This is a genomic window from Snodgrassella sp. ESL0253 (genome assembly GCF_013344965.1).
GTDB classification, from domain to species: Bacteria; Pseudomonadota; Gammaproteobacteria; order Burkholderiales; family Neisseriaceae; genus Snodgrassella; species Snodgrassella alvi_B.
On sequence record NZ_JAAEDQ010000011.1, the window covers coordinates 1 to 57,671 of the forward strand.

Below are 57,671 nucleotides of genomic sequence, written 5' to 3' on the forward strand. Positions count from 1 at the left end.
CGAACCTTCTAAACCTGACGAACCTTCTAAACCTGACGAACCTTCTAAACCTGACGAACCTTCTAAACCTGACGAACCTTCTAAACCTGACGAACCTTCTAAACCTGACGAACCTTCTAAACCTGACGAACCTTCTAAACCTGACAAACCTTCTAAACCTGACAAACCTTCTAAACATATACCTTCGGATAATCCTTCCAAGTTTGATAGTTCCGAACGTGCCGAACAAGTACCATTAAGTAAGAATAAATATAGTGGTGATAATCAACAGGCTAATCGTTTAAATTTAAAAGATGCACGTGATCAGGGGCTTGATGGTAGTGGGGTAAAAGTGGGAATAGTCGATCTACCACTGCACCCACAACATCCGGCTTTGCCCAAAAATACCGTATATCTGGGTGAGTTTGGTACTGAGCACCCACTTCCAGATAATGGCACTCATGGAGATAAAGTAGCATTAATCCTTGCGGGTAAAAATGTCCAAGATAAGGTATTGGGAATAGCTCCTAATGCAGATTTATATGCTGCTGGCGCATCATCAGAGCCTAGTCCAGTTCTACTAAATGTAGATGCAACATTAAGAGCATTCCATGCTCTTAATGAACAAGGAGTAAAAATTGTTAATAATAGCTACGCCACCAATTATGCAGATAATCAGCAAGAATATATTAATTATTATGCTAATAAATATTTAAATCCTAAAAATGCTACCGCTAAAGAAAGATCTTATATAGGTCAGGTTATTTCTCTGGTACAAGATGATATGCTTTTTATCTGGGGTACAGCTAATAATGGTGAGAAGCAGCCCTCTATTCAATCGCTATTGCCATTGATTGAACCTGAATTACAAAAAGGCTGGATTGCAGTAGCTGGGGTAAATCCGGATAATAACATCAATACACGTTCTAATCGTTGTGGCGACGCCAAAGATTGGTGTATGGCTGCTTATTGGCTGGCTAAAATGGCCAATTCAGAGGCACAGCCTGGTGAGGATATAAATTCGTTACCACTTTCATATGCGGAAGGTACCTCAATCGCAACGCCTCAGGTTACAGGTGCTGCCGTATTGGTGAAACAAAAATACCCATGGATGACCAATGACAATTTACGTACCACCTTACTCACCACTGCTACCGACCTTGGCGCCAAAGGTGTGGATTCTGTTTATGGCTGGGGATTGTTAAATATCGGTAAAGCAGTTAATGGTCCGGCACAATTTGCTTTTGGTGATTTCTCTGCCAATGTGACTGACGGGCAATATATATTCAGTAATGATATTAGCGGAAAAGGCGGATTAATTAAAAATGGTAACGGTACGCTGATATTACAGGGCCTGCATACTTATCAGGGTGAAACCAAGATTAATTCAGGTATGCTGGCTTTAGATGGCAGCAATCGATCAAAAGCGCACATTGCTGATAGCGGTACCTACCAGGTTAAGGGTAGCACTGGAGCTGTTAAGAATGAAGGTACCTTCATAAGCCGTGATGCCACCATTAATGGCAATTTTACTCAGACAGCAGACGCCACCTTCCAAACCAATCTAGGTAGCAAAACCACCATCAATGGTACAGCAGATCTGGCCGGACGCTTGTATTTTGATGCACTTAAATCTGGCTTTGTCCCAAAGACAGGAACAAAAGTTAAAGTAATAAATGCTCAGCAACGCAATGGTGAATTTGATAAAACAGAGTTATCCGCCAATATATTATTAGATGGCAAAACCGTTTATGATGGCCATAATGTTAACTTTGATATTACCCGGATTCCTGCGCGTACAGCTGTTTTAGCCAATCATCTTTTAACACGCAGTGCAGCAGATCAGGCGATTCAATCGGCAGCCGATGCGGTAGATAAAACCTTTACCCAACTGGATAGCTTGCAGATGTCTGAGCTACAGGATACGCAAAAGCAGGATTTAGTGGAAGGTGCTGTTAGTATCCAGAATGTACAATCAGCGCAAAGCCTGAAGCGGTCGCTATATTCTTTATCGGGAGCGGTATATAGCAATGCTAATGTGGTGAATACATTGGCAATGGGCAAGCTGAATAATGATTTTATGTCATCTGTTCAGAACACTTCAGATAAAGTTGAAGCGATTGTTGAATTTAACCATTCTAAAAACCGTTGGAATCCATCCGGAATCAAAGGTAAACAAAATACCAATAGTGGTATATTGGGCGCCAGCAAAAACTTCGGTAGTGGTTTATCCGGAGCTATAGCCTATTCTTTCCAGAATTCGAGCTGGAATGAACCTGATGCTAGTGCTGATATCAAAAGCAATGGTTTGATGATTGGTTCGTTCTATGCACCGGATGCATGGAAAGGTGCATTCCTTACCGGTAGTTTGGGCTATAACCGTTTCTCCAACGATGTTAATCATCAGATATGGTTAGGAGAAAAAGTTGAGCAGAGCGGTGCCAAAGTCAAAGGGAATTTATGGCAACTGGCAGTTAACGGCGGCAAGCCATTTAACCTCAACAGACTGACGCTCACGCCACAACTGGGAATGAGATATGACTATCTGCAACAAAACAGCTTTACAGAGGATGGCGCGCACGGATTTGGTTTGCACGCCAGAAAACTGGATAAAGGGATAATAGCAGGTACAGCTAATTTATTAACCCAATACCGCTTTAATATCAAAGATACATTGTATAGTATCTTTGGTTTAGTAGGGGTTGAGCATGATTTTCAGGATAGGGATTATGCTACCCGTGGCGGTTTTGCAGGTATGCATAGCAATGAAAAAGCGGGCAGATGGTCTTCGGCCAAAACACGCTGGAATGCAGCGGTAGGTAGTAATATACAAATCGGCCGAAATATCAATGCTGGTATACAATATCAGTATGAAAATGGTAGTCATTGGCATAGTAATTCTGCCAAAGCGAATTTAAACATTCGTTTTTAATAATGGCATAAATTATTAGCTGTTTGATTATATAACTGAATTCCGGGATAACCGGAATTCAGTTTATAACTATCCCATTCTTAGTACACAACTTACGCAAAAAATTACGCTGCGTGTTTCAGGGTTTTATATCCATTTGGTGTCACATTGCTGAATGTCTCATAAAGTTTTTCGGTACCATAAACCGTTAGCCATTCTTCGATTACTTTCCTTGCTTGCTCTAGCTGATTAAAAAAGATATAAATTCAACACTACTGGGCAATACGAACGCTTAAATCGCTCAATATAACCATTTTGACATAAACTGCCCGATTGAATATCAGCTATGGTTATACCATTAACCATAATCAGGATATTAACCTTGTCTAATTGTTAAAATTTTATTAGTATAATTAAATAAATTTAATTTCGGAGTATAGCTGTGTAGTTTATAGCGAGTTGTTTCTATCAAAAATAATTACAATTACTCGCGTGATGCACAGAAATCGTGTTTTTTCCTATCAAATTTTGATAACGTTATAAATGCATTGCTTCACGCTGTAATTCTCTTTTGTTTTTTCAGTGGTGATTAAATTCAATGCAATCCTTACGTAAAGAATGGTTTTCAAATATCAGAAACGATGCGCTATCCGGGCTCGTCGTTGCACTTGCCCTTATTCCTGAAGCAATTGCTTTTTCAATCATTGCCGGTGTTGACCCCAAGACGGGACTCTATGCAGCTTTTTGTATAGCGGTTATTACTGCTTTTACAGGCGGTCGCCCCGGTATGATTTCTGCTGCTACCGGTGCAATGGCGTTATTAATTGCTGGTCTGGTTAAAGCGCATGGACTTGAGTATCTACTGGCCGCGACCATCTTATGTGGTATTTTTCAAATTATTGCGGGTTTTCTTAAATTAGGAAACTTAATGCGCTTTGTTTCCCGCTCTGTGGTAACCGGTTTTGTCAATGCATTAGCTATCCTGATTTTTTTAGCCCAACTTCCCGAACTCACTAATGTAACATGGCATGTCTATGCGATGACTATCACTGGGCTTGGTATTATTTATCTCTTTCCTTATATCCCTAAAGTTGGAAAAATTTTCCCTTCGCCACTACTGTGTATTCTTATCCTGACAGGTATCTATATGTATTTTGGAATGGATATACGAACGGTTGGTGATATGGGTACACTACCCACAAGCTTACCTACTTTTTTACTCCCGAATGTTCCTTTTAATCTCGATACACTATTGATTATTCTACCTTACTCTATTTCATTGGCGATTGTTGGCTTATTAGAGTCGATGATGACCGCGACCATTGTGGATGATATTACCGATACGCCCAGTGATAAAAACCGAGAGTGTAAGGGGCAAGGTATCGCCAATATCGTCACAGGTTTCTTTGGTGGTATGGCCGGTTGCGCGATGATTGGTCAATCAATGGTTAATATGAAGTCGGGCGGGCGGACGCGTTTATCCTCACTTATCGCCGGAACTGTACTTTTATTGTTAGTGGTGTTTTTACAAGACTGGGTGAGCCAGATACCCATGGCAGCGTTAGTTGCTGTTATGATCATGGTTTCAATTGGCACCTTTAACTGGGACTCAATCAAGAATCTTAAATCGTATCCACTTTCAACCAATATTGTTATGCTCTCTACCGTGGTTGTGGTTGTATTTACTCATAATCTTGCTTACGGCGTATTTGTGGGAGTATTACTGGCATCATTGTTCTATGCCAATAAAGTTGCCCATTACCTTCAAATCAAGACTGAGCACCCCTGCAGGGAGCAACGTATTTATACAGTGTATGGACAAGTATTCTTTGCATCATCCGCAAAATTCATCAGTTCATTTGATTTTAAAGAAGTTGTACAAAAGGTAACAATTGATCTTACCCAAGCACATTTCTGGGATATAACCGCGGTAGCAGCCTTAGATAAGGTTGTGCTTAAATTCCGCCGAGCAGGCGCACAAGTAGAAGTTTTAGGGCTGAATAAAGCCAGCAGTACAATTGTTGACCACTTTGGTGTTTATGATAAACCGGATGCTCAACAGAATTTAAATAATCACTAAGAGAATATACCAACGAAAAAAGAATGACCTGTATTGGTGGCGCGAAATGAGTATTTATTGTTTGTCACTCGGTAACATGAAGCATGTAATAAACTAACTATGCCCATAGTACTACTACATAAATACATCACCGCCACCACAGGCTATTCAAGCAAAATAAACAGCACTGACTATCAAATTGAGTATCAGGGCTGAATGTTCCATAACTGGCTGTCTTTCTTTATCTAATTTAATTAATAATAAAAATTCATATTTCATTGGCATCGTTATTTTTAAGCAGTTTAAGAAACCATAATCAGACTCTTCTGCCTGTGTTCTTAAATTTGAGCATAATACCTTAGCCAAACATCTGATTTACTAGTTTATATTTTTAATCAAACAAAATTTAATTCATTGTATCCAATATCCCGTAGTATTATTCGTACTACTAAATGATAAAATTACACCTGAAAAAAGTCCGTTACCGTTTTATTCTGGCGGGTGATATCAACTTGGCTGCATCTGCAATTCTGCAAGCTATTGCAATAAATTTATCACTGAAAATTAAAATATACAGGCAAATAAAGTAATAATTTGGTGCTATACTTTACTTATAGCAATAATAATTATTTGATAATAATTAATTTTATTTCACCTTAAATATTAAATATTAAAATTAAAAACGCATAAATATACATTATGCAATTATATTCATCTAACTATTACCTATATTAAAAATAATTGCATAGACAACAACTTATGTAATCAGCTACCTTACAAACGGAACATTGGACAACAAACCGAGAGCTACTCGTATAAACAAGGAGATAAACATGAACAAACGCAAACCACTAAAACGTGATATTAAATTCAGCACTACCGAAGAATTGCGGGCCAACGCGCGCAAAAGTTATCAGGACGGGGCGGTAACATCAACCTATGAACTGGATGTTGAGCGGGTAATTGAATTGCTTAATATCGCTTTAGCCTCAGAATGGGTATGTGTGCTGCGTTATTTGCGCCATTACTATATGGCTAGCGGTCTGTTTATGGATGCAGTAAAAGAAGAATTTATGGAACATGCCCAGCAGGAACAGAAACATGCGGCCATGCTGGCTGAGCGCATTACCCAGCTGGGCGGTGAACCGGATCTGAATCCTGATGTTTTTATTCAGCGCTCACCTACCGAATACATCGAAGGCGAAACCTTGCGTGATATGGTGGAATCAGACTTGATTGCAGAACGCATTGTCATTGACCTGTACCGGCAGACAATTATGTATGTTGGTGATTATGACACCACTACCAAACGGATGCTGGAGCATATTCTGGCTGAAGAAGAAGATCACGCCGATGAATTATCTGACATGATGGAAGGTTTGGACGGCAAACCGGTATCAGACAAAATAATTTAATTGCTGAATAAAAAATATCCGTGGCAAACCCACGGATATTTTTTGTGGCCAAACTGGCCACAGCAGTGCATTTCTCCAGATAACAGCCGTTTTAACACATCTGCAAATACTTTATTACGACAAATGTAGATAGCTATCACTGTAAACGGCTAAGATTCGAGCCAAACTACCAATCTGATCAACCTTTCGCTCAGCATGGCGCCAACAATCAACAGGAAAATTATTATATTGATATCTTTACACTACAATCGGTAAAGAGCCTGGTAATTCTGTTACTATAGATATCAAGATGATTTTTTTAATAATTAAAGGAGTAAAGAGTATGAAAGCAATGGTTTACTACGGTGCTGGCGATATACGATTCGAAGAGCGCGCCAAACCGACAATTATCGAATCCACTGATGCAGTCATCCGCTTAATCAAAACCACCATCTGTGGCACTGATCTGGGCATTTGGAAAGGCAAAAATCCAGAAATTGAGCAAACTGTAACCCAGAAAGAGGGAAAATTTAATGGCCGCATTCTGGGGCATGAAGGTATTGGCATTATTGAAGAAATTGGCAGTGGCGTTAAAAATTTCAAAAAAGGCGATAAAGTCATTATTTCCTGTGTTAGCCGCTGTGGTGTTTGTGAAAACTGTCAGAAACAACTCTATGCACATTGTCAAAATGGTGGTGGCTGGATTATGGGCTATATGATTGATGGTACACAGGCTGAATATGTACGTACGCCATTTGCTGATAACTCTCTTTACCGATTACCGGCAGATTTAAACGAAGACGTGGCTGTGCTGTTATCTGATGCCCTGCCCACAGCGCATGAAATCGGCGTGCAATATGGTGATGTCAAACCCGGTGACACAGTCGCCATTGTCGGTGCCGGCCCGGTAGGAATGAGTTGTTTATTAACCGCACAGTTGTATTCACCCAGCCAGATTATCATGATTGATATGGACGATAATCGTCTGCATATGGCCAGAGAACTTGGTGCCACCCAGATTATCAATTCCGCCAGAGAAGATGCAGTGGCGCGTGTGCTGGAGTTCACCAATGGCCGTGGGGTAGACTGCGCCATGGAAGCTGTAGGGCTTGGCGCTACCTGGGATATCTGCCAGCGCGTGGTGAAAGAAGGCGGGCATCTGGCCAATGTTGGTGTACACGGGCAATCAGTTAATTTCGAGCTGGAAAAACTGTGGATTAAAAACCTTACCATTACCACCGGTCTGGTTAATGCCAATACTACCGGTATGCTGCTGAAAACCTGCTGTTCTGGCAAACTGCCCATGGAAAAACTGGCTACCCATCATTTCCACTTTAATGAACTGGAAAAAGCTTATGATGTATTCAAGCATGCCGCAGATAAAAAGGCCATGAAAGTGATTATTGATTACTGAGCCATAATTGGATAAGCCAAAATAGTTATATCAGGCTTCCATAAATAAAGCAGCCCCCATGGCTGCTTTTCTATTGTCTACCTGTTGTTTATTTTCTCATCATATTGATGATGGCAATTTAATTTATGAGCAATTAAATCAATCAGCCAAATAACACAAATATTACTGTGGCTAAGCAGACAGATTGCAGTAGGCTACATAATCGGACAGTAGTTATATCTCAAACAGGATTCAGATACTGGTGCCAGCTTATTCTTCTTCGTCTTCATCTTCGTGCACACTAACACTGTGTTCAATCAGGCTGGGTACCGCAAAAGAAGTGTCGAGTGTATTTTTATCTGCAGACAAGCGTTGCAGATAAGCTTCATCCACATCAGCAGTGATATAGCATCCATCAAAACACGAGCTGTCAAAGCCCTCAATCTGCGGATTCAGTTTTAATACCACAGCCTGTAAATCGCTTAAATCCTGAAACACCACTGCGTCTGCACCGATTTCAGCAGCCACCTGCTCTGCATTGCGGCGATAGGAAATCAACTCTTCACGGGTAGGCATATCAATACCATAAACATTGGGGAACAATACCGCCGGTGCCGCAGATGCAAAGTAAACCTTTGTTGCCCCCGCCTCACGCACCATCTCCACGATTTCCCGGCTGGTGGTACCGCGCACAATCGAATCATCCACCAATAGAACTTTTTTACCGCTAAATTCATAATTCATTGGATTAAGCTTCTGCCGTACCGATTTTTTGCGCACTGCCTGTCCGGGCATGATAAATGTCCGGCCAATATAACGGTTTTTAAATAATCCTTCACGAAAGGGTTTATTCAGATGCTGTGCCAGCTCCATCGCACTGGGGCGACTGGTATCCGGTACAGGCATAACCACATCGATATCCTGTAAATCCAGCGTCCGTTTTACCTTCTCCGCCAGCGTAACGCCCATATTCAGCCGCGCCTGATACACAGATACCCCGTCAATCACTGAATCCGGGCGGGCAAAGTATACATATTCAAACAAACACGGCATCAGATGTGGTTCCTGAGCACACTGCTGTGAAAATAGTTGCCCTTCATTACTGATAAAAATAGCTTCCCCGGGTGCCACGTCACGCACCAGTTCAAAATCCAGACTCGGAAACACCACTGATTCAGAAGCCACCACATAATCAGTATGTCCGTCCTCCACCCTTTTGCCCAGACACAGAGGCCGAATCCCGAATGGATCACGAAAAGCCAGCAAACCATAGCCAGCAATCAGTGCCACTACGCCATAGGCTCCATGCACACGTTTGTGCAGGGTGGCCACAGCAGCAAAAATATCTGTCAATGTCAGAGCAGTACGATTGCCCACCTGATTTTCCAGCTCGCGAGCCAGCACATTGAGCAATACTTCCGAATCAGAACGGGTATTGACATGGCGCAAATCAGTAAAGCAGACATTCTTGAATAACTCTTCGGTATTGGTTAAATTACCATTGTGTGCCAGCACAATACCAAAAGGCGAATTAACATAAAATGGCTGCGCCTCGGCACTGGAATTGGCATTGCCAGCAGTCGGATAGCGAACATGTGCAATACCAATGTTACCAACCAGCTCTCGCATATTGCGGGTACGGAATACATCACGCACCATGCCACGGCCTTTATGCATATGAAACATTGTGCCTTCAGCAGTAACAATTCCGGCAGCATCCTGTCCACGGTGCTGTAGCATTTGTAAGCCATCATACAAAAGCTGATTTACGGGTTCATGTGCAACTATACCCAATACACCACACATTATTCTCTCCATTCAAAACAAATAAATACGCGCGTTTTTATAATTAAAAACGCGCGTTGTATCTCGTTACCTTTATTCATACTGTTATACCAATGGCGAATTCAGCTTATCAACAAAAAAAGACGGCAAGTACGGCACCGCCAGCATCGCCAGCTGCTCAAACATGCCGACTGTAACTGAATTACGCCACATGTGGGATTTCGGTAAATCGGTAAAAGCACATATCAACACCACCAAAGTAACAATAATAATGCCCTTAACGGCTCCGAAACAGGCACCAAGAATACGGTTAACCCCACCCAGCCCCATTGTTTGCAATACTGAAGTAACCAGCGTGCGCAACAGACGTTGCACGATCCATAAAACCCCGAATACCAGTACAAAAGACAAAGAAACGGCCAGAGCTCGCGGCTGCATGCTGCTAAAGACCATATTGGCCACTGGCACGGCCAGTACTTTCGCCCCGATAAATGCTACAACCCAGCATAGTAATGAAGCTATTTCACCTACCAGTCCACGCATCATAGCAACCAGCGTAGTTAACAGAATCAGGCCTAGAGCCAATACATCAAACAGGGTCATGCCAGCATCAACTTCCTATAAACCAATTACCAGCCCATCCAATCCCACTGCACGCACCTTATCCAGATTCTGCATGGCCTGATTGCGGCTATTATAAACACGGCTACGCACCCGATATAGTGTACCCTTACTGGTCTGACTGGCGCTTATACTGGTGGGCACACCGGCAATAGCCAGCCTTTGCTGTACCAGATTAGCCTGTGCCTCTGTGGTATAGGCACCAATCTGAATCACTGTGCGTTCCACAGCTACTTTACTGTTGCTGGTAGTCGCAGCACTAGTGTGGTTCTGATTGGATACAGGCTTTTTAATCACATGAGCGGCAGCTTTATTTTCCAGAATTTGCTGCGGTGTCAGCCTGCCTTCTGCGGTGCTGTTTATTGCACCTGTTGTATTTTTGGCGGGCTTGGCAGGAGTAATCGGTTTTGCCGTAGCAGACGTGTTATTTATGGTTTTGGGTACTGTTGCCGTTCCAGCAGTGCTCACAGCTTCACTGTTTTTTCCGCTTGTAGTGGCAGTGGATGTTTTTCTGGCCGGCTTCGCCGCTGCTCCAGCATGGGCTTGGCTGTTTGTGGCTGCAGGCACTTGTACCGGTGCATTTTTCTCTATTGTTCCTGCTGGCTTGGCTATGGCCGCTTTGGTTCTGGAGGCTGGTACTGTCTGTGTATTATGCTGCCGATTCATTTCTATGACTTTTTTGTCAGCGGGCTCGCTGGTCACCGCCCTTTCGGCTGCTGGTTTGGATGGATGCACAGATGGTCTGGTATTTGCAGAAATAATACCATCCTGCTGCTGCGTAGCCTGAGCAGGTGTTCTGACTGGGACTTCGTTTGGTGTTACTGTCGCAGCAGGTTTCGAATGCTGTACAGTCGCCTGCGATAATGGTACTGGACTGGATATAATGCTGTCAGATTCATGTTCAGACACAGCCGAAGCTGCTGGCATAGTGTTTACCCCAGCAGCAGGCACTGTTAACGCAGAGGTAGGCGCATTGTCTACCGGTTCCAGCACTACTGCAGAAGCCGCCTGAATATCCAGTTGCGGAGCCGGTACTGGCTGTGGTGTACGGCGGTTCAGCATAATAACCAGCAAAATGGCGGCAATGACCACCATGATTAATGCACCTACCAAACGACGGCGATTACGCCGTTTCAGCTGTTCATAGTTTTCCTGTGCATTCATGAATTATCACCTCCTCTATCCCATTCGTTTCTATTTCAAATTTTACCACTGTGGTACGTCCATCACCTCTGCTACGGTATGAAACGAACCAAATACCACAATTCTATCATTCTTACCCGCTTGTGATAAAGCTGCCCCGTATGCATCCTGAACAGAGAGATAAGCAGTCACAGCAACAATATTATGCTGGCTAAACTTCTGCTGTAATGCCTCTATGGTCATGCCGCGCGGTAATGCCAGCGGTGCAATCAGCCAGCAGTCAAACTGATCCTTAACAATTTCCAGAACTGTATCAATGTCCTTATCCGCCAGCATACTAAATACAGCCATGCGTTTTTCAGCATAGGGTAAAGCAATTAAACTGCTGCGTAATGCACGTGCAGCGTGTGGGTTATGCCCCACATCAAGCACAGTAAGCGGCTGACCGGGCAATATCTGAAACCGCCCCAGATGTTGCACTCGCAACAAACCTCGCTTGATCGCACCAATGTCCAGTGGCAGACGTTCAGACAAACACTCCAGCACAGTTAACGCACAGGCTGCATTATTGAGCTGAAAACTCCCACGCAATACTGGTATCGGTAACGCATGGCGAGCATGTTCACCTGTATACAAACTGCTGTATTGCGGATGAAAACGATACGACCACTGCTGCATTTCCAGTTTATGGTAATCAAAGTCACGTTTTAGCAGCAGTAAATCCGCTCCTACTGCATCTGCGTGTGCCGCCAAACTGTGTGGTACCGGCAACTGGCCACATATCACCGGCTTCCCGCAACGCATAATACCTGCTTTTTCAAACGCCACTTTTTCTACCGTGTCGCCCAGAAATGCCTCATGATCCAAATCAACACTGGTAATCACCGCAACATCGGCATCAAATATATTCACCGCATCCAGCCGGCCACCCAGCCCTACTTCCAGCACCATCACATCTACCTGCTGCTGCACAAAAATATCCACCGCAGCCAGCGTATTGAATTCGAAATAGGTCAATACCGTATCTGCCCTTGCCGCCTCAATGCGTTCAAACGCAGCGACAATCAGCTCGTCAGCAACTGCCTGCCCATTAATGGCAATACGCTCATTAAAACGCAACAAATGCGGACTGGTCAGCGTGCCAACCCGATAGCCCGCTTCATGATAAATCTGAGTCAGATAGGAGCATACCGAACCTTTGCCATTAGTTCCACCGACCATAATCAGTGGGCACTGCGGCTGTAAGCCCATGCGTTTACGAACGGCCTCTACCCGTGCCAGCCCCATTTCAATCTGCCCCCCAGCAACACCATTTTCCAGATGTTGCAGCCATTGAGCTAACCCGGTTGCATGAAATTTTTCTGTCATTATTCTAATTATTATCCTTCAATCTGAGCCAATGAATTACCTTATACAAGATTAATTGCCTTAAAACAGGCTGAGCCTTATGCGGCTGACACCAGCGCACCCACACCTGTAAGCGTCGCCATGCCTGTGCATCCATCATATCGGGTAACAAAAGCTGGTGTACACTACCTTTGGCCGTTTGCCACTGCAAGGCCATCAGCTTTGCCCTGACCATACTGCCCGGGCACAAAATGGCCGGTATAGCAGTTTTCCTGTGCATAAGCACCAGACTGACTTGTCCCTGCTGGCTGATTTTAATCCGCTTTACCCTTGTCTGGCGCAGACCATAGCCTGCCCACAATGCAGAAAACAGCCACGCCAGCAACCATAATAGACATTGCCAGCCTGCGCTATACAACACAATGGCACCCAATACCAGCCCGTGCATACTGACTGCCAGACATTGAGCACCCAAAGACGGTCGCAACCGCACAACACATGCTAACATCAGATAATGCGCTTACGCTTCACCATAAACTGGTGATATCTGCAAATCAGTATCTACCAGGTCCAGCACCATATCGTGCACCTCAACCGTAAAAAAATTCCAGAACTGGTCAATATCCATTGCCGGCCACAGCTTGCGGTCAACTTCCCATGCAGACAGCTCTGCCTCAAAAATCAGCCTAAAGCGCTCACCAATATAACCAATTACCTGTTCCGGTGTTTCAAATTCCGGCACCAGTAACGTAGTACAATTACTCTGTAACTGAGTCAGAGTTAAATCAGGCAAATCATCACTGGTATTTTGCAGCCAGTCGAGAAAGGCCTGAGCAGGTTTCAGCACCACTGCACTACGATCAACAAAATACATGCCACTTCCTTACTAATATTACACAATAGCAATATTGTACTGTAAACCTTGCCTGACAGCGTATATTTACCATGCCAGCAGTGCCAGTGCCGTACAATCAGCCTATCGCATCTACAAGGCTAACCGCTATGTCAACTACTACTCACCTTGCCCAATTACGGCAGATACTTACACCCAGCGACATCCTCACCGATGACGGACTCATCGCCCCGTTCTGTACCGACCAGCGCAACCGGTATCATGGACAGGCATTTGCCGTATTACAACCCCATACCGTAAAGAGCGTGCAAAATATCCTGCGCTATTGCCAGCAGCAGCATATCCCCGTTACCCCGCAGGGCGGCAATACCGGATTATGTGGCGGTGCCACTCCCCATGCCTCTATTGCCGGTAAAGGGATTATCCTGTCACTAAGCAAACTCAATCGCATGCGCCAGCTCAATCTGGCTGACAACACCATTACTGTAGAAGCAGGCATGATACTGGCTGAAGTTCAGGCCGCAGCCCGTGATGCCAACCGCTACTTTCCACTGAGTCTGGCCAGCGAAGGCACCTGCCAGATAGGAGGCAACATTGCCTGCAATGCCGGTGGCCTGAATGTAGTGCGTTATGGCACTATGCGCGATTTAGTACTGGGGCTGGAATATGTACTGGCCAACGGCGAACTGGTAAGCCAACTGTACCCACTGCATAAAAACACCAGCGGCTACGAAATGTACCAGCAAATCATCGGTAGCGAAGGCACACTGGCCATTATCACCGCGGCCACACTAAAGCTGTTTGCACCACCGCAAAGCGTATTAACAGCTTGGGTTGGCGTAGAAAATATACACGCTGCTACCAGTCTGCTATCGACACTGAAAAATCACTTTGCCGAACGCCTCTCCAGTTATGAATTAATCAGTCATGAAGCCCTCAGCCTGTCGGCCAGCTATAGCCAGCTACGCGAACCCACCAGCGCCAGCTGGCATATTCTGCTGGAACTGAGCGACAGTCTGCCAGAACAGGATTTAACCGAGCCCTTAATCAGCGTGCTCGAACAGGGCAACTGGCTCAATACCGTGATTGCCCAGTCAGAAAACGACCGTCAGCACCTGTGGACATTACGCGAAAATATATCCGCAGCACAACGCAGTCTGGGTGCCAGCATCAAACACGATATTGTTGTACCAATCGAACATGTTGCTGATTTTGTCGAAAACTGCCAGCAACAACTGGCCAGAATCTTTCCGCAAACCAAAACCATCCTGTTTGGCCATCTTGGCGACGGCAGCCTGCATTACAATGTGTTTATTGCCGACATTCTCAGTAATGATGTCTATCACTACGAAGACAATATCAACCAACTGGTATATGAACAGGTGTTACACCATCATGGCAGTATTGCTGCCGAACATGGTATTGGACAGCTAAAAAATCAGTGGCTGCCACGAGTACGCAGTAACGCAGAAATCAAATGGATGTGGGCACAAAAACACTATCTCGACCCACAGGGCATTCTCAACCCCGGAAAAGTTTTACCGCCCCAGACATGATATAGTTAGCCCTTTGCAAAACAGCCTATGAACATGAGCGAAGTAACCCTGTATACCGATGGCGCCTGCAAAGGTAATCCCGGCGTGGGTGGCTGGGGTGCTTTCCTGCAATCCGGCAGGCATAATAAAGAACTCTTTGGCGGCGAAGCCAATACTACCAATAATCGCATGGAACTAACTGCAGTGATTCAGGGGCTGGCCGCCCTGAAACGTCCCTGCATCGTCAACATCTATACTGACTCCCAATATGTCAAAAATGGCATGCAGGAATGGATTCACAACTGGAAAGCACGCGGCTGGAAAACCGCCTCAAAGCAGCCAGTTAAAAACGTTGAGTTGTGGCAGGCACTGGATGCTGAAGTGAATAAGCATCAGGTACACTGGCATTGGGTAAAGGGTCATGCCGGTGATCCAGGCAATGAGAAAGCAGATGAACTGGCTAATCGCGGTGTTGAGCTGGTTAAATAAGCCTTGCAATAGTACAGATAAGTAATTTTTTATTCCCTTTCCCACTCTGTACTATTCTGTGTAGCAGCATACTACCAGCAAAGGCAGAAGTGCTAATTCATCAGGCTTTTTCTGCGAAGGGGAAAATTTCCTATTGGTGATAAGTAACTTTACAAACCCAGAAGCCTACTCAGGCAGATTATGAGCAGCAGCTATCAATAGATATGCATTTGCTCTGGCATCGGTCTGCGGCGGAAAACACCATAATCAATGCTATGATTGAATACTTTAAACTTTACAATATGGCTTCTGTATCCGTATAAAGGCTTTATATCCTGCTATCCTAAAAAAGACACAATAGATTGATATGTTTTTCATATCAATAATTTTGTATTTCTCTTCTCAAGTTTAATTATTTACTATCAGTACCAGCAATAAAGCATCTGCCTGACTTCAAATAAGTATATGGAATACTTGATAAAACAATTCAGGCATAACTAATTCTGACAGGATAATAAATAATGACTCTTTCTTTACCACAACGAAAACTTGGCCAGCATCTTACTGTCTCAGCCATTGGCTATGGCGCTATGGGACTGAGCGAATTCTATGGCGATGTGGATACGGCACATGCACGCACAATCTTACATAAAGTTATCGACAGTGGTGTTACTCTGCTTGATACAGCTGATATGTATGGTCGCGGTGAAAATGAAAAGCTGATTGGTTCTGTGCTGAAAACGCTGCCTGATTCAGCTCGGGCGCAACTCACCATTGCCACCAAATGCGGTATTGATAGAAGTAATACCGCCAGCTATAACCGCAATATCGATAATCGCCCTGAATGCATTAAGCTGTGCTGTGATGATTCTCTGGCCAGACTGGGTATTGAGCAGATTGATTTATTTTATATTCACCGCATTAATCCGGACGCAGCAATTGAGGATACCATGCAGACTCTGGCCGAGCTGGTAGAGGCTGGCAAGGATTGCTCATATTGGTTTGTGTGAAGTTTCCGCTTCAGTTTTGCAGCGTGCCTGTGCGGTTTATCCAGTCGATGTGGTGCAGACAGAACATTCATTATGGACCCGCAATATTGAAGATGAATTACTACCCTTGCTGAAAAAATTAAATATCGGCTTGGTGCCCTACTCCCCGCTGGGACGCGGTTTTCTCACCGGCCGGATTCAGGGCAAAGAAGATTTGGCTGAAAATGATTTTCGCCGCACCAATCCGCGCTTTCAGGACAGCAATCTGCAACACAATAAACGCCTGTTACAGGCATTAAAACCCATGACCGCCAAATACAACTATAGTATGGGACAGATTGCACTGGCATGGCTGCTGGCGCAATGGACGCATATTGTACCGATTCCGGGTACCAAAAACGAAAAATACCTGCACGAAAATAATCAGGCCAGCTTATTACAACTGGAAGCAACCGATTTGCAGACATTGAATGATTTGAAAAACCACATTGATATTCAGGGTGAACGTTATTTACCAGAGGGTATGAAAGGTATAGTCTGATTTAGTTGGATAACAGTGTTTGCAGCATTTACTGAGCAAGTACATACTCCCCGCTAAGCCATTCTCTGTGCCAGCGGGGAATATGTGTTTTTAATGGCTGATAATCAGTAAAGACTTAATGGCTTTACGCTGATCCATTGCATCATAGGCAGCCTGAATATTGGTTAAATCAAAGCGCTGAGTAAAGACTTTACCCGGCTGAATTTCTTCATTCAAAACTTCCTGCAATAACAGGCTTTTATCATAAGTAGTCACACTCGCAATACCGCCACGCAAGCCTATATTACGCCAGAAAATATCGCTGGTTTTGATTTCAGTCTGCTGTGGTACGCCTACACAGCCAACAATAGCCCCTGCTCGCGCCACCGCAATGGCTGTCTGCAAAGATTGCTTGCTACCTACGCATTCCAGTACAGCATCAGCCCCAGCCTGACTGGTCAGCGACAATACTTTTTCAACTGCTTCATCACCCCGTTGCGGCACGATATCGGTGGCACCGAATTCCTGCGCCAGTTGTGCTCTGTCCGGATGCCGGCTCATGGCAATAATGCGTTCCGCACCACGCAATTTCGCTGCAATGACACCACACAAGCCAACTGCACCATCTCCCATGACAACTACGGTATCACCGTGTTTGACTTCGGCACTGGCCGCCGCATGATAGCCGGTAGCCATAACATCGGCTAATGTGAGCAATGAATTCAGAACACCATCAGAATAATCCTGTGGCTGGCCGGGAATCTTAACCAGTGCCCAGTCTGCATTGCTAAAGCGCAGATACTCACCTTGATAGCCGCCATTACCGCCCTGCTCCTGATTCTGGCAATTACCATCAAATCCGGCCTCGCAGGCCGCACAATGGCCACAACCATGCGTAAAAGGTACGATAACAAAATCACCGTTCTGGATGTGGGTCACTGCACTGCCTACAGCTTCGACGATACCAATGGCTTCGTGCCCGACAGGAGTATCAGATTCGCGCTGGCTGATACCGCGAAACCACCATAAATCCGAACCACAAACACAGGCACGTACAATACGAATAATGGCATCGGTGGGTTTCTGGATAACAGGTTTGTCCATTTCCCGTATGGCCACTTTACCAGGTGCAACAAATACTGCTACTTTCATGGCTATCTACCCTTAGCTGTTGAATTACATCATGTTTGCCATTAGATTATAGCGGTTAAGTCATCTGGTAAAGTCATCTTACTGATACGATGCCAGCAGGTAAAATCCAGAAGTAATTAAATTATGATAGTTTGGAACATGACTTGACCGGTTTCAGAACTGAATTTTTAACCACGGCATCAGTTATTCAGTTTACTTTTTAACCATAAATTATCTTCATGGTAAAAAAATTGATAAAGATGCGCATAGCAGGTATTGATGAAACAACAATGCTATTGCTACAGATAAAATATTAGATACACAAAATACATTTAATTAACGGATTAAACATTAATCTTATATATTCTGATATATTTAGATTAATGCTTTTGTTTTATATTCACTCGGCCTGACTTGTATAGTACTAATGTATTATTACTAACTGAATCTAATGCAGTTATATTGTGGCAGCTATGCTATGGATACGGCCTTTTTTGCACATGATTATGTCAAATATTATGTTGTTAATCAGCGTATATGGCAGAAGAAAGTTAATTGTACTTCAATTATATATTGCTATATTATTTATATATTTAAAATAAATAATATTATTATTCCTAAATTATTATCATTCAATTAATGAGTTTATATGGCTAATAAATATAAAAAAAGTGTAGTACTGTTATTGGGTTTATCACTATTTAGTTTTATTGCTTATGCCCAGTCTTTTGATCAAAGACAAACAGATGCACAAAAGGTTGGTCAGATTGTCGATCAGTTTAATGGTGTCAATGTATATTACAATGGGCAAATAAGCCATGTCAGCGGGCGTAATCTAACTAAGGATGGTTACAATTTAGGGCAAAAGTATCAATGTGTTGAATTTATAAAACGCTATTATTATGAGCGCTTCAAGCACAAAATGCCCGATAGCTATGGCCATGCCAAAGATTTTTTTGATGCTTCGATTGCCGATGGCCACATTAATCCAAAGCGTAATTTGCTACAGTTTCATAATGGTTCGCCAACTCAGCCAAAAGTTGACGATATTATCGTTTTTGGCTGGTCGCAATATGGTCATGTTGCCATTATAAGTAAGGTTAGTAATAATCAGATTGAAATTGTGCAACAGAATCCAGGCCCTAACGCGAGCAGTCGCGCCACTTATCCATTAATTTATAAGGATGGATTATGGAAGATTGATAATTTCCGTGTATTGGGCTATTTACGTAAAACCTGATGTCCTTACTATCCATGCTTAGTACACCATTGCTTCAAGTAGCTACTTTGATATACGCCCGCTGGGATTGCGATTAATATTTAATTATCATTTACCAGCGGCACAAATAAAGTCTGCTGTACACAGGTTTCCTGAAAACCTTCAGCAGTTTTATCGATTACCCACAAAAACTGTACCCCGCCCTCATCCAGTGGCAGTACCATACGACCACCTATTGACAGTTGCTGCAATAAAGGCAGTGGTACTTCTTTCGGGGCGGCTGTGAGAATAATGCCATCAAAAGGTGCCTCCTGCGGCAAACCCAGATAACCATCACCACACACCAGCCGTGCATGAGCCAGTAAGCGTACTGCACGCAGATTCTGTTTGGCACGTTCATGCAACGGACGCAGGCGCTCAATTGAATAGATTTCATTTAAACCCAGCGCTTGCAGAATCGCTGTCTGATAACCACAACCCGTACCAATTTCCAGAATACGCAATTTATTACTTATCGGCCGTTTACCAAACAGTAACTGTGTCATCACTGCTACGGTATAGGGCTGGGAGATAGTCTGCCCCAGCCCTAGCGGCAAAGACATATCATCATAAGCATGAGAGCGCAGTGCCTCTTCAACAAATACATGTCGCGGCACGGCAGACATGGCAGACAGAACTTCAGCACGGGTGATACCCATCTGCCGCAACCTTTCCACCATCCGTGCACGCCGAAATTCATACCCTGTCCAGCTCACGCCCTGTCCCACTGCTATCACCACTGTATATCTTGCAAAAATGTGTTTACTGCACCCATTTGCTGATAGTTGGTTAAATCAAGTGTCAGCGGAGTAATGGTGACAAAACCTGCTTCGTTGGCGCTAAAATCGGTATCCTGACAGCTGGTATCAGCAGCGCCCACACCCCCGATCCAGTACATGGTTTCTCCACGCGGGCTATCAAACGGCACGATACACTGTTCATGATATCGCCGTCCCAGTTTTGCCACCTGATAACCCTGCACCGCATCTGGATTAACTGCCGGAATATTGATATTCCATAAAATCGGGTTTACTGCTGGCTGTGCGCACACTTTGGCTAAAACAGTATGCACTGCTTTTTCGGCTGTAGCCCAGTACTGGCCACTGCGATCGTTAATAGAAAATGCCAGAGCTGGTATACCCATTAAAAAAGCTTCGGTAGCAGCGGCTACAGTGCCGGAATACAAGACATCATCGCCCATATTGGCACCATGATTGATACCAGACAGAACTAAATCAGGTTTGAAATCGGTCATGGTATGTAAGGCTACATGAATACAGTCGGTTGGTGTGCCATTAACATAATAAAAGCCATTCGAGGCTTTTTTAATAGACAGGGGGCGACTCAGGGTAAAAGAGTTACTCACTCCACTCTGATCGCTTTCCGGTGCCACCACTCTTACCTCAGCAAACTGTGCTGCAACTTTGGCCAATAAGGCAATTCCTGCGGACAAATAGCCATCATCATTGCAAATTAAAATTTTCATAACCACCCAATTCAAAATTTCTGTCCTGCTGCCTCTATACTTTCAGGCCTGTTTACTCTGTCGCAACCAGTCAATCTCTTTTATTTACCAGAAACCATAGTCAGCAGTTAATACACAAATCAGCCTGCGCAAAGCAGGCGTTATTTCAGGTATAGCCAGTATGCTTATTTACTACTTGCTATCCGTATATTATTTTTTGTGTACCCACAATTACAGCAACCCGTATACATTCAGCATCCTGTCCAATAGCTAATTATAAGGGTTTACATTCATTCTGACAGCTATATCTGCGATTATTGCCCTACCACTTTGGCATTCTATGCTGGTATTTATGTGCAGATTAGGCGTAGTAAACCGCGCTAACAGACAAATCATGCTCTGTTTAGCACAGCTACAGTATTAGCATAAATATAAAAAACGAACCGGAGCGATTCGTTTTTTACTTAAGTTTTTACCAGCACAGCAAATAATTTCTCGCAGAAAAGACTGAATCTGCATACAAAATCATTACTGCCCCGCTTTTACCTGCTGAAACAGACGTACAGCCAAACGGACAGCATCCTGCGATTTAGGCGATACCACGAAACTTTTATCCAGTACTTCCTTCGTGGGGAATATGCTCGGATCGCTACCGATCTCACTGCTCATCAACGCCCGTGCCGGTTTACTGGCTGGTGCAAAAGTTACATAATTACCATTTTTCGCCGCTACCTTCGGGTCGAGCGTGTAATTAATGTATTTCAGGGCATTGGCTACATTCTGGGCATCTTTGGGAATCATAAAGGAATCAATCCAAATCCCAACACCCTCTTTCGGAGCCAATACTTGTAAATGCACGCCGCTTTTGGCGTCTTCCGCCCGTTTTTTGGCAATATTCAGATCACCACCGTAACCAGTAGCCACACACAGGTCTCCGCGAGCCATATCATCAATATAGCCGGAAGAACTGAAGCGCTTCACATCATTGCGCACGGATTTAATCAGATTGGTAGCGGCACGAATATCCTCCGGCTCACTGCTGTTCGGGTCTTTACCCAGATAATGTAAAGCCAGTGGATAGAGTTCGGTAGGGCTGTCAAACAGGGAAATACCGCAGCTTTTCAGCTTATGTGTGTATTCAGGATTAAATACCAGATCCCATAAATTATCCGGCAGTTTGCCATCCAGTGCTTTTTCAACTAGTGTGGTATTAATCCCGATAGTATTCATACCCCAGAAATACGGCACTGCATATTTATTACCCGGATCTACCTTATCCATCATTTTCAGCAGATCGGGATCAATGTTGTTGTAATAAGATAGCTGGCTTTTGTTTATCGGCTGGTAAGCACCCGCCTTGATTTCACGGCCGACATTGGCAATAGATGGCACCACCAGATCATAGCCGGAACGGCCAATCAGGATTTTGGCCTCAAGAGTTTCGTTACTATCATAATAATCATAACGAACCTTAATTTTATTTTCTTTCTCAAAGGCTTTAACCGTATCCGGATCAACATAATCCGACCAGTTATAGATATTAAGCTGGTCAGTTGAATTCATGACTGCGTTATTGGAAGCAGCATTTTTATTTGTTGTACCGGCATCCGAGCAGGCAGTCATCAGCACACTTACGATGGCTGACAATACCAGTGATTTTTTCATACACGATTTCCAATTTGTATGCCCGAGCTAACGGGGAAGCAAGTATCTATGACGTGCACCAGCACAGCCACCACTAAACCGACATTAAACTGTGAAATACCGTACCTTGCAAGAGCATTTGGCAAATAATTACAGAGTAACGACCAGTAAGGATACAAAACAGCAATTAACACTCAGAAAATCAGACGGAAAAACCAGAATAATCCGCCGGCCAGCACAATGGATACCGGCAAGGTAAGTACCCAGGCTATCACCAGATTACGGACTGTGGATTTCTGTAACCCACTCTTATTCGCAGCCATGGTACCGGCAATTCCTGAAGTCAGCACATGCGTGGTGCTCACTGGCAGACCAAAACGGTCAGCAGCCAAAATCAGTGTGGCAGTTACCAGCTCGGCAGAAGCACCCTGCGCATAAGACAAATGAGTTTTACCGATTTTTTCGCCTACGGTAACCACAATACGCTTCCAGCCAACCAGTGTGCCCAATCCCAGCGCTAATGCCACCAGTACCTTTACCCATACCGGAATATATTTCGTAGCATGGTCAATTGATATGTGATACGCGTTTAATCTATCCATCTGTAACGCGTTCAGATTATATTGGCGATGCAGAGTATTTTTTTGCAATAACGTTAAAGATTCAGAAACCAGATACATATCATTACGGATATTACCCACCTGTTCAGGCGGCAAATTACGCAGACTATCGCTTTTACTTACATTATGTTGAACAATATGTATCAGTTGTGCCAATGCAGCTAACTGCTCCGGCGTACCCTCTTTATCTTCCACCAAAGCCGTTACCTTAGCACGGACATCAGTACCTTTATGCAACACTAGTCCCGGTGGCAACAAATCTTCAATGGTTTGCTGCGCTGCCAGTGAATTGGCAGAAAATTTCGCCCACTCCTCCTTGGGTACGGCATGATTAAGGGCATATGCCATCGGCACTGTACCTATCAGTATCAGCATAATCAATCCCATACCTTTTTGTCCGTCATTCGAACCATGAGCAAAGCTCACTGTAGTACAGGTAAAAATCAGCAACAGACGAATTGGCCACGGTGGGGGTGCATCGTTTTCCGGCGCCTTGTACAACGCTGGGATACGTAGCAGCTTTTTCGATAAAATTAACAGCAATGCCGCCAGAACAAAGCCGAGTAGTGGCGAAAATAGCAGTGATTCACCTACATTAATTACCTGACGCCAGCTCACACCACTGGTACTCCGATGTACCGACATCAACTGATTGGCCACGCCTACCCCGATAATCGAACCAATCAGTGTGTGCGAACTGGAAGCTGGTAACCCCAGCCACCAAGTACTTAGATTCCAGATAATGGCAGAGAAAAGCAAAGCAAAAATCATTGCATAGCCAACATCACTGCCCATGTGCAGAATCAATTCCACCGGCAGCAAAGAAATCACCCCATAAGCCACAGCACCGGTGGACAGCATCACACCAAGAAAATTAAAAGCCCCTGACCAGATTACTGCTGTATTGGGTTTGAGTGAGTGTGTATAGATCACACTGGCCACCGCATTGGCTGTGTCATGAAAGCCATTCACAAACTCAAATGCCAACGCAATCAGCAGCGCTACAGTTAATAATGCGTATACCAGTAGCGAAGAACTGGGCACACTCTGCAAATCATGGTAAATACAAACACCAGCATAAGCCAGACCGCCCAGCAGTATCAGTAGAAACAGAATTTTACTTACTTTACCAGTTTTCCCGGATGCAGACATAATTGCCCCAGACGACGAAGTCGCAGAAAAAGCAGACACAGTTTTTTCCTATTACCAGATACTATCCTGACTTATTGTAAAAGACCAACATGACAATTTTGTGACAGACACAAATTTATTGCCAATCAAGCAAGATTCTTCTTGTCAGTCCATTCTTAATCACTGGTAATCTGACTACAAACAGCCACACATCTGTGCCAGCATAACACTCAGTTTTTTAACACTGCGGCACTGAATTTCCGCATACACACTGTCCTGCCACATCAGTATACAGACAGAGGTTAAACTCTGCTATTACCGGCTTACAACAACTGAATAAATAAGTTATAGATGCGTCTTAAAATCAGGGCTGGGATAAAAATGTTTACACTTTCCCGATGACCGAGCAAAGCAATATAAAAATTACATATTTATATTATATATTTAACCAAATAACCAGCTAAAACAGTTTCACTTAGCCCGCTTAATCATAATTACAAATATTAAAATAAAAAACACAAACATTGACGTTAACATTTTTATTTTTTAAAGTAACAGCCAGCATAGCAATCTGTACTATTCAGTATTAAAAATTAATAACATTCAACCCTTATCACCACACAACCGTACATATCTCATCAAATTTATTGTCAACAGACTGATACATCGAGGAGGAATTACATGCACACATGGGTACAAAGCTACTCCGCATTAGGCAACAGCATTTATCTCACCCTGCTGGCTGCCCTGTTACCTATCATCTTTTTCTTTGTAGCACTTACAGTGCTGCGCATGAAAGGCCATATTGCCGGTGCCATCACGCTCATTCTCGCCATTATTGTGGCCGTGACTGCTTACAAAATGCCACTCACTCTGGCTTTATCCTCCGCCCTGTATGGGTTTTTCTATGGCTTGTGGCCGATTGCCTGGATTATTATTACCGCTGTTTTTCTCTACAACCTCACTGTCAAAAGCGGCCAGTTTGACATTATCCGCGCTTCCATTCTTTCCATTACCGAAGACCAGCGTCTGCAACTGTTGCTTATTGGCTTTTGCTTTGGTTCCTTTCTGGAAGGCGCGGCCGGATTTGGTGCACCTGTTGCCATTAGTGCAGCATTGCTGGTAGGGCTAGGCTTCAAACCCTTATATGCAGCAGGCTTGTGCCTGATTGCGGATACCGCACCGGTAGCCTTTGGTGCACTGGGTATTCCGATTCTGGTGGGCGGACAGGTATCCGGCCTTGATCCGTTTCACATCGGCCAGCTTGCCGGCCGGCAATTGCCCATGATGTCTATTGTCATTCCGTTCTACCTGATATTTATCATGGACGGAATGCGCGGTATCCGCCAAACCTGGCCAGCGCTGCTGGTTTCCGGTGTTTCCTTCGCCACCACTCAATTTATCACCGCTAACTTTATCGGGCCGGAATTGCCGGATGTTACCTCAGCACTGGTAAGTCTGGTGTGTTTGGCACTCTTTCTGCAAAAATGGCAGCCAAAACAGATATTCACCTTTGGTGGCATGCAGCAGCCGAGCAAACAGTCCAAACCAAAAGAATACAACATTAGGCAGATTGCCCAAGCTTGGTCACCTTTTGTCATCCTGACTATCTGTGTTGCCGTGTGGACCATCAAACCCCTGCAAGCCTGGTTTAATTCATTTAGCCTAATCAAAATTCACTGGCCAATGTTGGATAATCTGGTGATTAAAACCACACCTATCGTCGCGGAAAACACCCCCATCGCCGCCGAATTCAAGCTAAATCTGATAGGTGCAGTAGGCACATCCATACTATTAGCGGCCATCATTTCCGTATTGATACTGAAAATAAAACCACGTCTGGCTGTAGACACCTTCAAACACACGCTATACGATTTGCGCTATCCGATACTGTCGATTGGACTGGTACTGGCGTTTGCCTACGTGGTTAATTATTCTGGCCTGTCATCAACCCTTGCACTGGCTCTGGCCGATACCGGTAAAGCCTTCCCGTTTTTCTCACCATTTCTTGGCTGGGTAGGTGTTTTCCTCACTGGTTCGGACACCTCTGCCAATGCCCTGTTTGGCGCTTTGCAAGCCAATACTGCCATGCAGGTAGGCATGGATCCCGTACTTGCCGTTGCTGCTAATTCAGTTGGCGGGGTAACCGGTAAAATGATTTCACCACAATCCATTGCCATTGCCTGTGCTGCGGTGGGACTGGCTGGCAAAGAATCCGACCTGTTTCGCTTCACCGTGCGTCACAGCCTGTTCTTCTGTGTGATTGCCGGCCTGTTTACCTTTGTACAAACTTATCTGTTTCCATGGACATTAACCCTGTTTTAATTGTCTGTCGCACAAAAGCCCGCTCAACAAAGCGGGCTTTTGTTTGGTAGCAGCAACATCTATTTTAGCCACCGGTTTTCGCCATAATGCGCACAATTTTGTCCGGTTGCTCATTAAACTCATGTTTTTCCGGTTTCAAATCCACCGCCTGCTGAATCGCAGCTTCCAGCTGTTCATCCGAACAATTTGCCGCCAGTAATGGCTTTAACGCCATACTCTGCTCCTGCCCCAGACACAGATATAAAGTGCCATCAACCGACATGCGTACGCGATTACAGGTAGCACAGAAATGCTGCGAACGTGGTGTAATCAGCCCCAAAGTAAAGCGGCCATCTACACTTTCCCAATATTTGGCCGGCCCGCCCCCGTATACACGCCTGCTTTCATGCAACTGATACTTGGGACGCAGATTTTCAATCAGCTCCAGCAGATTAAAATATTCCAGTTTCCGCCCGCTTACACCCATCGGCATTACCTCAATCAGGCGCAGGATAAAACCATTGGCAATACAGAATGCCACCATATCCTCAATATCACCGGTATTCACCCCCGGCAGCGGCACCATATTAATTTTAATCTGTTCAAAGCCTGCATCCCGTGCTGCCTGCAAACTGTCAATGACGTTATCAAAGCTATCCTTACCGGAAATCTCCTGCACACATTCACGTCGCAATGAATCCAAACTCACATTCAGCCGGTTCAGCCCTGCTTTACGTAAATCTTGGGCAAAACGTTTAAGCTGCGTACCATTGGTGGTTAACGACAAATCTTCTACCCCTGGCAAAGCTGCCAGCCGTGCTACCAGTTCCGGCAGATTCTTGCGCAATAACGGTTCGCCACCGGTTAAACGAAACCGAGACACACCCATGCGGGCAAATGCCCCGGCAACACGCTCAATGTCTGCAAACGACAGCCAGTTAGCCGGCTTTTCAAATTCCGTAAACCCTTGCGGAATACAATAAGTACAGCGTAAATCGCATTTATCCGTTACCGAAATGCGTAAATAATCAATACGTCTGTTGAAGCGGTCAATCAGCATGAGAAAAGTAAGCGCCTGTAAGAAGGAAAATCATTTTAGAAATAAAAAATAAGACAAATATTTGGAATAATTAAAAAAAAGGCTGCATTCTATCCCATTTTACTCCTTAAATCCAATTGCATCAGCAACAGCCATCTGCCACAGAAAGAAAAAACGCGGCATAATAAACGATTATTGATTGACCTATGTTTTTATCATGATTACCGTGATTTATCTGGCACGCTTTGCCGAAGAACTTGGCCTGACGCAGGAACAGCTAGCTCCCAACTTTACCGACAGCGATGCCCTTTTGGCCTATCTGCGCCAGCGCGGTGCCCCATTCAGTGAGGTACTGGCTGCCGGCAAAGTCTACAAAATTGCCGTCAATAATATTATTCAGCATGGCTGCGCTGCCCTTAAAGACGGTGACAGCATAGCCCTGTTGCCACCGGTAACCGGAGGCTGAAATGCAAACTCGAATACAAGTACAAAGCGAAGATTTCGACCTCAACCACGAACTGGCGCTGGCTGAAGCCAGCGCACCAGATTGTGGTGCCGTAGTGAGCTTTATTGGCAAAGTGCGCGGCAACGATAACCCGCAGCAGCCACTCAGCCACCTCTACCTTACCCATATGCCCGAAGTCACCGAGCACGAAATCAGCAAAATCATCGCTCAGGCCGCAGAGCGCTGGTCACTACCCTATGCCTGCGTGATTCACCGCGTAGGCAAACTGCCGGTAGGCGCACAAATCGTACTGGTGCTCACCGCCAGCGGTCACCGCGAACACGCTTATCAGGCCAATCATTTCATCATGGACTACCTGAAAACCGAAGCGCCATTCTGGAAAAAAGAATGTTTTGCCAACGGCCAGCAGCACTGGGTAGAAATGAAACACAGCGACCAGCAGCGTACCCAGTCATGGCAATAGATGCACAGCTTGGCCTGATTGTCCTTGCTGGTGGCCTCGGCACACGCGTTGGCGGTGCCAACAAAGCCTTGCTGCCACTTAACGGCCAACCGCTGCTGGCACATATCCTGCGCCAGCTTGACCGTTGCAGCGAACACATTATTATCAGTGCCAACCGCGATATCGCACAGATACAGAATTATGGCTATCCGGTTTACCCTGATCTGCCCGCGTATGCGCAGATGGGGCCACTGGCCGGTATCATCAGCGCAGCACAGGCCTTACCGGAACACATCGAATATCTGCAAATCGTCCCGTGTGACCTGCCACTATTAAACGCAGACATCATCACCCGCCTGTATCAGGAGCTGCATAAGCAGCCCGAGCTGGATATCGTTTGCGCCGCTGATGCCGGCAATCTGCACCCCGTCGTCTGTCAGATGCGCCGGCGCCACTTGCAGCATATCCAGCAACAACTTAACAGCAGCGGCAAACACAGCGTACGCTCAATTATTCAGCCATACCGCCACGCCATTGTTACTTTTGCCGACAGCACCCCGTTTACCAACTATAACAGCAGCGCAATGTTTACCAGCACGCGCAGCGGAGCAACAACATCATGATGGATTTTTATCAGGGACAGGAAACCCTACTACAACAGGCCAGCCGTATAGTCGACAGCGAAATCGTATCTCTTAATCAGGCTGCCGGCCGTATTCTTGCCCAGCCGCTTATCGCCACTGCCGATGCACCTGCATTCGACAACAGCGCTATGGACGGCTACGCCATCTGCGGACTGGACTGCACCGCATGGCAGCTCACCGGTACCGCGGCTGCCGGTGACACCCAGCAACTCACCCTGCAACACGGACAGGCTGTGCGCATCTATACCGGCGCCGGCATTCCAAAAAATACCGATGCCGTAATCATGCAGGAAAACACCAGCGTGAACGGCGATACCCTTTGCAGCACCCGTGCACCCGCTGCCGGTGACAATATCCGCCGCCGGGGTGAAGAGCTGAAACAGGGTGCTACCCTACTGGAAAAAGGTGCCCTGCTAAACGCACAGGCAATCGGACTGGCTGCCTCACAAGGCGCAAGCGAATTGCAGGTGTATCAGAAACTGCGCGTAAGTGTATTTACTACTGGCGATGAACTGGTAAGCGGCAATAACCAGCTACAGCAGCATCAAATATACGACAGCAACCGCCCTATGCTGCTGGCCAGCCTGAGCGAATATGCGTTTATTGAAATTATTGATGGCGGCATCCTGCCGGATAAGCTCGACATCATCACCGATACCCTCGCCAAGGCCGCAGACAGTAGCCACAGCATTATTATTTCCGGCGGTGCCTCAGTGGGCGACCGCGATTTGGTTAAGCCGGCACTGCAACAGCTAGGCAATATCGAACACTGGAAACTGGCGATAAAACCGGGCAAACCTTTTGGCTGGGGTAATATTAAACAATGCCGTGTTATGCTGCTGCCCGGCAATCCCGTCGCCAGCTTTGTTACCTTCAAACTGCTGGGATTACCGGCACTACAAGCCGCAGCCGGCCACCATATCCTGCAAGCACTACCCGAATGCTATCAGGCCAAAGCTGCCTTTAGCATTATGCCCAATCAGCAGAAACGGCGCGAATTCATGCGTGGTACCATCCGCTTTACCAATAACGGCCCCGAAGTACAGCCATTGGCCAAGCAGGGATCACATATGCTGTCTGGCTGCGTCGATGCACAGGTATTAATCGATATTCCCGCACAAACCGATATTCAGCAGGGGCAATGGTTAACAGTTTATCCCATATAAACAGTTGGTTTACCCAGTAAAGCAAATAAAAAAAGCCTATGTTAAACATAGGCTTTTTTGCGGCATAAAGCAGATGGTGTCAAATCATATTCCCGCACCAATTCACTGCGCCATTTCCCTTGTCGATATAGCCTAACCATTTGCCATTTATAAGCCACACCAAAAATCCGTCTTGTCCGTTTTTCAATTTATCTTCTTTCCCTTTTAGTGTTAAGTTTACCTTACCCTCTAAAAATCATATGAATAGTTATAGTCTGCCCATAAACTTACCTTATAGATAACGATAGCCTTGCTCACTGCTGAGTGCATTACGAAAATGTGTTGCTATGCATACTTTGCGCTTGAATCGACAATACGTTTTATCTTGAAACGCACCCATTATCTGAAACTTTTTTACAAAAAATCAGCTTCTTTTGAATAGCTGATAAAAAAGATGTTTATTATTCTTTTATCACGACTTTACAACTAAATAACCTTTGTATAGAATCAAGCCGCTTTCCTGAATCGTGCTGCTGCAGGAAAACAGTAATTATCCTCTCAAGAAGAGGAGGCCGTTTTTTATTGTTTTCTAGGTGGCAATGATGTCTACATTTACTCGTTTACAAAAACGATTATCCCGACTTGGGATTGAGAGTCATTTTTCTAATAATATCTATACTTTTAATCAACAAAACACCACTGCTCAAGTATTATTACCGCAAGCTTTACCTTTAGAAGAAAAAGCAGTAAAGCAGTTACTGGATTTTGCATCGGTCAACGTACCTAACAGCTTAGGACACGTGTGCGCAGCACGAGCAACGCCCGATTTTCATCCGGGAGCGATTGCACCAGTGGGCAGTATCGTGGCAACAACAGAAGATTTAGTTATTCCGGCAGCCATTGGCACTGATATCAACTGTGGTATGCGCCTTTTGACAACCGGCTTAAGCCATGATGAAGTGAATGAACAAAAATCATCCATTATCGCGCAACTCAAGCGCGTATTATTGCAAGACGAGCGTAATATTCCTGTTACACCGCAATCCTTTCAAGCATTGTTTGATGAAGGCATAGCGGCATGGATAGCGGCATTACCACAACAAGGTTTGTGGCAACACGTCAATTTTAAGCGGCTACTTGCTGAGATTAATCAAATATCAGGGCAGTCATTAATCACAACAGATAGCAAATACGCGCCAGAGGCCTTTTTTGAGTCACGAAGTATTATCCGCCCTGCAAGCTTAGGTACAGTTGGCTCAGGTAACCATTTTGTTGAGTTACAAATTGTTGATGAAATCCTTGATCGACATTTAGCTTATCAAATGGGGTTAAAGAAAAATTCCGTTGTAATAATGATTCATACCGGTTCACGCGATGTGGGATTTTATATTGGCACCCGCTGGCAAGATAAAGCCAAAGCCTTATGGCCAGTAAATGAAAAATATCCAACATCAGGATTATTTGGTTTAGCAGATGAAAATGCACAAAATTACTTGCAGGCAATGGGTGTTGCAGCACGTTATGCATGGATTAACCGAATCGTCATCACCGAATTGATACGTAAAGAATTAATGGCGATTTTTAAACACGATAATAGTCAATTAATCGTAGATATTTCGCATAACATTATTTTACCTGAGCATGGAATGAACATTCACCGCAAAGGAGCCACACCAGCCAATAATGGCGAAATTGTATTAATCCCCGGCTCGATGGGAGACTACTCTTATGTAGCGCTTGGCAAAGGAAATCCAGACTGGTTATGGTCTTGCTCGCACGGTGCAGGCAGAGCAGAAAGGCGGCAATCAATGCGTAGCAAAAAAGTGGCATCTGATAAGGTTGATTTGCCATGGCAATGTATTACCTTAAAAGAGGAACGTTTACGTGAAGAAGCACCTGCCGCCTATAAACCGATTACACCAGTAATCGAAGCCCAAGAAAATGCCGGTTTAATTCAGCCAATAGTAAAACTTAAACCCTGGATTACTTTTAAAGCGTAATCCTACAAACAGCCCAAGCTGTATAGGCTTGGGCTGTTTGTAGGATTAACTGATAAAATTCACAAACTATCGAAATTGATATTAATGAACCTCAGCATAAATAAAATACATCACTAAAAAAATCTGATTGAAATTATTAAATAATTTCTCTCGTATCGTCTTACTATCCTATTGTTTTAGCCTGTATCAATATAAAAAAATTAACTTATTTTCTAACTAAAATTCTGGATAAATGCGGTTAAAAATTTAGTTTGAGTGAAGCTTTACCGTACAAAGGTCTCAATAAAAATCAAAGTGGTTTATACATATGGTAATTTATCAGTACCTGATTTTCTCTGGATATTTTGTTAGCCCGCTTTATTTTAAAACCCCATTTTTTGAAAATTGGCATGGCCACTTTTGAAGCATCTACACTTAATTGTGAAAGCTTTTTCTGGTGGGCCAAGTCAAGCACATGGTCATAGAGTTTTCTAGCTATGCCACGCTTTTGAAAGTCAGGATGCACGTACAGACAGTCTATGTAACCATCATCTCCAAGTTCAACAAACCCCGCAAGGCTTGAACCAAAGATAGCCATCCAAGGCTGAGTGTTATCTAAACGTTCTAACCACTTCTGATAATCTGGTGGTGTTGAGCACCATGCTTCTTGCTGTGCTTTGCTATAAATATCGGTATCAATAGCATGAATAGACGAATGAAACAAATCGCATATTTCAGAGGCATAGAGTGAAGAGTATGGTTTTACTTCGATTTTAGATGCAGCATTACCCAACTTGTTTCCTATTTTCATTATGATTTGCTCTAGCAAGACTTTGCACTTCAATATCGCCAACATTGACAAGGCTGGCTTCCGTACTAATAGCTTCGTGAGTATCCACATCAAATGTGACCAATATTAGTGCAGATTAATCTATGATGGTTGACATGAAAAATATCGAAAATTCCTCTATCTTGTTTGCCAATAAAAAATCCAAGCTTTTAGGATTTGTGCTGTATTTTAGCGGCAATTAGTTTTAAATCCTAGCTAAATAAACCGAGGACTGTAGGCTTAAACAGATGTTTGAGAATGTATTAATGTATTGCTAGTGCAAACAGATAAGTCTAGAAATATTATCACTAGCTAATAATATTGAAGTTTGCTTTAAAGCTTCAGGCTCATCTATTTTTTCTAAATAAATTTTTACCCCTGTACAAACTTATCGTAAACATAATCCCACCTGCCAGAATAAATAAACCTTGGAAAATATCATAAGGATTAGGTATATCTGGCAGAACTTTAGCATACGCCAATGGTAAGTTTATACTTGGGTTATAAGGGTCATAGATTATTTTTTCAGGTGTAAACTGCTTGGAATTCCAACGCCCTGCTGGGATATAGCGCATTGCACCCTTATTGAAACTCAGGCCTTCGCTAAAAACCGGTAAATCACTATTGTTATAAGTTTTATCTCCCGCCTGAAAATAATAGCGAAAATGATAAATGGGGGTACTTATGGATTTACTGGATATATTTTCTGGATGATCATATATCATTTGCCCATCGGTAACGCATTTTTTATGGGTACAATCCAGAGATAACAGATATCTGGCTTTATTTTGCAAGGGAATAAAATGCTTTTGCTTGTTATGAATACTGTCAAGAATACTTATTAGCCCAAGCATAATAAGCAAAAGGCCTATTGCCATGCAAAAAAAATTTTAATGATGGCCAGATTATTCAGGCCACTTATCAATAAATAATCAACCGTTTTATTAAAGCTGTTTAGCTCCTGATTTTTGATTTGAGCTAAACAGCTTGCGGCTGATTTTAGTGTTTCGGTGTTTTACCCATCATTAAAAACGGATTGGCACCACCACGTTGCCAGTCTTCTTGATTTAGCAATATGTCCAGCGCTAAAGAAGCCAAATCATCAGCAATCGGGTCGGCATACTGCTGTTTGGCCAGACGATAGCGCTTGCGATAGGCATGGCAGCTCGGACAACACTCAGCTTCCGCACCAGATAAGGCACCCTCACTGGCCTGTTCGATGCGGTGTACGCCTAAATCGCGGCTATTATCACAGAAACTGCACCGCGCGCGTACGCTATGCCAGCGGCTGTTGCACACGCCACAGCACAGATAGCGCAGGCCTTCAAGTTCACCGTGTCCGATTATCACCGCACCTACGGCATCAGTACCACAGCATGGGCAGAATCCGGGTTCAGACAATGGCTTTACTGCTGTAGCTGCTAAATTCAGCGCAGCATGGGTATAGATAATCTGCACTACGGCGTTTACCCAAATCTGATAATCCTGCTGTGCTACGCCGAGCTGCTGGCCTAATGCCTGCTGGCACAACTGGCTGCGTTCTTCGCTGTCAAGCTGCAATAATTCTTTCCATACCTGTGCGGCTGTTGGTGTCAATTGCTGTTGCAGTAGAGCGTGTAAATCTGTAAACAGGCGGCCAGTTAAATCGTGATTGGCACTCAGTAAGGCTGGAGTAAGCGGAAATTCATCCGTATCTGCTGGCGGCAGCACCCATGCGGCTTCTGCATAGCGCTCCAGCAAGGTTTGCTGGGCATTGCATATGGCAGCAAGAAGCTGTAAATATGGCTGCCAGTCGCTGCTGTCTTCTGCTGCCAGTTCATTCAGGCGCAATGCACGCTGGCTGAAAATATCGGGCTGAGGCTGCTGCCAGAATGGGATATGAAAAAATTCCTGTGCCTGTATGGCTTCTGGTGTTGCTTGTGTTTTCATATATCTATGCTACCTGATAATGGTTGCTCATCGTGATGTGATGGTGCTGATACCATTATCAATGACTAAAATAACCAAGTTTAACTAAAATCATGCATTCTGTCTGGATTTGCTACTGACTATTTTTCTTGTGCTGCTGAAAGCTGATGGCCGTAATATTCGCTGCACAGCGCTTTGTATATACGGATAAGTTATCAGCAGACAATAAAAAAGGTTCAGATGTCTCTGAACCTTTTGATTGCATAGGCTGGGTTATTTAATACCAAGCGATTTTTCGTATTCTCGCGCTTTTTCATCGTCAAAATCATGTTCCCAGCGCGAGATAACTAGTGAAGCCAGTGCATTACCGATTACGTTTACTACAGTACGTCCCATATCCAGAATACGGTCGATACCCAGAATAAAGCCTAAACCTTCTAGCGGGATGGATGTGGTGGCCAATGTAGCAGACAATACTAAAAATGATACCCCGGGCACACCGGCAATCCCTTTGGAAGCCACCATCAGGGTAATCACGATCATTACCTGATCTGTTACAGACAGGGAAATACCGTATAGCTGTGCCAGAAAGATAACGGCAATACTCTGATACAGGGTGGAACCATCCAGATTAAATGAGTAGCCAGTAGGAATCACAAAGCTGGTAATGGATTTCGGCGCGCCATAGGCTTCCATTTTCTCAATCATTTTTGGCAGCGCGGTTTCAGAACTAGAGGTTGAGAAAGCAACAATCAGCTCGTCTTTGAGAATTTTGATAATGGTGAAAATGTTAAAGCGGCAGAAATAAGCCACGCCCCCCAGAATCACCAGCGTAAACACAATCATCGCCAGATAAACAATGAGGATCAGTTTCATCAGTGGAATCAGCGAACCAAAACCGAATTTACTGATGGTAACAGTCATCAGGCCAAACACACCAATCGGCGCATAGCGCATAATCATATTGGTGATTTTAAACATCACATCGGAGATGACTTTCAGAAAATCTGAAAAGAACAGGCGTTGATTGTCAGGTAGTTTGGTTAAACCCAGGCCAAAGAATACACAGAAAAAGATTACTGGGAGAATTTCACCTGAGCTGAGGGAATCAAAGATGTTATGCGGAATCATGTCCAGAATCATTACAACCAGACCATGCGGTTTCTCGGCCAGTGTCTCACTTTTCTGTACATACTGGGTAACACTGGTGTGTTGCAGATTGGAAATATCAATACCGCTACCGGGGTGAAACAGATTACCAAAGAGTATGCCTACACCAATGGCAACGGTGGTGATGATTTCAAAGTACAGAATGGTTTTACCACCCAGTCTGCCCAGGCTTTTGGAATTGCCCAATCCGGCAATTCCCAGAGTCAGGGTACTGAGGATAATCGGCAGCACAATCATTTTAATCAGGCGGATAAAGATATCGCCCATTGGCTGTAATACGTTGACTACCCAGGATTGATAGGTTTTGTAGTACGGGTGTGACGGATCTGAAAAAGTATGCAGATACAATCCTACCGCTACCCCCAAAATCAGGGCAAAGAGAATTTGCCAGGCCAAATTACGGCTATATCGTTTGATAATCGATAACATAGTCGTCCTTACTGTAATTGGTAATATAGTTCTTATTCAAGCTAACAAGCGAAATAAAAACAATAATAATAGAGTATACCCTATTATTTTTTGTTTTAAATATGCGTTAAGGATGAAAAAATTGAGGATGGGTATAAATTACTTGGCGGTTATGGCGCGCAAAACCCACCAGCGTGATATTAGCCTTGTGAGCTAAATCAATGGCATAGGTGGTAGGCGCAGATACGGCCACGATACACCCAATACCGGTTATTGCTGATTTCATTACCATTTCAAAACTAGCGCGACTGGACAATACCACAAAACCCTGCTTCCAATCTACTTTTGCATGCAATCCCCATCCAATAAGCTTGTCTAAAGCATTGTGCCGGCCAATGTCTTCACGCACGGTTACAATCCTGCCAGACGTATCAGCCCACACTACACCGTGAACCGAACCAGTTTGTGCACGCAGCTGCTGGTGTTGGTTAAAATCGGTCAAAGCTCGCCCGATTACGCTAAAGTCGATATGCGTTGTGCGTAATACCGGCTTTAACTCTGGTTGTACTGCTGCCAGACTATCGATGCCACACAGACCGCAGCCGGTACGCCCGCTCATCTGGCGGCGACGGCTTTTAAGGCGGCTAAAAGCAGCACTGGCCAGCTCAATTTCAGCTACGATGCCATGCTGATGTTCACTGATTTCAATGGCGTAAATCTGCTCTGCATTTTCAATAATACCTTCACTCAGGCTAAAACCCAATGCCAGCTCGGCAATATCTGTAGGCGTGGCCATGAGGACAACATGGGATATACCATTATAGACGAGAGCCACCGGGATTTCGGCACTGACATTGTCGCTGGTACTGCTGCACCGTCCGGCCTGTGCCACCCAGACTGTACGGCTTTGTGCGGGTGTATGATTCATGAGGTTTCTCTATCTGCACGCAGGCAGCAACAGGAAAGGCTATCCTGAGCAAAAATTAGGACAGAAAGGAAGATAAAAGTTTAACTGTCTGTATGGCGTTGGCCATACAGACAGAATTACCAGAGGCTATTGGCCTGACTAATCGCTGGTTTGTGAACCAGAATTCTGCTGTGCTCTGGCTTCTTTTTTAGCCATCATTTCCCGATACCAGCGCGGATGATGTTTTTTCGCCCATTCCTGAGTTACTACTCCTTCTACCATGGCAGGAATGGTGCCTTTAATCCACAATGCGGCATAAACATGAATGATGATACCTACAATCAGCAGGATAGCTGAAGCAGAATGCATCAATAAGGCGATTCGCACCACCCAGATGGGGAAATAATCGGAGAAAAACTGCCGCCAGGCAATCAGTCCGCTGAGAAATAACAACGCCATGCTGATGGTCATCAGCCAGAACATGCACTTCTGTCCTGCATTGTATTTGCCGGTATCGCCAATTTCCTTACCCAGCAGTATATGCTTGATACCTAATAACCATGTAAGATCGTCACGCTCAAAAAAGTTATGTTTAAAGTAGCGAAAAAACTGGATAAAAAAGCCCAGAAACATCACTACTCCGATAAACGGATGCAGTATGCGCGCCAGTTGCGGGGAACCGAACACTTCTGTCAGCCAGAAAAAAGACGGATAGAAGAAGCCCAGCCCAGAAATTGCCAGCAGGACAAAACAGCCAGCCACAACCCAATGGTTAAAGCGTTCAGATTTTTTATAACGTTGAATCAATAATTTTTTCATTATGCGTCCCCCTTGTCTTTGAGGATTTCGCCGTCACGATTAAGAACCTGTTCTTCGTGATCATCCGGGCGATTCGGACCAATGGTGATGTAGTGCAGCCAACCTGCAAAAGCGGCAGCAGCAATACCAAAGGCAGCTATTGGTTTGAGCATACTTTTCCACAGTTTGACGGTGGTACTGATATGCGGATTATCTGGCAGACCGTGGTACAGGCTAGGTTTGTCGGCATGATGCAATACATACATGACATGGGTTCCCCCTACCCCCTGCGGGTCGTAAAGCCCAGCATGTTCAAATCCACGCTGTTTTAAATCTTTGATGCGCTCACCGGCCAGAGATTTCATGTCTTCCTTGCTACCAAAATGAATGGCGCCGGTAGGACAGGTTTTCACACAGGCCGGTTCCTGACCAACAGCCACGCGGTCGGAACACAAGGTACATTTATAAGCGCGGTTGTCTTTTTTCGAGATGCGCGGGATATTGAACGGGCAGCCGGAAACACAGTAACCGCAGCCAATGCAGTTTTCCTGATGAAAGTCGACAATACCGTTTTCATACTGCACGATAGCCCCCGGAGACGGACAGGCCTTTAAACAGCCAGGATCGGCACAGTGCATGCAGCCATCCTTGCGAATCAGCCACTCCAGCTTGCCGTTTTGTTCGGTTTCGGAAAAGCGCATGACTGTCCAGCTATCGGCACTCAGGTCGATTGGGTTGTCGTATACGCCATGATTGGTACCGATTTCATCACGAATATCGTTCCATTCAGAACACGCTGCCTGACAGGCCTTGCAGCCTATACAGGTAGATACGTCAATCAGTTTGGCAATTTCAATCGGCTTGCGTGCCTGTGGCAGCGGCGTGAGCTGATTGGTGGCAGAACGACGTTTGATATCTAAAGATTGTAAAGCCATGACTTATTCCCCTCACGCTTTTTCGATATTGCACAAAAAGGTTTTGTATTCTGGTGTCTGTGTGTTGCAGTCACCAACAAATGGTGTGAGTGTATTGATAAGAAACTGTTTTTTCTCACCAACATTTACCCAGCCACCATGCAGGGGAATACCAATCTGATGTACTGTCTGACCATTAATATCCAGAGGACGCAGACGTTTGGTTACCACGGCTTTGGCCTCCACCCAGCCGCGCTTGGTGCTGATTTTAACGGTATCGCCTTTGGCAATGTTTTTTTGTGCGGCCAGTTCTTCGCTGATTTCGACAAACTGTTCCGGCTGAGCAATCATCAGCAATTTCACTGATTTAGTCCAGAACTGGAAATGCTCGGTCAGGCGATAGGTTGTACCCACACAAGGAAATTCATCCTTATGCCCGATGCGTTCTTTAACACTGTCAAACAGGCGTACTGCGGGTGTATTCAGCACTTTCGGGTAAAGCAGATTTTTGCCAACCGGCGATTCAGTTGGTTCGTAGAATGTCGGGAATGGACCATCCACCAGTTTTTTGGTACAAAACAGGCGGCCAACACCCTCTTCATTCATGATAAACGGATTCATATTGGTGTCTGGTGCCTGATCGGCCTTGTAGTCTGCCACATCGGCACCAATCCATTTACGGCCATCCCAGTGAATCAGTACACGTTCCGGGTCCCAGGCTTTACCGGATGGGTCGCAGGAAGCTCGGTTATACAGAATGCGGCGATTTGCTGGCCATGACCATGCCCAGCCCGGGGTATTGCCCAACCCAGCATTGCTGTTATCGCGCCGTGCCATCTGATTGCCGTTTTTAGTCCATGAACCGGCAAAAATCCAGCAGGCACAGGCAGTAGTACCATCATCGCGTAACTGGGCAAAACCATCCAGCTGTCCGCCTTTGGGCACAATAATATTGCCCTGTTTGTCTTTGATATCTGCCAGAGCCCAGCCATTGGATTCCTGTGCCATTTCCTCCGGCGTAGGCGAATGGGCTACTTTATACGGCCAGCTCAGATTAAGAATCGGTTCGGGTGCTTTGCCACCTTCTTTTGCATACAGTGCCTTGATGCGTAAATGCAGCTCGGCCAGAATCTCAAGATCGGCTTTGGCATCTTCTGGCGCTTCGGCTCCGGCATAGTGCCATTGCAACCAGCGTGAAGAATTAACAATAGAACCATTCTCTTCCGCAAAACAGGGCACTGGCAGGCGAAATACGGTGGTTTGGATTGTAGATGGGTCTACATCATGTGCATCACCATGATTTTCCCAGAATGTAGCAGTTTCAGTATTCAGCGGATCCATGACTACCATCCACTTGAGGCGCGAAAATGCTTCAACAATACGATTAGAATCCGGGAAAGAACCCATGGCATTAAAGCCCTGTACCAGCAGGCCATTCATCTGCCCCTGATACATCATTTCGGTCATTTGCAGCACATCATACATTTTGTCCCACTTTGGCAGCCAGTCGTAGCCCCAGTCATTTTCTTTAGTGGCATTCTCACCAAAGAACCATTTGAGCAGGCTAACCATGAATTTGGGCGTGTTGCTCCAGTAATTAAGCTGCCCCGGGCGCAAGGGAGCCGGCGTCTGTGCACTCAAATAATCGGCAAAAGTAGGGTTTTTCTTTTCATTGGGCAAGCTCAGATAGCCCGGCAAATTGGTAGAAAGCAGCCCCAGATCAGACAGCCCCTGAATATTGGAGTGGCCGCGCAGGGCGTTGACACCTCCGCCGGCCATACCGATATTGCCAAGAATAAGCTGAATCATCGCCATGGTACGAATATTCTGCGAACCATAGGTATGCTGAGTCCAGCCCAGTGCATACAGAATTGTTCCAGCCTTGTTTTTTGCTGAAGTGGCGCCCAGAGCCTCACATACCAGCAGAAAATCCTTAATCGGTGTGCCGGTAATTTTATGCATCATCTCCGGTGTGTACTGGGCATAATGTCGCTTCATTACCTGCCAGACACAGCGCGGATTTTCTAAAGTTGGGTCTACTTTGGCATAGCCGTTTTCATCCAGCTCATATGTCCAGCTGGCATTATTGTAGACAGCGCCACCTTTGGCGCCTTTCGGAGCTGCTTTAGGTGCAGGGCTGCCGTCTTCAGTGGTGTAATCAGCATGCCCGGAAAACAGGCCTTCATGAAACCCGTAGCCATCGGCCACAATAAAAGAGGCATTGGTATAATTTTTAACATAATCCCATTGCACTTTATTGTTTTTAATTAGCCAGTTAATTACCGCACCAAGAAAAGCGATATCCGTACCGGAACGAATAGGCAGATAATGGTCGGCCACGGACGCAGTACGGTTAAAACGCGGGTCGCACACAATCAGTTTGGTGCCCTTGCGTTTTTTAGCTTCAATAACCCATTTAAAACCAACGGGATGCGCTTCCGCAGCATTGCCACCCATTACCAGAATAAAATCTGCATTCTGGATATCAGTCCAGGTATTAGTCATGGCACCACGGCCGAATGTAGCGGCCAGCGCCGATACAGTGGGACCATGGCAAACTCGTGCTTGCGAATCGGTACCAACCAGTCCGAGTGAGCGCATGAATTTTTGCGTCAGGATACCGGTTTCATTGGAGCTAGCAGAGGCACACAGCATGCCCAGACTTTCCAGCCGGTTTACGGTAACACCATCAGCATTTTTTTCAATCAGATTGGCATCGCGCTCGTCTTTAATCAGACGCGCAATGCGGTCCAGCGCCTCATCCCAGCTAATGTCTTTCCATTCACTACTGCCCGCTTCGCGTACCTGCGGATGCAGCACGCGGTTTGGGCTGTTCACAAAGTCAATCAGTGAGGCACCTTTAGGGCACAGACTGCCACGGCTAACCGGATGGTCTGGGTCTCCTTCAATATGAAAGATTTTCTTTTTGGCGTTTATTGCCCCGTCACCCAAGCTATACAACAACGTACCACAACCAACTGAACAATACGTGCAATTATTGCGTGTTTCTGTTGCCCGTAATAATTTGTACTGGCGGACTTCAGCAAAGGCAGTGGCTGGCGCCATGCCCATGACTGCCAATCCTGTGGCGCCGGCACCTGCTGCGGTAACCTTGAAAAACTGGCGTCTTGTCAGGTTCATGTTTGATGGTTCCTAATTTGATGGTTTCCTAATGATGAAATTATTTTTATTTATTGTAGAGAATTTAATCTCGTACAGCATTACTAAATATGCTAGAAATTTTATTAATACTAACATTTAACTCCATTATAATACCCTAATTTAAACTATTATATAATTTTATCTGTATTTTTTAATATAAATAAATAGTCTTAATTTTCATTCAAAACCTTTATTTACCTGATGCAGAGATTGTTTTTAATTAAATAAAGTTCTTATGGCACTGGCAAAAAAATTGAATTGATTACTCAGTAAATTATTGTGTTTGCAAATTAAAATATTGTATACAGTCTGATTTATTATTATTTTTTACCTTCTATATCATATACAGCTCTTAGATGTTTGCATGACTGGTTTTCGTTATATAGTAAGGTATATTTCGTAGCTATTTTCCCTTATAATCAGCTCAGTTTAACCCTACCGAAATAACAATGCATTCTAACCGAGGATAAAACGTGCGTCATAAGTATACCCGCCTGAGTGCCCTCATCACCATAATCAGCCTATGCATGGTAAGTCATTATTCATTTGCTGCCAGTATCACTGTCTCGGCCGCAGCCAGTCTTACCAATGCATTCAATGACATTGCCAAGGCATACCAGCAGCAATATCCGCAGGATAAAGTTCTGCTCAATTTTGGTGCTTCCGGTTCCCTGCTACAGCAGATGCAAAATGGTGCCCTGGTAGATGTATTTGCTTCGGCAGACCAGCAGACGATGGATCAGGCTCAGGCCAAAAATCTGGTGCAGGCACAAGACAGAGTTAATTTTGTGAATAACACGCTGGTATTGATTACGCCAAAAAAAAGTGGTGTAACCGTACATAGTCTGAAAGACTTACAACAAAATGGTATTAAACATATTGCACTGGGTAATCCGGCTTACACACCTGCCGGCCGCTATGCGCAGGCTGCAATGGAACGGGCGCAGGTATGGAGTCAGGCTCAGCCTAAAATTGTTAATGTAAACAACGTGCGTCAGGCATTAGATTATGTAGCCAACCAGTCTGCCGAAGCCGGTTTTGTCTTTGGTACGGATGCGGCTATTATGCCGGATAAGGTTAGTGTGGCCGCCACCATCCCCACCAGCAAACCAATCAGCTATCCTATTGCCAAAACTGTAGCCAGTAAGGAACCGGCTGCGGCCAACCGTTTCGTCCGCTTTATCTGCTCAGCCCAAGGCCAGCAGATTCTTAAACGTTACGGTTTCCAGAGTGCACACTGAACATAATTTCTGCCGGCAGTTATCGCCCTTAACTGCCTGAATATTTCATTTCAAGGAGAGATAATGGCTGCGGCCTGGATTGCCCTTGCCCTGTCACTTAAAATTGCCCTGTGGGCCACAGCCATCAATCTGGTTCTCGGTGTAGGCATTGGCTACGTACTCGCTCGCAAGGCTGTGTGGGGACGGGAGCTGATTGATACCATCCTTACCCTGCCAATGGTGATGCCGCCCACGGTACTGGGCTATTATCTGCTGGTATTGATTGGTAAAAATGGCTTTATCGGCCAATGGTTACAGCATTATCTGGGTATTAATCTGATTTTTACCTGGCAAGGTGCTGTAATAGCAGCCACCGTGGTATCGTTTCCACTGATATTTAAACCTGCGCGTGCTGCATTTGAGAGTCTGGATCCTCAACTGGAACAGGCTGCCCGTGTTTTGGGTATCAGCAATGCCGGTGTTTTTCTGCGTATCACCCTGCCACTGGCATGGCGCGGTATTCTGGCCGGCGTATTACTGGCATTCGCTCGCAGCATGGGCGAATTCGGCGCTACGCTGATGGTGGCTGGCAGCATCCCCGGGCAAACGCAAACACTTTCGATTGCCGTATATGAAGCAGTACAGGCCGGCGATGACTATCTGGCCAATATACTGGTGCTGATAATATCTGTGGTATGCATTCTGATATTACTGCTTACCAGCAAACTTTTATCCGGCAAAGTACCTATGCACAATCTTAAATAATCCAATGCCAGAATCACAGAATAATGCTCCCGCTTTTGCATTGCTTTGTTTGTGCCTGTTTTTAATTCAGCCAGTGGTTTTATGTTAGATTTCAATTTCCAGAAAACCCTCCAGCGTACTGACGGCAGCCAATTTACTCTGGACATCCGCCTGTCCAGCCAAGCGCCACGTACGGTAATTATGGGTGCCTCCGGTAGTGGAAAAAGCCTGATGCTAAAAGCCATTGCCGGCTTGCTGACTCCGGCACAAGGCCATATTATTATTAATGGGATAACCCTGTTTCAGGCACCACATCTCAATCTCAGCCCGCAGCAACGCAAACTGGCCTATGTTTTTCAGGATTATGCTCTTTTCCCGCATTTAAATGTGCGCCAGAACATTGCCTGCGGTATCCGTCATGGCTTATTCAATCCGCGTAAACGCAGCCGTTACACAGAAGTCGAACATTGGCTGGCAGCCATGCACCTCAATGCCGTGGCCGAGCAGTATCCGGCACACTTGTCTGGCGGCCAGCGCCAGCGTGTGGCACTGGCACGGGCACTGATTGCAAGGCCGAGTGCCATTCTTCTGGATGAACCATTTTCTGCACTGGATACCCAGCTACGCGCACAAATGCGTACAGAACTGGCTAATTGGCAACAACAGCTAAATTTACCGATGCTACTGATTACCCACGACCCCGCAGATGCGGCTGCTTTTGACGCTCAAATCTGGCATATGGATAATGGGCGTTTATATTCAGCTCCCCGAAGCAGCCGCCATCATGAATGAATTCAATCTTGATACTGAACTGATTCCTACCATTAACGGCCAGCGGATTGGTAACAGCAAACGGATTGCCCTACTCGAAAATATTCAGCGTTTCGGCTCAATTACTCAGGCGGCCAAAGCTGTCCCCATGAGTTATAAAGCAGCCTGGGATGCCATAGATGCACTAAATAATCTGGCACCGCAACCTTTAGTATTGCGTCAGACTGGCGGTCAGGGTGGCGGCAACAGCGTCTTAACCGCCTTTGGTGAAGCCTTTTTAAATTATTACCACACCATGCAGCAACGCCACCAGCAGTTACTGTCGCAACTGCACAGTAATGCCGACCCGAACCATTATGGCTTATGGCAAAAAATGAATCTGGATTTAAGTGCCGATAATCAGCTTGCCGGCATTGTAAGCCAAATCATTGATGGAACAGTAAATAATGAAGTTCATCTGCGTTTAAGCAGCGGGCAGGAACTGGTGGCGATGCTTACCCGACACAGTTGTGAACAGATGGAGCTGGCGGTTGGTGTTGAAGCACTGGCACTGATTCAAGCTTCTGCCATTATGCTTGCCCGCCCTGACTCCAACTTACTTATATCTGCACGCAATCAGCTTAGCGGGAAAATACGCTATATCGATACAGGCGCAGTTAATAGTGTTATTACTGTCGATTTAGGTGCAGCACTTAGCCTGACTGCTAGCATTACCCGCAACAGTGCCGAAAATATGCAGCTGGATACCGGTGATGAAATCATACTGTTAATCAAAGCACCAGGCATTATTCTCGGGCGCCTGCGCTAAACCGGCACGTATTGCCCTGTTGATAATCCACTATACCCAACCAAGCAACCAATAAGCACGCAAAGTCTAATCCAGCTACTGCCTGAAAATACTGAAGCCAGAATAACCATACTATTCAGTATCAAATTATTCTGGCTTATACTAATGCACGATAGCCAAGCTATTTGCGGCCTGTGCATATTATCCCTTTGATTTAATCTGTCTTTTTAAGCCGCAAATACATTGTAAACCCTACATATATGTATTTTAATAATATTTAGTAAAATTTATTCAAAAAAACCATTTATATCATTTCATCACAATATATTAATAATTAATACCAATTATTATATTAATTGTGCCTGATGTATTGCTTAACCAAAAGTCTGAAATATTATTTTAAATCTTGATTTATCCAAACCAGCAATCCCCTCCTAATGCATAACCATACTCATAACAAGGATTGCTATTTCAAGCCAAACCAGAATCAGACAATACCAAACATACAGTATATTTAGCCCTAGCGCAGGATCACCTCATCTGCCAGTTCATTTACGCCCGCATGTGTACGCGGAAAATGCTGCACCAGTAATTCAGTCAGCTCATCCAGCCCAGCGCTCAAACCGGCCATATAATGCTGTTGCTGAAATGCCTGCGTTATGTGATTGCATATCTGCTGCCACAGCGCCATGTCGACACAGGCATTCATACCGCGGTCTGCAATGATTTCCACCGCGCGATCTGCAAACAGCACATAAACCAGAATGCCACTTTTTTCCGCAGTATCCCAAATGCCTAAATGGCTGAACCAGTACTGCGCCCGCTGGCGTGCCGTTACGTGGTGGCACAGACTGGCGGTATTAAGGCTGGATTCGATCACAAACCGCAGTTGTCCGGTATGGCGCTGTTCCGACCGCGTAATCTGTTCAGTGAGCTGTTGTAGTGCCAGTGTTGGAAAATAAATACTTACCCGCTGGCGTGGATGTGTCCAGTGACGCCAGAGCCGTGGCCATAACCCCATACTCAGTTTATTTGTACTCATACAGTCCATTCTTTCCTGTATATTTGATTCAATATGGTAGCACTACAAGTTAATTTAAGAGTGTATGTAGTTTGATTTTCTAAATCAATACCATAATAATTATACAAATATTTATACAGATACAGGTTTCCCCAATCAAAAATACTGATTCCACTGTTTTGCCTGTTACTGCTTTGTACATTTCCAGTTCTTGCCACACTGATGAAAAAAAGAGTGTATTTTATTTAAAAGATATAGATATTATCTTTAATGGCACAAGATAGCATATATTTTTCGTGATTGTACCGAATCGAAACTATTTATAGTTCAAACAGTTTATATTAAAAAACAGAGATGTATGCAGTGAGGTAATCCATTATGTCTGGGATGAAAACCTGCATATAATCAGAAACGCATTTGCCAGATTTATCTGTCGGAAACGAAACAGCCCTTTAAAAAATCCTTATAAACTGTGTATGGCATATTAAACTTAGCACCAAGTAGGTACCCGCAAGCGGCTAAACAAAGCCGCGCAACTGTTTTACATAGGCATATGCAGCCTGTATACGCTGAGTATGCTCGGTTGCCCGCTGCATCTCCGTAGCTGATAACTTCTGTTTGACCAGTTTATCCGGATGATATTTATTCATCAGACGGCGGTATGCCTGTTTGATTTCATGCACACTGGCCTTTGCCGAGATTCCCAGTACCTGATAAGCATCATCATGCTGTTCCCCAACCGGCGGCGACTGTCTGTGACTCTGCTGCTGTTGACGATATTGCTGCTGTTGTTGCCGCGACTGTTGCCGGCGCTGCTCATAGCGCTCACGCTGGCGCTGCTGTTTCCATTGCTCATTTGTCTGCCAGTAATGGCGATATTCATTACTCTGCCCACGTACTGTCTGGCTGGCAAAAATCAGCATTTGCGCATAGGGAATACGGAACTCATCCGCTATAATGTTCAAAATGTGCCGCTCATTCTTATGCAGCCGGCCATCTATCAGCGCAAATTCGAGCATATGTTTACAAAACAGCATCAAAGCGCGCTTGTCATGACTATAGGCACGATATAACTGGCCAAGCCGTGCTCTGAGCGGATAATTTGGCATCTGTCCCATATTGAAAGCATAGCGCACCAGTACTTCCATTTCTGCGTCCAGCTGCAATTTTTTAGTCATTGCATAAACATGCGACCGGTCTTCCGCAGAAACATGTCCCTTGGCAATGCAAACTTGTCCGGCCACCTCAAACAATACCGCTATATATAGATTTCCATCTGTAGCAATAGATGCTTCAGTACCATCATCTATGATATGCACTGCATAAAGATAAAACAGAAGCAGTATTACCAGCACAACATCCAGTAACATGCCCCCAATACCAAAACGCAAGGGTAAATACCACAACAGCAGAAAACAAATACCAAGCCCGATTTTAGACATGTATGCCTACCAGAAAATAAAACACATAGTCCATGTAACAAGATAAATAACTATACTATAAATTAACTCGGAATTTGATAAATAATCAGCGTTTTATACCCATCCTGATTCATTTTGTCCAAAAAATTACCAGTTGCCGGAGGCTCCTCCGCCACCATAGCCGCCGCCCCCACCACCAAAGCCGCCACCGGAACCACCGCCTCGTCCCCAAAAATCATCGTTTCCATTATTATTGTAGCCACCAATAAATACATTACCGGCAAAAATAAAAGTCACTACAAATGACACAATAGCAATGATTATTGTTATAAACAGGTTCCAGCCAATGTACCAGCCTAGTGTTAACACCAGAAAAGCAACGATAGCACTGCCCAGTGTATTACCAAATATATTTTTTAAAAAGGCACCCGCTATAAATACCAGAAACATCGCTTCTATTAACATAGCGGTAAAACTGTTGGTTTGCTGAAGCTCTGGCTGCTGTACTGCTGGCAGTTTCTCACCTTTAATCAGTTTTTCCAGTAAATCCACTGCCTGTCGCACACCACCATCTGCATTATTCGCGCGCAACTGTGGTCGCAGCACATCATCCAATATACGTTTAGCATAAACGTCAGGGATAGCACCCTCCAGCCCACGCCCGGGAGCCAGAAATGTTTTGTGTTCATCACGCACCAGCAACAACAGTACGCCATCATCAATTCCCTTGCGCCCGGGTTTCCAGGAATTCATCACTCGAGTAGCGTAATCAAACGGTGTTTCCGGTGCGATGGTTGGTACAGTTAATACCACAATCTGACTACCCCGCTCGCGACTGAATGCCTGCAATTGTCCGTTTAAATCTTCACGGGTATCTGGCTGTAACATATTGGCTGTATCCATTACCGGAGCAGTCAAGGCCGGTACTGGTGCCAGATTTTCAGCAGCCGATGCCAGCAAGGCAAAGCAACAGCCCAGAAGCAATAACAATAAATTGCGGGCAGATAAGCGGATTGTATTCATGATTTTCACCTTGTTGCTGTGCATGCAGAATTCATGCCGGCCAAACGGTTTCTGGCTGTAAACAAATATTTGTGCCATATTGTGGCCACTAAACCAGCGATAGCACAAGTTAAACAGAAATCAGCAAACAGTATCTGAGTATTCAGACCATCTGCTTACATTCATGCATGGCCGGTTTATACTCGGGTAAGCAATACATCTTTTATACCAGAACAATTTTGCCATAAAAACAGAGTAGCGGTATTTGCAACCGAATTACGTAAAATACAGAATTTAATTAAATTTTAGACAGCCTTATTGGATAAAGACCATTCAGAAATACAGCAATACCGGTAAAAATACCTATTTTGATAAAGATGTTAATACTACTGCTGCTACCCGTCTTAAGACTAACCTACAACACCACAATTAACCTATAAGATACGATATTGGCTGTTTGGCATATACCAGCAAAGACGCTTGCTGGCTAACAAGCAGATGCTGCTACAAGACATTTGTGGCGTACCAGTAAGATTTAACTTTTAATTGAGTAAATTTTTACTCACATCGCCAGTGGTTAAAAACTCTGCGAATACATGGATAACCATAGCAAAATTCCGAACAGTAGAGCTAGCTGCATAACAATCCCCAAGCATATAAGTCATTCCTCGGGGTGCCTCAGGATTGTTAGGCGCCGCAGGATTATAAAATGTTCTGACATCATAACCCTCTTCAGTTTCTTCACCCAGTAATACCATATAAGTCTGAATATCAGTCTCATGATTATCTGAATACAAAGTTATTTCCATACCAGATGAAGTTGGTTTACTTTTCGACTGTTTCCACAGACTCAGAAAGCCATTATTGGTTCTCAAAATTTCAAGGTACTGTTGCATCTGCTCCACAGTAGGGTTTTCAATTCGGGGGAGATAAACTTTATCCATTCGTCTGAAAAAATCCAACCAGCCTTTTCGTTTCCTGTCAAAATAAAATCCATCCAATTTATATACATACATTGTTTTTCACCGTTATTTATTCTAAAAATATGTGGATTAATATTGAAACAACTGGCTGTTATCAAACTGACAGGCATCATTATAAATAGCTCATCATACGCATAGCCAGAAATTTAATGACACCATAACCAGACAGTTAATAGCGCAACTGAATTATATTTCGCAACAACCAAAATTTTGCCTGAATATGCAAGATTGAATGCTATCGAACTGGTACAAGCTGCTTTACTGCACACGAAAAGCCGATTTTGTGATGATTTGACAGAGAAACAGCCAGTTTATACAAACTGGCTGTTTGGTATTGAAATGAACAATCAGGCAGATAACAAAACTAGAATTCTACCTGTGGTGCCTGTTTCACGGCAGCTTCATTTTCCGGTACAAAGTTTGGCCGCACATGCATACCGAAAATTTTGGCAGTAATATTATTCGGGAAAGAACGCAATGTAGTGTTATATACCTGCACCGTCTGAATATAGCGGTTACGCGCCAGCGCGATGCGATTTTCCGTACCTTCAAGCTGTGCCTGCAAATCACGGAAGCTCTGGTCGGCTTTCAGGTCGGGATAATTTTCACTAACCACCAGCAAACGGCTTAAGGCACTGCTTAGATTACCCTGAGCCTGTGAAAACTGGTGCATTTTCGCTGGATCATCTGCATCGCTGCTGGTCATGTTCAAACTGCCAACACGTGAACGGGCATTAGTTACCTCGGTTAAAACCTGCTGTTCATGTTTGGCATAGCCCTTAACCGTATTCACCAGATTGGGCACCAGATCGGCACGACGCTGATACTGATTCAGCACTTCCGACCACGCCGCATTAGCCGCCTCATCCTGCGACTGCATCGTATTATAGCCACAGCCACTCAGGCTCAAGGCCAGAATAAATATGCTCAGCCAGCCCATTAACCGTTTGTACATTGTAAACTCCCGTGGGTATTATTGTGTCATTTTAACATGTTATCGTGACTTTTTACGTCATAATTAGCGCAATCTTATATACCTTAAGCTATAATTAATGCAAAATAATAAAAATCATTTTAACCAAACTGTAAAGGATGTTATATGTTTCCAGAATATCGCGACCTGATTACCAAATTAAAGGCGGAAAATAATCATTTTGCCAATATATTTGAAGAACACAACCGACTGGATGACAAAATTACTGGTCTGACTAATAATCCTGTTACCAGTGGTCTGGATAATCTAGACGAGCTGAAACGGGAAAAATTACGTCTGAAAGACGAGATTTATGCCATGCTGCGTGAAGCAGACGGTAAAGCCTGATATATAGTTAAGCCAGTAAAAAGCCCTGCTTCTGGCAGGGTTTTTTACTGGCTTAACTATTTCTGCAACAGAGCATTAAACCGCTGCTGTATGACGGCAGGAAAAGAAACTGCCTTATTGCTTTGCTGGTCGAAAGCCACAAATGCAACCTGTGCCTGTACTACTGTCTGGCCAGTATTTTTCAGCGTGATAATCTGGCTAACTTCCACTTTACGCGGCTGCACCCGGCTAAAAGCGGTAGTAATCAGCAAATCATCACCAAAACCGGCGCTGCGCCGGTAACTGATATTGATATTAATCACCGCCATACCACAGCCGGCAGCAGTAAACAGCGGTGTTAAACCAGCTTCATCAAAATAGTGCCAGCGTGCCTCTTCCAGAAATTCCAGATAGCGCGCATTGTTAACATGCCGGTACACATCCAGATGAAAACCACGCACCCGAATTTCAGTCTGATGCCCGTGTAGCGACAACTGATTTATTTTTGTGTGTGAATCCTGCATATGCTGAATTATTCCACCACAGTCCAGCCAATGGTTCCATTTGCACGCAACGGTATCAGGCGCTCATGGCCATATGGAAAGTATGGTGGTACTGTCCGAGTGCGTTTTACCAGTGTGATTGTATCCGTATTCGGAGCCAGACCATAAAAACGCGGGCCGTTTTCAGCAGCAAAAGCCTGTAATTTATCCAGTGCGCCGGCTTCTTCAAATGCTTCTGCATACAGCTCAATAGCTGCAAAAGCACTAAAGATGCCCGCACAGCCACAGGCACACTCTTTACTGGCCTGTGCATGAGGAGCGCTATCCGTGCCCAGAAAAAATTTATGTGCCTGCGCACCATTAACAGCCTGTAGCAGTGCCTGTCGATGGGCTTCACGCTTCAATACCGGCAAACAGTAATGGTGCGGCTGCATTCCGCCCACCAGCAAGGCATTGCGGTTATAAAGTAAATGCTGTGGTGTTACCGTAGCAGCCACATTATCACTCGCTTCAGCCACTAGCTGTGCTGCTTCTGCGGTAGTAATATGCTCAAACACCAGTTTCAGACTGGGCAGACGCTGCAATAATGGTTGCAACAGCTCATCAATAAATACCGCCTCACGGTCAAAAATATCGATTTCACTTTTGGTTACCTCGCCATGTACCAGTAGTGGCAAGCCTACTTCGGCCATGGTTTCCAGTACGGGTAACAAAGCCCATAAGTCACTGACTCCTGCCGCAGAATTAGTTGTCGCGCCAGCAGGATACAGCTTGCATGCGATGATACCTGCTGCTTTGGCTTCGCGGATAAGTGCCGGTGTGGTCTGGTTGGTCAGGTATAAGGTCATCAGTGGCTGAAAATGGCTATCAGCCGGCACTGCGGCCAGAATACGCTCACGATAGGCCATTGCTGCTGCAACGGTGGTTACCGGTGGTTTCAGATTAGGCATAATTACGGCACGCCCCATCTGTCGTGCACTGAATGGCACTACTGCTTTTAAAGCCGCACCATCACGTACATGAAGATGCCAGTCATCGGGTCGGGTTATGGTGAGAGTCTGCATCTGCATCCATTTCATTAACAGGCTGTTACACTGCTTAAAAAGACAATTGATTAAAGTACTACTCTACCGTCGTTCCTATATCCAGAACCGACATATCAACTAAAAAGATGTTGTGAATAATGGTATTAAATCACAGCCAGACTGGCTTTAACGGTGTTTTACCCACATTATGATTACATCGTCATCCCTGTTTTGCAGATGCAGCAATTCATGCCCGGTCTGGCGGCAGAAAGCGGCAAAATCATCCGGCGCACTTTTATCCGTTGCCAGTACCTGCAATACCTGCCCGGCATCAAGCGCGGCCAGCGCTTTTTTGGCACGCAGAATCGGCATGGGGCAATTCAGGCCGATAACATCAAGAGTAGCATCACTATGTGGTTCGCTCATAAACAGCCCATCACAGATTATTGTAAAATATGATTATACAACGTGCATGCAAGAGACCAAATATTCTCTTTGCTAAACCGCCTCATCCACGCCAATAATAATCACAACATTGCATCCGCCAGATAGATTCTGGTTGGATAATGTTACGTTAGCCTTTTACACACACCACCTGCCGCAAGCGGTGCACAATCTCTACCAGCTCATTCTGTGCCGTCATGACAGCATCAATATCTTTATAGGCCATCGGAATTTCATCAATCACACCGGCATCCTTGCGGCACTCCACATGTGCAGTGGCCTGAATCTGGTCAGCAATACTAAACTGTTTTTTGGCTGCGGTGCGACTCATCACTCTTCCAGCACCATGCGAGCAGGAACAGAAACTGTCTGCATTGCCCAAACCTCTGACAATATAACTCTGTGCCCCCATCGAACCGGGAATAATGCCCAGCTCGCCTGTTCGCGCTGAAACCGCGCCCTTGCGGGTAATAAAAACCTCAGAGCCAAAATGCTGCTCTTTCTGCACATAATTATGATGGCAGTTCACTGCGGCCAGATGTGTGTTAAAGGGCTTGCTGATTACCTTACGTAACGCCGTAATCACATTGTGCATCATGGTTTCGCGGTTTAAGCGCGCAAACTCCTGTGCCCAGTGTACGGCTGAAACATAATCTTCAAAGTGTTCAGTGCCTTCACGCAGATAAGCCAGATTTTCATCCGGCAGATTCTGGATATGCACCTGCATATCCTTTTTCGCCAGTTCGATGAAAAAAGTTCCAATGGCATTACCAATGCCGCGTGAACCACTATGCAGCATTATCCACACCCGCTCGGCTTCATCCAGACAGATTTCAATAAAGTGATTACCGGTACCGAGCGTGCCCAGATGGCGATAGTTATTAGTATTGAGAAATCGCGGATATTTGGCGGTAAGCTGCTCAAATCCCGGCAGCAGTTGCTGCCAGTACTGATCAACCACTGAGGGTGGATTCTGCCAGCTACCCTGATCGCGGCCACGATGTCTGGGTGTTAGCCCGTGTGGTACTGCTTTTTCGATTTCCTGCCGTAGCGCCAGCAAATTATCCGGTAAATCAGCCGCCATCAGTGAAGTCTGCACCGCCATCATGCCGCAACCAATATCCACACCCACTGCGGCCGGAATTATTGCCCCAAGTGTAGGAATAACGCTGCCAATAGTGGAACCTTTCCCCACATGTACATCAGGCATAACCGCAATGTGCTGGAAAATAAATGGAAGTTGTGCAGTTTTAATCAGTTGCGCTTTGGCTTTTTCATCTACCGGCACACCTTGGGTCCACATTTTAATTGGTTTGGCCTGTTCCGCTTGCAGTAGATTATATGTTGTCATTTTACCCCCTTGTTAATGCTGTATTTTCATTAATCTGGTTAATACAGACTGGCCACCCATTCCTAGCAAACATATAGCATATTTTCGGAGTATGGTTACCAATTGGCAAAACGTGCCAGTACTATTAACCAAACAGTTACGATACAGCCATGATATGCACCAATCATAGCTGAATAAAGTTTAATTATTTAAGTATTGGTATCGGACAGATTGAATAGCGTGCCTGTTCAACCGCTGCCTTTAAAACCCGCAGCCAGACTATTAAGGTTATCCGATAATGCGAGCATAACCGCTTCAATTCTGTGCCAGCGCCAGCATTTCACTGGCATGATTACGCGTGGTATCGGTAATGGTTTCACCGCCAAGCATACGTGCAATCTCATCCACACGGCCAGCAGATGTTAAAACCTTTATCTCGCTAACCGTCTGCCCTTTGCTGCTGTGTTTGCGTACCTGCCAGTGCTGCTGCCCGCAGGCGGCTACCTGCGGTAAATGGGTTACGGCCAGTACCTGACGGTTTTGTCCCAGACTACGCAAGGCGCGGCCGACAACATCGGCCACAGCACCACCAATGCCGGTATCAACTTCATCAAAAATCAGCGTGGGTACTGCATTGTACTGGCTGGTAACCATTTGCAGCGCCAGACTGATACGTGCCAGTTCACCGCCGGAAGCCACCTTGCTCATGGCGCGTAAAGGCGTTCCCTGATTAGCCGCCACCTGATACTGTATCTGTTCCAGACCATGCAAAGACGGTGAGGCGCTTAAAAGCTCAATATGAAAGCGTGCACCCTGCATGGCCAGATTCTGCATGTGGGCAGTGGTTTGCTTCGCCAGCTTTTTGGCCGCCTGATGACGCCTGGCTGATAACTGCTGGGCTGCCTGCATGTATTCATTTTTGCGCTCGGCTACCCGTGCATGTAATGCTTCAATATCGGCAGATGCCTCCAGTTCATTCAAAGCGGCTTCAACCTTGGCCAGTTCTGTAGGCAGTTGCGGCGGTTCCAGTCGGTATTTGCGCGCCATGCTCATTAATTCCTGCATCCGCTGTTCCTGCTGTGCCAGCAGATTTTCATCTGTTTCAACACTGGCACTGGCGTCGCGCAGATAAGCACTGACTTCCCCCAACTCAGCTTCTACTGATTCCAGCAATGTCACACTATCGGCAAAGGCAGGCGCAGCTTTGGTCAGTGCCGCCAGTTGCTGCCGGCAGTGATACAGACGGCTTTGCAGGCCATCATCACCATTAAGTATTTCATCCACACTGGCTGCTGTTTGCAGAATATCTGCCGCATGCACCAGTGCATCATGACTCCGGCTGAGATTTTCCCATTCATTTTCCTGAAGATTCAATGCACTGAGTTCATCAAAGCGCCATTGTAACCGCTCTCGTTCAATATTCAGGCTTTCGGCCTGAGTTTGCGCTTTTTCCAGCTCACGTTCTGCATCATGCCAGCGCTGATAGGCCTCGCGTACCCGCGCAACTTCCTTATCCGCACCAGCAAAAGCATCCAGTAAAACACGTTGTGCTGCTTCACTGTTTAAGGAGTGATGGGCATTCTGGCCATGAATATCAATCAGCAATTCGCCAATCTGGCGCAGCTGGCCAAGCGTAACTGCCTGATTATTGATGAAGCTGCGGCTTTTGCCTTTCACGTCGATTATGCGGCGAATACTCAGCTGCGTTTCGTTTTCATCCAGCAACCCTTGCTCCTGTAATAGCGCACATGCCTGCGGCACATCGCCAACATCAAACAGTGCGGATAACTGGGCTTCTTTGGCGCCATGGCGAATCTGCCCGTAATCAGCTTTATCACCCAGCAACAGGCCTAAAGCGTCCAGCGTAATCGATTTGCCCGCACCGGTTTCACCTGTCAGCACAGTAAATCCGCCTTGAAAACTCAGATTCAGTTCATCAACTATCACAAAGTCACGCAAAGACAACGCCAGAAGCATAAACAGCCTTTCTTAAAGAAAGCATTAATGATTTATGCCTGATTTTAGTATTTTTTTAGGAAAACAGGAAACTATTTTTTAGAAAAAACTAAAATTATTCAGGATAAATTTCGATTTTATTAATTTTTCACCACAATTTTCTCATAATTGCTGAAATGGTACTTCTTACCCGATATGCAAAGCCGGCCACAAAAGCCCTCAAAGACAGATTGATTTCTGATGGTGTAAGTATTATGTGTGTCTGTCACCAGACGCTTATACAAGCTGGTCACCCCAATGTAGTTTCTGGCGCAGGGTTTTGTAATACTGGTAATTAACCGGATGGAGAATCCTGAGAGAATTACGATAACGATTGATACGGATTTTATCCATAGTATGCAAATCAAAAAATGCCTGCCCATCAAAATGGGCACGTGCATCACTGCCTTTGGTAATCAGTACTTCGATTTCACTGGTATCACTGACAGCGATCGGCCGATTCGACATCGACTGCGGGCAAATGGGTACCAGACTGAAGGCACGCAAGGTTGGTTGCAGAATCGGACCGCCAGCAGCCAGTGCATATGCAGTTGAGCCTGTTGGAGTAGACACAATCAAACCATCTGAGCGCTGAGTGTAGACAAATTCTTTATTGATAAAAACTTCAAATTCAATCATCTGCCCCAGTGCGCCACGGCTGAGCACCACATCGTTCAATGCCAGCGAATGATAAACCTCCCCACCGGCGCGTACTACGCTGGCTTCCAGCAAAATGCGTTCTTCCGGCAAGTATTTTCCGGTAA

Annotated in this window: 51 protein-coding genes (1 of these 51 running past the window's edge); 20 read left to right on the plus strand and 31 right to left on the minus strand. The window is 45.0% G+C overall.

Annotated elements, in window-relative coordinates; all coding sequences use genetic code 11:
* From GYX26_RS09075 to GYX26_RS09090, 4 genes are all read left to right on the plus strand, one after another.
* On the plus strand, positions 1-2,911 hold a 2,911-nt coding region (locus GYX26_RS09075; RefSeq protein WP_238791267.1), incomplete at its 5' end, for a S8 family serine peptidase.
* A 577-nt stretch (positions 2,912-3,488) separates the two neighbouring features.
* Positions 3,489-4,970, plus strand: a complete 1,482-nt coding sequence (locus GYX26_RS09080) for a SulP family inorganic anion transporter (protein ID WP_174828982.1) — start codon at positions 3,489-3,491, stop codon at positions 4,968-4,970.
* 812 nt (positions 4,971-5,782) lie between these two features.
* Positions 5,783-6,364, plus strand: a complete 582-nt coding sequence (locus GYX26_RS09085) for a bacterioferritin (RefSeq protein ID WP_100089816.1) — start codon at positions 5,783-5,785, stop codon at positions 6,362-6,364.
* Between the two features lie 322 nt (positions 6,365-6,686).
* Positions 6,687-7,757 carry a zinc-dependent alcohol dehydrogenase family protein gene (locus GYX26_RS09090; protein WP_202984303.1) on the plus strand — a complete coding sequence of 357 codons (1,071 nt, stop codon included), beginning with the start codon at positions 6,687-6,689 and terminating at the stop codon, positions 7,755-7,757.
* A gap of 249 nt (positions 7,758-8,006) precedes the next feature.
* Here the strand turns inward: GYX26_RS09090 and purF are convergent, their stop codons facing one another.
* The 6 genes from purF to GYX26_RS09120 all read right to left on the minus strand — a co-directional run bounded on the left by purF (position 8,007) and on the right by GYX26_RS09120 (position 13,506).
* Entirely contained in the window at positions 8,007-9,542 is a 1,536-nt protein-coding gene (gene purF / locus GYX26_RS09095) for an amidophosphoribosyltransferase (RefSeq protein ID WP_174828984.1), read from the minus strand.
* An 84-nt stretch (positions 9,543-9,626) separates the two neighbouring features.
* A complete protein-coding gene (locus GYX26_RS09100) occupies positions 9,627-10,124 on the minus strand; it encodes a CvpA family protein (RefSeq protein WP_174828985.1) in 498 nt (165 codons plus the stop codon).
* 15 nt (positions 10,125-10,139) lie between these two features.
* A complete protein-coding gene (locus GYX26_RS09105; protein WP_174828986.1) occupies positions 10,140-11,306 on the minus strand; it encodes an SPOR domain-containing protein in 1,167 nt (388 codons plus the stop codon).
* Between the two features lie 42 nt (positions 11,307-11,348).
* Positions 11,349-12,653, minus strand: a complete 1,305-nt coding sequence (gene folC / locus GYX26_RS09110; RefSeq protein WP_174828987.1) for a bifunctional tetrahydrofolate synthase/dihydrofolate synthase — start codon at positions 12,651-12,653, stop codon at positions 11,349-11,351.
* A gap of 4 nt (positions 12,654-12,657) precedes the next feature.
* Positions 12,658-13,140, minus strand: coding sequence for a protein YgfX (locus tag GYX26_RS09115; protein WP_174828988.1), 483 nt, complete (start codon positions 13,138-13,140; stop codon positions 12,658-12,660).
* Between the two features lie 12 nt (positions 13,141-13,152).
* Positions 13,153-13,506, minus strand: a complete 354-nt coding sequence (locus GYX26_RS09120; RefSeq protein ID WP_174828989.1) for a hypothetical protein — start codon at positions 13,504-13,506, stop codon at positions 13,153-13,155.
* A 128-nt stretch (positions 13,507-13,634) separates the two neighbouring features.
* Between GYX26_RS09120 and GYX26_RS09125 the strand changes: the two genes are divergently transcribed.
* The 4 genes from GYX26_RS09125 (at position 13,635) to GYX26_RS11565 (ending at position 17,018) form a co-directional block, all read left to right on the plus strand.
* Entirely contained in the window at positions 13,635-15,041 is a 1,407-nt protein-coding gene (locus GYX26_RS09125; protein ID WP_174828990.1) for an FAD-binding oxidoreductase, read from the plus strand.
* A 33-nt stretch (positions 15,042-15,074) separates the two neighbouring features.
* Positions 15,075-15,509 (plus strand): ribonuclease HI, encoded by a 435-nt coding sequence (gene rnhA, locus GYX26_RS09130; protein ID WP_174828991.1) that lies wholly within the window; start codon positions 15,075-15,077, stop codon positions 15,507-15,509.
* 500 nt (positions 15,510-16,009) lie between these two features.
* On the plus strand, positions 16,010-16,498 hold the full coding sequence (locus tag GYX26_RS11560; RefSeq protein ID WP_202984305.1) for an aldo/keto reductase: 489 nt from the start codon (positions 16,010-16,012) through the stop codon (positions 16,496-16,498).
* Positions 16,491-17,018: an aldo/keto reductase gene (locus GYX26_RS11565; RefSeq protein WP_202984306.1), complete on the plus strand. Its 528-nt coding sequence runs from the start codon at positions 16,491-16,493 to the stop codon at positions 17,016-17,018. The genes GYX26_RS11560 and GYX26_RS11565 overlap by 8 nt, the downstream gene beginning before the upstream one ends.
* A gap of 90 nt (positions 17,019-17,108) precedes the next feature.
* On the opposite strand, the gene GYX26_RS09140 is transcribed toward GYX26_RS11565, so the two are convergent.
* Positions 17,109-18,149 (minus strand): zinc-dependent alcohol dehydrogenase family protein, encoded by a 1,041-nt coding sequence (locus GYX26_RS09140; RefSeq protein WP_174828992.1) that lies wholly within the window; start codon positions 18,147-18,149, stop codon positions 17,109-17,111.
* 628 nt (positions 18,150-18,777) lie between these two features.
* Here GYX26_RS09140 and GYX26_RS09145 point away from each other — a divergent pair.
* The gene (locus GYX26_RS09145) at positions 18,778-19,368 is read left to right on the plus strand and encodes a CHAP domain-containing protein (protein WP_174828993.1); all 591 of its coding nucleotides are present in this window, start codon (positions 18,778-18,780) and stop codon (positions 19,366-19,368) included.
* A gap of 80 nt (positions 19,369-19,448) precedes the next feature.
* Here GYX26_RS09145 and GYX26_RS09150 read toward each other — a convergent pair whose 3' ends face one another.
* The 4 genes from GYX26_RS09150 to GYX26_RS09165 form a co-directional block, all read right to left on the minus strand.
* A complete protein-coding gene (locus GYX26_RS09150) occupies positions 19,449-20,126 on the minus strand; it encodes a protein-L-isoaspartate(D-aspartate) O-methyltransferase (protein ID WP_370520875.1) in 678 nt (225 codons plus the stop codon).
* Positions 20,120-20,872, minus strand: coding sequence for a 5'/3'-nucleotidase SurE (surE, locus tag GYX26_RS09155; protein ID WP_174828994.1), 753 nt, complete (start codon positions 20,870-20,872; stop codon positions 20,120-20,122). The genes GYX26_RS09150 and surE overlap by 7 nt, the downstream gene beginning before the upstream one ends.
* A gap of 507 nt (positions 20,873-21,379) precedes the next feature.
* Positions 21,380-22,516: a polyamine ABC transporter substrate-binding protein gene (locus GYX26_RS09160; RefSeq protein ID WP_100114223.1), complete on the minus strand. Its 1,137-nt coding sequence runs from the start codon at positions 22,514-22,516 to the stop codon at positions 21,380-21,382.
* A gap of 173 nt (positions 22,517-22,689) precedes the next feature.
* Positions 22,690-24,306, minus strand: a complete 1,617-nt coding sequence (locus GYX26_RS09165) for an inorganic phosphate transporter (protein WP_370520877.1) — start codon at positions 24,304-24,306, stop codon at positions 22,690-22,692.
* A 621-nt stretch (positions 24,307-24,927) separates the two neighbouring features.
* Here GYX26_RS09165 and GYX26_RS09170 point away from each other — a divergent pair.
* The gene (locus tag GYX26_RS09170; protein ID WP_174828995.1) at positions 24,928-26,571 is read left to right on the plus strand and encodes a lactate permease LctP family transporter; all 1,644 of its coding nucleotides are present in this window, start codon (positions 24,928-24,930) and stop codon (positions 26,569-26,571) included.
* Positions 26,572-26,635: 64 nt separating this feature from the next.
* On the opposite strand, the gene moaA is transcribed toward GYX26_RS09170, so the two are convergent.
* Positions 26,636-27,610, minus strand: a complete 975-nt coding sequence (gene moaA / locus GYX26_RS09175; RefSeq protein ID WP_174828996.1) for a GTP 3',8-cyclase MoaA — start codon at positions 27,608-27,610, stop codon at positions 26,636-26,638.
* A gap of 196 nt (positions 27,611-27,806) precedes the next feature.
* Here moaA and GYX26_RS09180 point away from each other — a divergent pair, with 196 nt between their 5' ends.
* The 5 genes from GYX26_RS09180 to GYX26_RS09200 all read left to right on the plus strand — a co-directional run bounded on the left by GYX26_RS09180 (position 27,807) and on the right by GYX26_RS09200 (position 32,286).
* On the plus strand, positions 27,807-28,055 hold the full coding sequence (locus GYX26_RS09180) for a MoaD/ThiS family protein (RefSeq protein ID WP_174828997.1): 249 nt from the start codon (positions 27,807-27,809) through the stop codon (positions 28,053-28,055).
* A 1-nt stretch (position 28,056) separates the two neighbouring features.
* The gene (locus tag GYX26_RS09185; RefSeq protein ID WP_174828998.1) at positions 28,057-28,518 is read left to right on the plus strand and encodes a molybdenum cofactor biosynthesis protein MoaE; all 462 of its coding nucleotides are present in this window, start codon (positions 28,057-28,059) and stop codon (positions 28,516-28,518) included.
* Positions 28,509-29,120 (plus strand): molybdenum cofactor guanylyltransferase, encoded by a 612-nt coding sequence (locus GYX26_RS09190; RefSeq protein ID WP_174828999.1) that lies wholly within the window; start codon positions 28,509-28,511, stop codon positions 29,118-29,120. The genes GYX26_RS09185 and GYX26_RS09190 overlap by 10 nt, the downstream gene beginning before the upstream one ends.
* Positions 29,117-30,307: a gephyrin-like molybdotransferase Glp gene (glp, locus tag GYX26_RS09195; protein ID WP_174829000.1), complete on the plus strand. Its 1,191-nt coding sequence runs from the start codon at positions 29,117-29,119 to the stop codon at positions 30,305-30,307. The genes GYX26_RS09190 and glp overlap by 4 nt, the downstream gene beginning before the upstream one ends.
* A 581-nt stretch (positions 30,308-30,888) precedes the next feature.
* A complete protein-coding gene (locus tag GYX26_RS09200) occupies positions 30,889-32,286 on the plus strand; it encodes an RtcB family protein (RefSeq protein ID WP_174829001.1) in 1,398 nt (465 codons plus the stop codon).
* 289 nt (positions 32,287-32,575) lie between these two features.
* On the opposite strand, the gene GYX26_RS09205 is transcribed toward GYX26_RS09200, so the two are convergent.
* The 8 genes from GYX26_RS09205 to fdnG form a co-directional block, all read right to left on the minus strand.
* Positions 32,576-33,076, minus strand: a complete 501-nt coding sequence (locus tag GYX26_RS09205) for a GNAT family N-acetyltransferase (RefSeq protein WP_174829002.1) — start codon at positions 33,074-33,076, stop codon at positions 32,576-32,578.
* A 365-nt stretch (positions 33,077-33,441) separates the two neighbouring features.
* Positions 33,442-33,972 carry a hypothetical protein gene (locus GYX26_RS09210; RefSeq protein WP_174829003.1) on the minus strand — a complete coding sequence of 177 codons (531 nt, stop codon included), beginning with the start codon at positions 33,970-33,972 and terminating at the stop codon, positions 33,442-33,444.
* A 121-nt stretch (positions 33,973-34,093) separates the two neighbouring features.
* Complete coding sequence (locus GYX26_RS09215; protein ID WP_174829004.1) at positions 34,094-35,023, minus strand: formate dehydrogenase accessory protein FdhE; 930 nt, start codon at positions 35,021-35,023, stop codon at positions 34,094-34,096.
* A 252-nt stretch (positions 35,024-35,275) separates the two neighbouring features.
* Positions 35,276-36,601, minus strand: coding sequence for a cation:dicarboxylate symporter family transporter (locus tag GYX26_RS09220; RefSeq protein WP_174829005.1), 1,326 nt, complete (start codon positions 36,599-36,601; stop codon positions 35,276-35,278).
* Positions 36,602-36,707: 106 nt separating this feature from the next.
* Positions 36,708-37,508 carry a formate dehydrogenase accessory sulfurtransferase FdhD gene (fdhD, locus tag GYX26_RS09225; protein ID WP_174829006.1) on the minus strand — a complete coding sequence of 267 codons (801 nt, stop codon included), beginning with the start codon at positions 37,506-37,508 and terminating at the stop codon, positions 36,708-36,710.
* 138 nt (positions 37,509-37,646) lie between these two features.
* Positions 37,647-38,306, minus strand: a complete 660-nt coding sequence (locus GYX26_RS09230) for a formate dehydrogenase subunit gamma (RefSeq protein WP_174829007.1) — start codon at positions 38,304-38,306, stop codon at positions 37,647-37,649.
* Positions 38,306-39,220 carry a formate dehydrogenase subunit beta gene (fdxH, locus tag GYX26_RS09235; RefSeq protein ID WP_100114206.1) on the minus strand — a complete coding sequence of 305 codons (915 nt, stop codon included), beginning with the start codon at positions 39,218-39,220 and terminating at the stop codon, positions 38,306-38,308. The genes GYX26_RS09230 and fdxH overlap by 1 nt, the downstream gene beginning before the upstream one ends.
* A 12-nt stretch (positions 39,221-39,232) precedes the next feature.
* A complete protein-coding gene (gene fdnG / locus GYX26_RS09240; protein ID WP_174829008.1) occupies positions 39,233-42,340 on the minus strand; it encodes a formate dehydrogenase-N subunit alpha in 3,108 nt (1,035 codons plus the stop codon).
* A 494-nt stretch (positions 42,341-42,834) separates the two neighbouring features.
* Between fdnG and modA the strand changes: the two genes are divergently transcribed.
* The 4 genes from modA (at position 42,835) to GYX26_RS09260 (ending at position 45,904) form a co-directional block, all read left to right on the plus strand.
* A complete protein-coding gene (gene modA, locus GYX26_RS09245) occupies positions 42,835-43,602 on the plus strand; it encodes a molybdate ABC transporter substrate-binding protein (RefSeq protein WP_370520879.1) in 768 nt (255 codons plus the stop codon).
* Positions 43,603-43,665: 63 nt separating this feature from the next.
* Positions 43,666-44,346 (plus strand): molybdate ABC transporter permease subunit, encoded by a 681-nt coding sequence (modB, locus tag GYX26_RS09250; protein ID WP_174829009.1) that lies wholly within the window; start codon positions 43,666-43,668, stop codon positions 44,344-44,346.
* 81 nt (positions 44,347-44,427) lie between these two features.
* Positions 44,428-45,117 carry a sulfate/molybdate ABC transporter ATP-binding protein gene (locus tag GYX26_RS09255; RefSeq protein ID WP_174829010.1) on the plus strand — a complete coding sequence of 230 codons (690 nt, stop codon included), beginning with the start codon at positions 44,428-44,430 and terminating at the stop codon, positions 45,115-45,117.
* On the plus strand, positions 45,071-45,904 hold the full coding sequence (locus GYX26_RS09260; RefSeq protein ID WP_174829011.1) for a TOBE domain-containing protein: 834 nt from the start codon (positions 45,071-45,073) through the stop codon (positions 45,902-45,904). The genes GYX26_RS09255 and GYX26_RS09260 overlap by 47 nt, the downstream gene beginning before the upstream one ends.
* A 499-nt stretch (positions 45,905-46,403) precedes the next feature.
* Here GYX26_RS09260 and GYX26_RS09265 read toward each other — a convergent pair whose 3' ends face one another.
* The 5 genes from GYX26_RS09265 to GYX26_RS09285 all read right to left on the minus strand — a co-directional run bounded on the left by GYX26_RS09265 (position 46,404) and on the right by GYX26_RS09285 (position 51,265).
* Complete coding sequence (locus GYX26_RS09265) at positions 46,404-46,925, minus strand: TPM domain-containing protein (RefSeq protein ID WP_238791268.1); 522 nt, start codon at positions 46,923-46,925, stop codon at positions 46,404-46,406.
* A gap of 497 nt (positions 46,926-47,422) precedes the next feature.
* Positions 47,423-48,346: a DnaJ domain-containing protein gene (locus tag GYX26_RS11605; RefSeq protein WP_304944914.1), complete on the minus strand. Its 924-nt coding sequence runs from the start codon at positions 48,344-48,346 to the stop codon at positions 47,423-47,425.
* A gap of 126 nt (positions 48,347-48,472) precedes the next feature.
* A complete protein-coding gene (locus tag GYX26_RS09275; protein WP_174829012.1) occupies positions 48,473-49,348 on the minus strand; it encodes a YgcG family protein in 876 nt (291 codons plus the stop codon).
* A gap of 521 nt (positions 49,349-49,869) precedes the next feature.
* On the minus strand, positions 49,870-50,271 hold the full coding sequence (locus GYX26_RS09280; RefSeq protein ID WP_174829013.1) for a hypothetical protein: 402 nt from the start codon (positions 50,269-50,271) through the stop codon (positions 49,870-49,872).
* A gap of 403 nt (positions 50,272-50,674) precedes the next feature.
* Positions 50,675-51,265, minus strand: coding sequence for a LemA family protein (locus GYX26_RS09285; RefSeq protein ID WP_100090027.1), 591 nt, complete (start codon positions 51,263-51,265; stop codon positions 50,675-50,677).
* 144 nt (positions 51,266-51,409) lie between these two features.
* Here GYX26_RS09285 and GYX26_RS09290 point away from each other — a divergent pair, with 144 nt between their 5' ends.
* Entirely contained in the window at positions 51,410-51,631 is a 222-nt protein-coding gene (locus tag GYX26_RS09290) for a YdcH family protein (protein WP_100090026.1), read from the plus strand.
* A 56-nt stretch (positions 51,632-51,687) separates the two neighbouring features.
* On the opposite strand, the gene GYX26_RS09295 is transcribed toward GYX26_RS09290, so the two are convergent.
* The 6 genes from GYX26_RS09295 to GYX26_RS09320 form a co-directional block, all read right to left on the minus strand.
* On the minus strand, positions 51,688-52,134 hold the full coding sequence (locus tag GYX26_RS09295; RefSeq protein WP_174829014.1) for a thioesterase family protein: 447 nt from the start codon (positions 52,132-52,134) through the stop codon (positions 51,688-51,690).
* 8 nt (positions 52,135-52,142) lie between these two features.
* The gene (gene pyrC, locus GYX26_RS09300; RefSeq protein WP_174829039.1) at positions 52,143-53,177 is read right to left on the minus strand and encodes a dihydroorotase; all 1,035 of its coding nucleotides are present in this window, start codon (positions 53,175-53,177) and stop codon (positions 52,143-52,145) included.
* Positions 53,178-53,324: 147 nt separating this feature from the next.
* Positions 53,325-53,564, minus strand: coding sequence for a sulfurtransferase TusA family protein (locus GYX26_RS09305; protein ID WP_100114199.1), 240 nt, complete (start codon positions 53,562-53,564; stop codon positions 53,325-53,327).
* A gap of 148 nt (positions 53,565-53,712) precedes the next feature.
* A complete protein-coding gene (locus GYX26_RS09310) occupies positions 53,713-54,933 on the minus strand; it encodes an RtcB family protein (RefSeq protein WP_174829015.1) in 1,221 nt (406 codons plus the stop codon).
* Between the two features lie 294 nt (positions 54,934-55,227).
* The gene (gene recN / locus GYX26_RS09315; RefSeq protein ID WP_174829016.1) at positions 55,228-56,889 is read right to left on the minus strand and encodes a DNA repair protein RecN; all 1,662 of its coding nucleotides are present in this window, start codon (positions 56,887-56,889) and stop codon (positions 55,228-55,230) included.
* Between the two features lie 255 nt (positions 56,890-57,144).
* A protein-coding gene (locus GYX26_RS09320; protein WP_100090021.1) for an NAD(+) kinase crosses the window boundary here: on the minus strand, positions 57,145-57,671 show its 3' portion. Its footprint extends 364 nt past the window's final position; only the last 527 of its 891 coding nucleotides appear in the window; the start codon falls outside the window, past its right edge; it ends in the stop codon at positions 57,145-57,147.

What these genes read in the sequence shown, in the direction of transcription:
- GYX26_RS09080 (WP_174828982.1), top strand. Translation starts at nt 3,489, where the DNA reads ATGCAATCCTTACGTAAAGAATGGTTTTCAAATATCAGAAACGATGCG.
- GYX26_RS09085 (WP_100089816.1), top strand. Translation starts at nt 5,783, where the DNA reads ATGAACAAACGCAAACCACTAAAACGTGATATTAAATTCAGCACTACC.
- GYX26_RS09090 (WP_202984303.1), top strand. Translation starts at nt 6,687, where the DNA reads ATGAAAGCAATGGTTTACTACGGTGCTGGCGATATACGATTCGAAGAG.
- purF (WP_174828984.1), bottom strand. Translation starts at nt 9,542, where the DNA reads ATGTGTGGTGTATTGGGTATAGTTGCACATGAACCCGTAAATCAGCTT.
- GYX26_RS09100 (WP_174828985.1), bottom strand. Translation starts at nt 10,124, where the DNA reads ATGACCCTGTTTGATGTATTGGCTCTAGGCCTGATTCTGTTAACTACG.
- GYX26_RS09105 (WP_174828986.1), bottom strand. Translation starts at nt 11,306, where the DNA reads ATGAATGCACAGGAAAACTATGAACAGCTGAAACGGCGTAATCGCCGT.
- folC (WP_174828987.1), bottom strand. Translation starts at nt 12,653, where the DNA reads ATGACAGAAAAATTTCATGCAACCGGGTTAGCTCAATGGCTGCAACAT.
- GYX26_RS09115 (WP_174828988.1), bottom strand. Translation starts at nt 13,140, where the DNA reads ATGTTAGCATGTGTTGTGCGGTTGCGACCGTCTTTGGGTGCTCAATGT.
- GYX26_RS09120 (WP_174828989.1), bottom strand. Translation starts at nt 13,506, where the DNA reads ATGTATTTTGTTGATCGTAGTGCAGTGGTGCTGAAACCTGCTCAGGCC.
- GYX26_RS09125 (WP_174828990.1), top strand. Translation starts at nt 13,635, where the DNA reads ATGTCAACTACTACTCACCTTGCCCAATTACGGCAGATACTTACACCC.
- rnhA (WP_174828991.1), top strand. Translation starts at nt 15,075, where the DNA reads ATGAGCGAAGTAACCCTGTATACCGATGGCGCCTGCAAAGGTAATCCC.
- GYX26_RS11560 (WP_202984305.1), top strand. Translation starts at nt 16,010, where the DNA reads ATGACTCTTTCTTTACCACAACGAAAACTTGGCCAGCATCTTACTGTC.
- GYX26_RS09140 (WP_174828992.1), bottom strand. Translation starts at nt 18,149, where the DNA reads ATGAAAGTAGCAGTATTTGTTGCACCTGGTAAAGTGGCCATACGGGAA.
- GYX26_RS09145 (WP_174828993.1), top strand. Translation starts at nt 18,778, where the DNA reads ATGGCTAATAAATATAAAAAAAGTGTAGTACTGTTATTGGGTTTATCA.
- surE (WP_174828994.1), bottom strand. Translation starts at nt 20,872, where the DNA reads ATGAAAATTTTAATTTGCAATGATGATGGCTATTTGTCCGCAGGAATT.
- GYX26_RS09160 (WP_100114223.1), bottom strand. Translation starts at nt 22,516, where the DNA reads ATGAAAAAATCACTGGTATTGTCAGCCATCGTAAGTGTGCTGATGACT.
- GYX26_RS09170 (WP_174828995.1), top strand. Translation starts at nt 24,928, where the DNA reads ATGCACACATGGGTACAAAGCTACTCCGCATTAGGCAACAGCATTTAT.
- moaA (WP_174828996.1), bottom strand. Translation starts at nt 27,610, where the DNA reads ATGCTGATTGACCGCTTCAACAGACGTATTGATTATTTACGCATTTCG.
- GYX26_RS09180 (WP_174828997.1), top strand. Translation starts at nt 27,807, where the DNA reads ATGATTACCGTGATTTATCTGGCACGCTTTGCCGAAGAACTTGGCCTG.
- GYX26_RS09185 (WP_174828998.1), top strand. Translation starts at nt 28,057, where the DNA reads ATGCAAACTCGAATACAAGTACAAAGCGAAGATTTCGACCTCAACCAC.
- GYX26_RS09190 (WP_174828999.1), top strand. Translation starts at nt 28,509, where the DNA reads ATGGCAATAGATGCACAGCTTGGCCTGATTGTCCTTGCTGGTGGCCTC.
- glp (WP_174829000.1), top strand. Translation starts at nt 29,117, where the DNA reads ATGATGGATTTTTATCAGGGACAGGAAACCCTACTACAACAGGCCAGC.
- GYX26_RS09200 (WP_174829001.1), top strand. Translation starts at nt 30,889, where the DNA reads ATGTCTACATTTACTCGTTTACAAAAACGATTATCCCGACTTGGGATT.
- GYX26_RS09205 (WP_174829002.1), bottom strand. Translation starts at nt 33,076, where the DNA reads ATGAAAATAGGAAACAAGTTGGGTAATGCTGCATCTAAAATCGAAGTA.
- GYX26_RS09210 (WP_174829003.1), bottom strand. Translation starts at nt 33,972, where the DNA reads ATGGCAATAGGCCTTTTGCTTATTATGCTTGGGCTAATAAGTATTCTT.
- GYX26_RS09215 (WP_174829004.1), bottom strand. Translation starts at nt 35,023, where the DNA reads ATGAAAACACAAGCAACACCAGAAGCCATACAGGCACAGGAATTTTTT.
- GYX26_RS09220 (WP_174829005.1), bottom strand. Translation starts at nt 36,601, where the DNA reads ATGTTATCGATTATCAAACGATATAGCCGTAATTTGGCCTGGCAAATT.
- fdhD (WP_174829006.1), bottom strand. Translation starts at nt 37,508, where the DNA reads ATGAATCATACACCCGCACAAAGCCGTACAGTCTGGGTGGCACAGGCC.
- GYX26_RS09230 (WP_174829007.1), bottom strand. Translation starts at nt 38,306, where the DNA reads ATGAAAAAATTATTGATTCAACGTTATAAAAAATCTGAACGCTTTAAC.
- fdxH (WP_100114206.1), bottom strand. Translation starts at nt 39,220, where the DNA reads ATGGCTTTACAATCTTTAGATATCAAACGTCGTTCTGCCACCAATCAG.
- fdnG (WP_174829008.1), bottom strand. Translation starts at nt 42,340, where the DNA reads ATGAACCTGACAAGACGCCAGTTTTTCAAGGTTACCGCAGCAGGTGCC.
- modB (WP_174829009.1), top strand. Translation starts at nt 43,666, where the DNA reads ATGGCTGCGGCCTGGATTGCCCTTGCCCTGTCACTTAAAATTGCCCTG.
- GYX26_RS09255 (WP_174829010.1), top strand. Translation starts at nt 44,428, where the DNA reads ATGTTAGATTTCAATTTCCAGAAAACCCTCCAGCGTACTGACGGCAGC.
- GYX26_RS09260 (WP_174829011.1), top strand. Translation starts at nt 45,071, where the DNA reads ATGGGCGTTTATATTCAGCTCCCCGAAGCAGCCGCCATCATGAATGAA.
- GYX26_RS09265 (WP_238791268.1), bottom strand. Translation starts at nt 46,925, where the DNA reads ATGAGTACAAATAAACTGAGTATGGGGTTATGGCCACGGCTCTGGCGT.
- GYX26_RS11605 (WP_304944914.1), bottom strand. Translation starts at nt 48,346, where the DNA reads ATGTCTAAAATCGGGCTTGGTATTTGTTTTCTGCTGTTGTGGTATTTA.
- GYX26_RS09275 (WP_174829012.1), bottom strand. Translation starts at nt 49,348, where the DNA reads ATGAATACAATCCGCTTATCTGCCCGCAATTTATTGTTATTGCTTCTG.
- GYX26_RS09280 (WP_174829013.1), bottom strand. Translation starts at nt 50,271, where the DNA reads ATGGATAAAGTTTATCTCCCCCGAATTGAAAACCCTACTGTGGAGCAG.
- GYX26_RS09285 (WP_100090027.1), bottom strand. Translation starts at nt 51,265, where the DNA reads ATGTACAAACGGTTAATGGGCTGGCTGAGCATATTTATTCTGGCCTTG.
- GYX26_RS09290 (WP_100090026.1), top strand. Translation starts at nt 51,410, where the DNA reads ATGTTTCCAGAATATCGCGACCTGATTACCAAATTAAAGGCGGAAAAT.
- GYX26_RS09295 (WP_174829014.1), bottom strand. Translation starts at nt 52,134, where the DNA reads ATGCAGGATTCACACACAAAAATAAATCAGTTGTCGCTACACGGGCAT.
- pyrC (WP_174829039.1), bottom strand. Translation starts at nt 53,177, where the DNA reads ATGCAGACTCTCACCATAACCCGACCCGATGACTGGCATCTTCATGTA.
- GYX26_RS09305 (WP_100114199.1), bottom strand. Translation starts at nt 53,564, where the DNA reads ATGAGCGAACCACATAGTGATGCTACTCTTGATGTTATCGGCCTGAAT.
- GYX26_RS09310 (WP_174829015.1), bottom strand. Translation starts at nt 54,933, where the DNA reads ATGACAACATATAATCTACTGCAAGCGGAACAGGCCAAACCAATTAAA.
- recN (WP_174829016.1), bottom strand. Translation starts at nt 56,889, where the DNA reads ATGCTTCTGGCGTTGTCTTTGCGTGACTTTGTGATAGTTGATGAACTG.